The sequence below is a fragment of the Pseudomonas sp. PIC25 genome, from assembly GCF_002286785.1.
In the GTDB taxonomy this organism is placed as follows: Bacteria; Pseudomonadota; Gammaproteobacteria; order Pseudomonadales; family Pseudomonadaceae; genus Pseudomonas_M.
Genome location: NZ_MUJY01000060.1, coordinates 1 through 46991, shown reverse-complemented (window position 1 = coordinate 46991; position 46991 = coordinate 1). Strand labels below are relative to the sequence as shown.

The 46991-nt window shown below is 63.7% G+C and carries 45 protein-coding genes; 18 read left to right on the top strand and 27 right to left on the bottom strand.

The window, feature by feature from the left end:
• Positions 1-155: 155 nt before the first annotated feature.
• From BZL41_RS06830 to BZL41_RS06820, 3 genes are all read right to left on the bottom strand, one after another.
• Positions 156-1265 (bottom strand): NADH:flavin oxidoreductase/NADH oxidase, encoded by a 1110-nt coding sequence (locus BZL41_RS06830; protein WP_095598588.1) that lies wholly within the window; start codon positions 1263-1265, stop codon positions 156-158.
• Between the two features lie 89 nt (positions 1266-1354).
• Positions 1355-3070, bottom strand: a complete 1716-nt coding sequence (recJ, locus tag BZL41_RS06825) for a single-stranded-DNA-specific exonuclease RecJ (protein WP_095598587.1) — start codon at positions 3068-3070, stop codon at positions 1355-1357.
• A 56-nt stretch (positions 3071-3126) separates the two neighbouring features.
• Positions 3127-3654 (bottom strand): winged helix DNA-binding protein, encoded by a 528-nt coding sequence (locus BZL41_RS06820; protein ID WP_084337047.1) that lies wholly within the window; start codon positions 3652-3654, stop codon positions 3127-3129.
• 213 nt (positions 3655-3867) lie between these two features.
• Between BZL41_RS06820 and BZL41_RS06815 the strand changes: the two genes are divergently transcribed.
• The 4 genes from BZL41_RS06815 (at position 3868) to BZL41_RS06800 (ending at position 7565) form a co-directional block, all read left to right on the top strand.
• The gene (locus BZL41_RS06815) at positions 3868-4617 is read left to right on the top strand and encodes a 5-oxoprolinase subunit PxpA (protein WP_095598586.1); all 750 of its coding nucleotides are present in this window, start codon (positions 3868-3870) and stop codon (positions 4615-4617) included.
• Positions 4614-5312, top strand: coding sequence for a 5-oxoprolinase subunit PxpB (gene pxpB / locus BZL41_RS06810; RefSeq protein ID WP_095598585.1), 699 nt, complete (start codon positions 4614-4616; stop codon positions 5310-5312). Before BZL41_RS06815 ends, pxpB begins: the two co-directional genes overlap by 4 nt.
• Positions 5309-6220, top strand: coding sequence for a biotin-dependent carboxyltransferase family protein (locus tag BZL41_RS06805; RefSeq protein WP_095598584.1), 912 nt, complete (start codon positions 5309-5311; stop codon positions 6218-6220). The genes pxpB and BZL41_RS06805 overlap by 4 nt, the downstream gene beginning before the upstream one ends.
• A gap of 118 nt (positions 6221-6338) precedes the next feature.
• Positions 6339-7565, top strand: coding sequence for an NRAMP family divalent metal transporter (locus tag BZL41_RS06800; RefSeq protein ID WP_095598583.1), 1227 nt, complete (start codon positions 6339-6341; stop codon positions 7563-7565).
• Between the two features lie 21 nt (positions 7566-7586).
• Here BZL41_RS06800 and BZL41_RS06795 read toward each other — a convergent pair whose 3' ends face one another.
• Entirely contained in the window at positions 7587-8129 is a 543-nt protein-coding gene (locus BZL41_RS06795; RefSeq protein ID WP_095598582.1) for a YaeQ family protein, read from the bottom strand.
• A 133-nt stretch (positions 8130-8262) separates the two neighbouring features.
• On the opposite strand from BZL41_RS06795, the gene BZL41_RS06790 reads away from it, so the two are divergent.
• Both BZL41_RS06790 and BZL41_RS06785 read left to right on the top strand, forming a co-directional pair.
• Positions 8263-9462: a CaiB/BaiF CoA-transferase family protein gene (locus BZL41_RS06790; RefSeq protein ID WP_095598581.1), complete on the top strand. Its 1200-nt coding sequence runs from the start codon at positions 8263-8265 to the stop codon at positions 9460-9462.
• A 21-nt stretch (positions 9463-9483) separates the two neighbouring features.
• On the top strand, positions 9484-9747 hold the full coding sequence (locus BZL41_RS06785; RefSeq protein WP_095598580.1) for a hypothetical protein: 264 nt from the start codon (positions 9484-9486) through the stop codon (positions 9745-9747).
• Positions 9748-9800: 53 nt separating this feature from the next.
• Here BZL41_RS06785 and thrC read toward each other — a convergent pair whose 3' ends face one another.
• The 5 genes from thrC to xerD form a co-directional block, all read right to left on the bottom strand.
• Positions 9801-11210 (bottom strand): threonine synthase, encoded by a 1410-nt coding sequence (thrC, locus tag BZL41_RS06780; protein WP_095598579.1) that lies wholly within the window; start codon positions 11208-11210, stop codon positions 9801-9803.
• Positions 11211-11306: 96 nt separating this feature from the next.
• Positions 11307-12611 (bottom strand): homoserine dehydrogenase, encoded by a 1305-nt coding sequence (locus tag BZL41_RS06775; protein WP_095598578.1) that lies wholly within the window; start codon positions 12609-12611, stop codon positions 11307-11309.
• Positions 12612-12725: 114 nt separating this feature from the next.
• Complete coding sequence (locus tag BZL41_RS06770) at positions 12726-13214, bottom strand: GFA family protein (RefSeq protein ID WP_095598577.1); 489 nt, start codon at positions 13212-13214, stop codon at positions 12726-12728.
• 106 nt (positions 13215-13320) lie between these two features.
• The gene (locus BZL41_RS06765) at positions 13321-14046 is read right to left on the bottom strand and encodes a DsbC family protein (RefSeq protein WP_095598576.1); all 726 of its coding nucleotides are present in this window, start codon (positions 14044-14046) and stop codon (positions 13321-13323) included.
• 109 nt (positions 14047-14155) lie between these two features.
• Complete coding sequence (gene xerD / locus BZL41_RS06760) at positions 14156-15052, bottom strand: site-specific tyrosine recombinase XerD (RefSeq protein ID WP_095598575.1); 897 nt, start codon at positions 15050-15052, stop codon at positions 14156-14158.
• 213 nt (positions 15053-15265) lie between these two features.
• Between xerD and BZL41_RS06755 the strand changes: the two genes are divergently transcribed.
• On the top strand, positions 15266-15946 hold the full coding sequence (locus tag BZL41_RS06755; protein WP_095598574.1) for a hypothetical protein: 681 nt from the start codon (positions 15266-15268) through the stop codon (positions 15944-15946).
• Positions 15947-16071: 125 nt separating this feature from the next.
• Here the strand turns inward: BZL41_RS06755 and rplS are convergent, their stop codons facing one another.
• From rplS to ffh, 5 genes are all read right to left on the bottom strand, one after another.
• Positions 16072-16422, bottom strand: coding sequence for a 50S ribosomal protein L19 (gene rplS / locus BZL41_RS06750; protein ID WP_084335762.1), 351 nt, complete (start codon positions 16420-16422; stop codon positions 16072-16074).
• Between the two features lie 43 nt (positions 16423-16465).
• Positions 16466-17209: a tRNA (guanosine(37)-N1)-methyltransferase TrmD gene (gene trmD, locus BZL41_RS06745; RefSeq protein ID WP_095598573.1), complete on the bottom strand. Its 744-nt coding sequence runs from the start codon at positions 17207-17209 to the stop codon at positions 16466-16468.
• 2 nt (positions 17210-17211) lie between these two features.
• Positions 17212-17745, bottom strand: a complete 534-nt coding sequence (rimM, locus tag BZL41_RS06740; protein ID WP_095598572.1) for a ribosome maturation factor RimM — start codon at positions 17743-17745, stop codon at positions 17212-17214.
• Positions 17746-17750: 5 nt separating this feature from the next.
• Entirely contained in the window at positions 17751-18002 is a 252-nt protein-coding gene (gene rpsP / locus BZL41_RS06735) for a 30S ribosomal protein S16 (RefSeq protein ID WP_084335759.1), read from the bottom strand.
• 164 nt (positions 18003-18166) lie between these two features.
• Positions 18167-19543, bottom strand: coding sequence for a signal recognition particle protein (gene ffh, locus BZL41_RS06730; protein ID WP_095598571.1), 1377 nt, complete (start codon positions 19541-19543; stop codon positions 18167-18169).
• Positions 19544-19699: 156 nt separating this feature from the next.
• On the opposite strand from ffh, the gene BZL41_RS06725 reads away from it, so the two are divergent.
• Together BZL41_RS06725 and BZL41_RS06720 are read left to right on the top strand one after the other, a co-directional pair.
• Positions 19700-20500, top strand: coding sequence for an inner membrane protein YpjD (locus tag BZL41_RS06725; protein WP_095598570.1), 801 nt, complete (start codon positions 19700-19702; stop codon positions 20498-20500).
• 18 nt (positions 20501-20518) lie between these two features.
• Positions 20519-21796, top strand: coding sequence for an HlyC/CorC family transporter (locus tag BZL41_RS06720; protein ID WP_095598569.1), 1278 nt, complete (start codon positions 20519-20521; stop codon positions 21794-21796).
• Here the strand turns inward: BZL41_RS06720 and BZL41_RS06715 are convergent.
• From BZL41_RS06715 to BZL41_RS06695, 5 genes are read right to left on the bottom strand one after another with little or no spacing between them, the layout of a single operon-like run.
• The gene (locus tag BZL41_RS06715; RefSeq protein ID WP_095598568.1) at positions 21774-22508 is read right to left on the bottom strand and encodes an SGNH/GDSL hydrolase family protein; all 735 of its coding nucleotides are present in this window, start codon (positions 22506-22508) and stop codon (positions 21774-21776) included. The two genes, BZL41_RS06720 and BZL41_RS06715, sit on opposite strands and share 23 nt — an antisense overlap.
• On the bottom strand, positions 22505-23686 hold the full coding sequence (purT, locus tag BZL41_RS06710; protein ID WP_095598567.1) for a formate-dependent phosphoribosylglycinamide formyltransferase: 1182 nt from the start codon (positions 23684-23686) through the stop codon (positions 22505-22507). Before purT ends, BZL41_RS06715 begins: the two co-directional genes overlap by 4 nt.
• A gap of 60 nt (positions 23687-23746) precedes the next feature.
• Positions 23747-23938 (bottom strand): DUF1289 domain-containing protein, encoded by a 192-nt coding sequence (locus BZL41_RS06705; protein ID WP_095598566.1) that lies wholly within the window; start codon positions 23936-23938, stop codon positions 23747-23749.
• Complete coding sequence (locus BZL41_RS06700) at positions 23938-24462, bottom strand: gamma carbonic anhydrase family protein (RefSeq protein ID WP_095598565.1); 525 nt, start codon at positions 24460-24462, stop codon at positions 23938-23940. Before BZL41_RS06700 ends, BZL41_RS06705 begins: the two co-directional genes overlap by 1 nt.
• 22 nt (positions 24463-24484) lie before the next feature.
• On the bottom strand, positions 24485-25087 hold the full coding sequence (locus BZL41_RS06695; protein ID WP_095598590.1) for a CoA pyrophosphatase: 603 nt from the start codon (positions 25085-25087) through the stop codon (positions 24485-24487).
• A gap of 150 nt (positions 25088-25237) precedes the next feature.
• On the opposite strand from BZL41_RS06695, the gene BZL41_RS06690 reads away from it, so the two are divergent.
• Together BZL41_RS06690 and BZL41_RS06685 are read left to right on the top strand one after the other, a co-directional pair.
• Positions 25238-25795 (top strand): NUDIX hydrolase, encoded by a 558-nt coding sequence (locus BZL41_RS06690; protein WP_095598564.1) that lies wholly within the window; start codon positions 25238-25240, stop codon positions 25793-25795.
• A gap of 26 nt (positions 25796-25821) precedes the next feature.
• The gene (locus BZL41_RS06685) at positions 25822-26325 is read left to right on the top strand and encodes a murein L,D-transpeptidase family protein (protein WP_095598563.1); all 504 of its coding nucleotides are present in this window, start codon (positions 25822-25824) and stop codon (positions 26323-26325) included.
• A gap of 59 nt (positions 26326-26384) precedes the next feature.
• On the opposite strand, the gene cutA is transcribed toward BZL41_RS06685, so the two are convergent.
• The 3 genes from cutA to purL all read right to left on the bottom strand — a co-directional run bounded on the left by cutA (position 26385) and on the right by purL (position 31107).
• On the bottom strand, positions 26385-26702 hold the full coding sequence (cutA, locus tag BZL41_RS06680; protein WP_095598562.1) for a YqfO family protein: 318 nt from the start codon (positions 26700-26702) through the stop codon (positions 26385-26387).
• A gap of 169 nt (positions 26703-26871) precedes the next feature.
• A complete protein-coding gene (locus BZL41_RS06675) occupies positions 26872-27147 on the bottom strand; it encodes a CDGSH iron-sulfur domain-containing protein (RefSeq protein WP_095598561.1) in 276 nt (91 codons plus the stop codon).
• Positions 27148-27210: 63 nt separating this feature from the next.
• Entirely contained in the window at positions 27211-31107 is a 3897-nt protein-coding gene (gene purL / locus BZL41_RS06670; protein ID WP_095598560.1) for a phosphoribosylformylglycinamidine synthase, read from the bottom strand.
• A 167-nt stretch (positions 31108-31274) separates the two neighbouring features.
• Here purL and mltF point away from each other — a divergent pair, with 167 nt between their 5' ends.
• A complete protein-coding gene (mltF, locus tag BZL41_RS06665) occupies positions 31275-32735 on the top strand; it encodes a membrane-bound lytic murein transglycosylase MltF (protein WP_095598559.1) in 1461 nt (486 codons plus the stop codon).
• Between the two features lie 5 nt (positions 32736-32740).
• Here mltF and tadA read toward each other — a convergent pair whose 3' ends face one another.
• The 4 genes from tadA to guaB all read right to left on the bottom strand — a co-directional run bounded on the left by tadA (position 32741) and on the right by guaB (position 38026).
• On the bottom strand, positions 32741-33223 hold the full coding sequence (gene tadA, locus BZL41_RS06660) for a tRNA adenosine(34) deaminase TadA (protein WP_095598589.1): 483 nt from the start codon (positions 33221-33223) through the stop codon (positions 32741-32743).
• A gap of 6 nt (positions 33224-33229) precedes the next feature.
• Positions 33230-34600: a multicopper oxidase family protein gene (locus BZL41_RS06655; protein WP_095598558.1), complete on the bottom strand. Its 1371-nt coding sequence runs from the start codon at positions 34598-34600 to the stop codon at positions 33230-33232.
• A 256-nt stretch (positions 34601-34856) separates the two neighbouring features.
• Positions 34857-36437 carry a glutamine-hydrolyzing GMP synthase gene (guaA, locus tag BZL41_RS06650; RefSeq protein ID WP_095598557.1) on the bottom strand — a complete coding sequence of 527 codons (1581 nt, stop codon included), beginning with the start codon at positions 36435-36437 and terminating at the stop codon, positions 34857-34859.
• Between the two features lie 119 nt (positions 36438-36556).
• Positions 36557-38026 carry an IMP dehydrogenase gene (gene guaB, locus BZL41_RS06645; RefSeq protein WP_084335743.1) on the bottom strand — a complete coding sequence of 490 codons (1470 nt, stop codon included), beginning with the start codon at positions 38024-38026 and terminating at the stop codon, positions 36557-36559.
• A 160-nt stretch (positions 38027-38186) separates the two neighbouring features.
• Between guaB and BZL41_RS06640 the strand changes: the two genes are divergently transcribed.
• Positions 38187-40289, top strand: coding sequence for a TonB-dependent siderophore receptor (locus BZL41_RS06640; protein ID WP_095598556.1), 2103 nt, complete (start codon positions 38187-38189; stop codon positions 40287-40289).
• Positions 40290-40316: 27 nt separating this feature from the next.
• On the opposite strand, the gene BZL41_RS06635 is transcribed toward BZL41_RS06640, so the two are convergent.
• Positions 40317-41126 carry an alpha/beta fold hydrolase gene (locus BZL41_RS06635; RefSeq protein ID WP_095598555.1) on the bottom strand — a complete coding sequence of 270 codons (810 nt, stop codon included), beginning with the start codon at positions 41124-41126 and terminating at the stop codon, positions 40317-40319.
• 95 nt (positions 41127-41221) lie between these two features.
• Between BZL41_RS06635 and BZL41_RS06630 the strand changes: the two genes are divergently transcribed.
• The 5 genes from BZL41_RS06630 (at position 41222) to leuA (ending at position 46861) form a co-directional block, all read left to right on the top strand.
• Complete coding sequence (locus BZL41_RS06630) at positions 41222-41791, top strand: CGNR zinc finger domain-containing protein (protein ID WP_095598554.1); 570 nt, start codon at positions 41222-41224, stop codon at positions 41789-41791.
• 46 nt (positions 41792-41837) lie between these two features.
• Complete coding sequence (xseA, locus tag BZL41_RS06625) at positions 41838-43217, top strand: exodeoxyribonuclease VII large subunit (protein ID WP_095598553.1); 1380 nt, start codon at positions 41838-41840, stop codon at positions 43215-43217.
• Positions 43218-43237: 20 nt separating this feature from the next.
• A complete protein-coding gene (locus tag BZL41_RS06620) occupies positions 43238-44002 on the top strand; it encodes a M15 family metallopeptidase (RefSeq protein ID WP_095598552.1) in 765 nt (254 codons plus the stop codon).
• A gap of 63 nt (positions 44003-44065) precedes the next feature.
• Positions 44066-44890 (top strand): peptidoglycan DD-metalloendopeptidase family protein, encoded by an 825-nt coding sequence (locus BZL41_RS06615; protein WP_095598551.1) that lies wholly within the window; start codon positions 44066-44068, stop codon positions 44888-44890.
• Positions 44891-45190: 300 nt separating this feature from the next.
• A complete protein-coding gene (leuA, locus tag BZL41_RS06605; protein ID WP_095598549.1) occupies positions 45191-46861 on the top strand; it encodes a 2-isopropylmalate synthase in 1671 nt (556 codons plus the stop codon).
• Positions 46862-46991: the final 130 nt, after the last annotated feature.

Below are 46991 nucleotides of genomic sequence, written 5' to 3'. Positions count from 1 at the left end.
TGCTCATTTACAGCTCGTAAAGTCGAATGCGACCCCAGTCACGTCCTCGCCTGTTTTTGCCTTGCATGGCTCTAGCTCGCGAGATCGTAAACAGGTTCTAAGGTCGTAGACCATGCTGTGGGCCTCGGGGAGTGCTTCCAGATGTTGCGTCACGATCAGTCGTAACTGATCGGTACCTTGCGGATCGGCGTGTCACGGTGCGCCGCCCGCACGTACTGCGCCGGCCAGGCTACCGAGCGGTCGCCCAGCTCGGCGGCGGCGTGCAGCGGCCAGTAAGGATCGCGCAGGAGTTCGCGGGCCAGCAGAATCAGGTCGGCCTGACCGGTACGCAGGATGTGCTCGGCCTGCACCGACTCGGTGATCATGCCCACCGTCCCGCTGGCGATGCCTGCCTCGCGGCGTACCCGTTCGGCGAACTGGGTCTGGTAGCCGGGCCCGGTGGGAATCTCCGCGTTGACCGCGGTCCCGCCCGACGATACGTCGATCAGGTCGACGCCAAGGGCTTTCAGACGGCGCGCCAGTTCGACGGTCTCGTCCGGGTTCCAGCCATCCTCCACCCAGTCGGTGGCGGAGAGGCGCACGAACAACGGCAGGTCGTCCGGCCAGACGCCGCGCACCGCCCCGGTCACCTGCAGCAACAGGCGAATACGATTATCGAAGGAACCACCGTAGGCATCGCGCCGCTGGTTCAACAAGGGCGAGAGGAACTGGTGCAGCAGATAACCGTGGGCGGCATGCACCTCGGCCACCTTGAAACCGGCGGCCAGGGATCGCTCGGCGGCCTCGACGAAGGACTGGATAACCCGGGCGATGCCCGCCTCGTCCAAGGCCGTTGGCACGGCGTGCTCCGGATCGAAGGCGATGGTCGATGGGCCCACCGGAGTCCAGCCGCCAGCGCCGATTGGGACGCTGCCATGCCGGCCGAGCCAGGGTTGCCAGGTACTGGCCTTGCGCCCGGCATGGGCCAGCTGGATACCGGCGACCGCGCCCTGGGCCTCGATGAAGCGAGTGATCCGCCGCAGCGGCTCGACGTGCTCGTCGGACCAGATACCCAAATCCTCGGCGGTGATCCGGCCTTCGGCAGTCACCGCCGTGGCCTCGACGATCACCAGCCCGGCACCACCTACCGCGCGGCTGCCCAGGTGCACCAGATGCCAGTCGTTGGCCATGCCGAGCCTGGCCGAGTACTGGCACATGGGCGAGACGGCGATGCGATTGGGCAGGGTCAGGCCGCGCAGGGTGCAGGGTTCGAACAGCTTGGTCATGATCACCTCGGCAGAACACGGGACGGATGTGATCTGGACCCGCCTGGCGCGGGTCGGTTCATGCCGAAGGATAGTCGCCCCGTCGGGGCTCAGCGCGGCGCGATATGCGCGATCAGCAACTGCACGCTTTCCTGGCCACGGTACTCGTTGACGTCCAGCTTGTAGGCCAGCTCGGCCCAGCGCACGGTCGGGTTCGGCCACTGTTCGCGGTCGATGTTGAAGGCAATGCCATCCAACTGGGTGGAGCCGCATTCGCTGCGCAGCACCAGCTTCAGGTGGCGCTCGCCGACCAGCCGCTGCTGCACCAGTTGGAACACACCATGGAACAACGGCTCGGGAAAATGCTGGCCCCAGGGACCGGCGTTGCGTAGCGCCCTGGCCAGCTCCAGGTGGAATTCCTCGACGCTCAGCTGCCCATCCGAGAGCAACCGTCCGGTGAGGTCGTCCTCGCAGAGCTGGCGACGTACCTCGGCATCGAAGGCCGCGGCGAAGGCGCCGAAGTTTTCCTGCGGCAAGGACAGGCCGGCGGCCATCGCGTGTCCGCCGAACTTGCTGATCAGGCCGGGATGCTTCGCCGCCACCGCGTCCAGCGCATCGCGGATATGCAGCCCCGGCACCGAGCGGGCGGAGCCCTTGAGCAGGCCGTCGCCGGCATCGGCGAAGGCGATGGTCGGCCGGTGGTAGCGCTCCTTCAGGCGCGAGGCGAGGATGCCGATCACGCCCTGGTGCCAATCCGGGTCGAACAGGCACAGGCCGAACGGCAGGTCTTCCAGCGGCAAATCCTTGAGTTGGGCCAGGGCCTCGCGCTGCATGCCTTGCTCGATGGCCTTGCGGTCCTGGTTAAGCTGGTCGAGCTGCACCGCCATGTCACGGGCCAGCGCTTCGTCCTCGCAGAGCAGGCACTCGATGCCGAGGGACATATCGTCCAGGCGCCCCGCAGCGTTGAGGCGCGGGCCGAGAATGAAGCCGAGGTCGGTGGAGGTGATCCGCCGATGATCGCGCCCCGCCACTTCGAGGATCGCCCGCAGCCCCGGCCGCGCCCGCCCGGCGCGGATGCGCGCCAGGCCTTGGTGGACCAGGATGCGGTTGTTGGCGTCCAGCGGCACTACATCGGCCACGCTGCCGAGGGCGACCAGATCGAGCAGATCGCCCAGGTTCGGCTCCTTGATCCCCAGTCGCTCGAACCAGCCCTGCTCGCGCAGGTGAGCACGCAGCGCCAGCAGCACGTAGAAGATCACCCCGACCCCGGCGATGCACTTGCTGGGGAACCGGCACTCCGGCTGGTTCGGGTTGACGATGGCATCCGCGGCCGGCAGCTCCGGCCCCGGCAAATGGTGGTCGGTGACCAGCACGGCGAGCCCGGCAGCCTTGGCGGCGGCTACCCCCTCGACACTGGAGATGCCGTTGTCCACGGTCACCAGCAGGTTCGGCTGGCGCTCCAAAGCGACGGCGACGATTTCCGGGGTCAGGCCATAGCCGTACTCGAAACGGTTTGGCACCAGATAATCGACGTGGGCAGCCCCGAGCTGGCGCAAGCCGAGCACACCGACGCAACTGGCGGTGGCGCCGTCGGCATCGAAGTCGCCGACGAAGAGAATGCGCTGACGGTCCTCCAGGGCACGCGCCAGCAGGGCGACCGCCGCGTCGATGCCCTTGAGCTGCTGGTACGGGATCAGGCGCGCCAGGCTCTTGTCCAGTTCGGCGGCGGATTGCACGCCACGCGCTGCGTACAGGCGGGTCAGCAGCGGCGGCAGATCGCCCAGGTCGGGCAAGGTGTCGGGCAGCGGGCGGGGTTCGATACGCATCGCGAAAAACTCGGTCGGATTCGGAAAAGCGGAAAAGGCGGCGACGGACGACCGCCTCAGAGCGACGTTGCGGCACGCGCCGCCTGGTCGTACAGCCCGGACATGGCCCGCAGCATGCCGGCCAGACGGTGAATTTCCTCCGGGTCGACATTCAGGTTCTCGAACGATGCGATCAGGCATTCGCGGCGGATGTCGGCGTATTCCTGGCAGAGCTGCCGGCCTTTGTCGGTGGTGCGGTAGAACATTTCCTTGCCCTGCTTCTCGCCTTCCACCAGGCCGAGCTTGGCCAGCTTCTTCAGCGCGTAGGTCACCGTGTGGGTGTCTTCGATATTGAGCAGCAGGCAAATGTCCGCCTGGCGCTTGGCGCGGTCCCGGCTGGTCAGGCTGTGCAGCACCATCACATCCAGCGCGTTCATTTCCACCTCGCCGGCGGCCTTCATGCAGCGCTCCATCCAGCGCAGGAAGGCATGGCTGGCGATGATGATGCCGAATTCGAGTTCGGAGAGTTCCTGGGACTGCGCGGCGAGGTGCGCCGACGCCACGATGGGCGAGCGCAACGGACGGGAGGATTTGGCGTCAACCATCTTGCGATCCATGACTGTATGCGGAGCCGGCTCGTCGGAACCGGGCGGCATGGGTTTGGTCGGCAAGCATACAGGAAAGCGGAAAACGACGGACGACGAGCGGACAGAAGAATCAACAAAAATATATTGATAATTTATCGATATTTTATCATCGTAATACCACAAGATTCCGCCCCTTCTCCTGGGGTACCGATAACAACGAGAGGATCCGAGATGAGCCGCCTGCTCCTGAACTGCGACATCGGCGAAAGCTTCGGCGCTTGGCGCATGGGCCTTGATGCCGAGGTCATGCCCTTCATCGACTGCGCCAACATCGCCTGCGGCTTCCACGCCTCGGACCCGGTCACCATGCGCCGTACCGTCGCCCTGGCGGTGGCCCATGGCGTTCGCATCGGCGCCCACCCCGCCTACCCCGACCTAGTCGGTTTCGGCCGCCGCTCCATGGCCTGCTCCCCCGAAGAAGTGGAGAACATGCTGCTCTACCAGATCGGCGCGCTGGACGGCATCTGCCGCGCCGAGAGCAGCAGGGTGAGCTACGTGAAACCTCATGGCGCGTTGTACAACGACATGATGCGCAACCCGGACCTGCTGCGGGCCGTGATGCGCGCCATCGCCGCCTACGACCGGCAGCTCCCGCTGATGCTGATGTCCACCCGCGACAACACCGTTGCCGAGTCGCTGGCCAGGGAGATCGGGATCACCCCCTGGTTCGAGGTGTTCGCCGATCGTGCCTACGACAGCGCGGGCCGACTGGTATCGCGTACGCAACCCGGCGCGGTCCATCACGACGCCGAGACCATTGCCGCCCAGGCCCTCGCCCTGGCCCGTGGAGAACCGCTGGTCGCCAGCGACGACAGCCCGCTGCCGTTGCGGGCCGACACCCTGTGCGTACACGGCGACAACGCCGGCTCGGTCGCCGCGGTCCAGCGCATTCGCGACGCACTGCAGGGCCTGCCGGCATGACGCCGCGCATCGAAGTGGTGGGCATCGATAGCCTGATGCTGCGGCTGTTCGACAGCATCGACGAGGCGCACATGCCCTGGCTGCTGGCAGCGGCGAAGCGTCTGCGTCAAGCCTTCGGCACAGCACTGACGGATCTGGTGCCGTCCTACACCACGCTGCTGGTGCAGTACGACCTCCTGCAACTGGACGACCGCCGTGCCCGTATGTTGATCGACGAAGCCCTGGAAGGGTTGACGCCGGAAGCAAACGACTCAGGCCGCTGCCATGACGTGCCAGTGTGGTACGACCGCCGCGTCGGCCCGGAACTGGAAACGCTCGCCGAACGCACCGGCCTGGGGCTCGCGGGCGTGATCGAGGCCCACAGCCGGCACAGCTACCAGGTGTTCGCCCTCGGATTCGCCCCCGGATTCGCCTTCATGGGGCTGGTCGAACCCATCCTGGCCACGCCGCGCCTGAGCACACCGCGCAAAAGCGTGCCGGCCGGCAGCCTGGGCATCGCCGATCGCCAGACAGCGATTTACCCACAAGCCTCTCCCGGCGGTTGGAACCTGATCGGCCGTTCTCCGCAGCGCCTGTTCGCCCCTGCCGAGGGCAGCCTACTCCAACCCGGCGATCGTGTGCGCTTCGTGCCGGTGGATCGGACGGAATTTATCCGCCTCGGCGGTGACGACACGCCTTTCGAGGTGACGCGATGAGCCTGCTGATCGAACACGGTGGCACGCTCGCCACGCTCCAGGACGGTGGCCGTCATGGCGTGCGTCATCTGGGCGTAACCCAGGGCGGCGCGGCGGATTGGGTCTCCCACGGACTGGCCAACGCGTTGCTCGGCAATCCCCGCCAGGCGGCGGTCATCGAGATTACCTTCGGCGGACTCACGTTGGTGGCGGAAAGCGATGTCTGCCTCGCCCTGTGCGGTGCGGACCTGGGCGCCACTCTCGACGGCGAGCCGCTGCGCCCATGGCGCAGCTTTCGCCTGCACAAGGGGCAGCGCCTGCGCTTCGCCCAACCGCGTCAGGGTGTGCGCGCTTACCTGGCCGCACCCGGCGGCTTCGAGGCGCCGACTATGCTGGGCAGTTATTCCAGCGTCCTGCGCGAGGGGCTGGGGGGCCTGCACGGGGACGGCCGGCCATTGGCCCAAGGCGATCGCCTGAACTGGCCCGGCATTTCATCCTCGCCCCGCGAGTTGTCCGCCGCACAGATTCCCGACCTCGGCTCGCAAACGCCGCTGTCCGTGGTGTTGGGCGCGCAGATTGGCGACTTCACCGGGCAGAGCCTGTTCGACGCCTTCAACAGCGACTGGGAAGTGGACGCCCGGGCGGATCGGATGGGCGTCCGCCTGCTCGGGCCAGAGCTACGCTGCACGCGGCGGTCGATGGTCTCGGAAGGCGTCCCGCTGGGCGCCCTCCAGGTGCCGGCCGATGGCCAGCCCATCGTGCTGCTCAACGACCGGCAGACCATCGGCGGCTACCCGCGCCTCGGCGCACTGACGCCCCTCTCGGTGGCACGCTTGGCGCAGTGCCTGCCCGGCACCCGGCTACGGCTGACACCGGTCGGGCTGGACATCGCTCAACGCCAGCACCGCCACTGGCTGGGGGCGACCTGATCAACGAATCGAACAACAAGAAAGAAAACGCTCACGCGTTCAGCCGTTGCATTGCCGCCGGGCCCGCCCGGCAAAACACATACCTGCCCCTAACGCCAAGAAAAATAGAAGGTGCAACATGCAACCCATCTCCGCTCCCTACAGCGCTCCCCCGTCATCCCAACGCAGCGTTCTGCGCGGCGCCATTTTCATCATGGCGACCTCGTCGATCGGCCCGGCCTTCCTGACCCAGACCTCGCTGTTCACCGAGAAATACCTGGCCAGCTTCGCCTTCGCGATCCTCATCTCGCTGCTGATCGACATCGGTGCGCAACTGAACATCTGGCGCATCATCAGCGTCTCCAACCTACGCGGCCAGGATGTCGCCAACCGGGTACTGCCCGGAGTCGGCCACCTGATCTCGGCTTTCATCGTGCTCGGTGGGATCGCCTTCAACATCGGCAATATCGGTGGGGCCGGATTGGCGATGAACGTGATCTTCGGCGTACCGCCGGTGCTCGGCTCGCTGATCGCCGCCGTGGGCGTGATCGCCATCTTCGTGATGCGCAACGCCAAGCGGATCATGGACATGGTGATGCAACTGCTCGGCGTGATCATGTTGTGCATGATCGGCTACGCCATGCTGCAGTCCAACCCGCCGCTCCTGGAGGCGCTGTCGCACAGCATCAACCCGGACGACCCGCTGATTCTCCTGCTTCCCATCGTCACCCTGGTCGGCGGCACGGTGGGTGGCTATATCTCGTTCTCCGGAGGGCATCGCCTGGTCGAAGCCGGGATCGTCGGCATCCACAATGTCGGCCACGTCACCCGCGCCGCGGTCACCGGCATCCTGACCACCGGCGTGGTACGCGTCTGCCTGTTCCTCGCCACCCTCGGCGTGGTCAGCAAAGGGCTTGCCCTGGACCCGGGCAATCCAGCGGCCTCGGTGTTCTCCCATGCCATGGGCACCGTCGGTTACAAGATGTTCGGCATCGTCCTGCTGGCCGCATCGGTGTCCTCGGTAATCGGCGCCGCCTACACCAGCGTCAGCTTCATGTACTCGCTGCATGACAGCATCCGTCGCTACAACGAACGGATGGTGATCGCCTTCATCGTCTGCTCGACGCTGATCTACAGCCTGGTCGGGCAGCCGGTGAAGGTGCTGGTGGTGGCCGGTGCGCTCAATGCGCTGGTCCTGCCGCTGGCGCTGGGGTGCATCCTCTGGGCCTCGCGCAAGACCGAGATCGTCGGCACCGAGTACCGCCATCCGCGCTGGATGCTGGTGTTCGGCATCCTGGCGGTCATTGCCACGGCGGTCGGCGTGGTGCTGTCGCTCAAATCGCTGCTGCAGTTCTGGCTGTCGTGACGGGAGCGGCCGGCGACGGCATCAGCCGCGTTCGCCGGCCAGCCACTCCAGCGGGATTTCGTGCTGGCCGCGTTCGTCGGTGATGAACAACGAACCCTCGCTGATCATCACGCTCCAGCCCAGCGAACGCGGCAGGTCGGCTGCCAGCGCTTCCAAGGCCTCCTGCCCCACCGCCACCACGTTGAGGTTCTTCAGCCCGCGAACCGAATCCAGCACCTTGCCCTGCCACACCCGCAGGCTGCCGTAAGCCACCAGACTGAAGCGCTCGGCGCGTCGCGAGCACCAAGTGATGCGCTCGGCGTCCGGCTGGCCGACTTCGATCCAGTGCAGGATGCGGTCATCCAGGCTCTTCTCCCACAACGCCGGCTCGTCGACATCCGACAGCCCGCGCCCGAACGCCAGCGACTCGCTGTACCACAGCGCATAAGCGATCAACCGAACCGCCAATCGCTCCTCGGTCTCCGAAGGATGGCGAGCGACGGTGAAACGCAGGTTCTCGTACACCCCGCGATCCAGATCGGTGAGGTTCAGTTCGACTTTATAGGGCGTGGCTTGCAGGGCCATGGGCGGGCTTCTTTGTCGTTCAGGGGGCGGTAAGTCTATCAGTTGCCCATGGCCGATCCCTAACCCTATCGCCACCCTCCCCTCATGCCGCGCAATCGCATAGGCTTAGGCATCCTTTCGTCCTGGAGCCTGCATGAGCCTCTCCGCCAAACCCCTCGCCGGCCTGAAAGTCATCGAACTCGGTACCCTGATCGCCGGCCCGTTCGCCTCGCGTATCTGTGCCGAGTTCGGCGCGGATGTGATCAAGATCGAATCGCCCGATGGCGGCGACCCGCTACGCAAGTGGCGCAAGCTTTACGAAGGCACGTCGCTCTGGTGGTTCGTGCAGGCGCGTAACAAGAAGTCGCTGACGCTGAACCTCAAGCACCCGGAGGGGCAGGCCGTTCTGAAGCGGCTGCTCGGCGAGGCGGATATCCTGATCGAGAATTTCCGCCCCGGCGTGCTGGAGAAACTCGGGCTGGGCTGGGACGCCCTCCATGCCTTGAACCCGAAGCTGGTCATGGTGCGCCTCTCCGGCTTCGGCCAGACCGGCCCCTACAAGGACCAGCCGGGTTTCGGCGCTGTGGGCGAATCCATGGGCGGACTGCGCTACATCACCGGATTCGAGGATCGCCCACCGGTGCGCACCGGCATTTCCATCGGCGACTCGATCGCGGCACTCTGGGGTGTGATCGGCGCGCTCATGGCCTTGCGGCATCGAGAGGTGAATGGCGGCCAGGGCCAGATGGTGGACGTGGCCCTGTACGAGGCGGTGTTCGCCATGATGGAAAGCCTGGTGCCGGAGTTCGACGTATTCGGCTTCATCCGCGAGCGCAGCGGCAACATCATGCCGGGCATCACGCCCTCCTCCATTCACACCTGCGCGGACGGTCGGCACATTCAGATTGGCGCCAACGGCGATGCCATCTTCAAGCGCTTCATGCTCGCCATCGGCCGCGACGACTTGGCGAACGACCCGACCCTGGCCGACAACGCCGGTCGCGATCTGCGCCGGGATGAACTCTACGGGGTGATCGACCGCTGGGCCGCCTCACTGCCATTGGCCGAGGTGGAGGCTATCCTGAACAGGGCGGAGGTTCCGGCAAGCCGAATCTACTCTGCCGCCGACATGTTCGCCGACCCGCAATTCCTGGCGCGGGAAATGTTCCTTTCCGCCCGCCTGCCGGACGGCAAGGCGTTCAAGATGCCGGGAATCGTGCCCAAGCTCTCCGATACCCCGGGCTCGGCGGAATGGGTGGGGCCGCAACTGGGCGAGCACACCGCCGAAGTGCTGGAACGGCTCGGCTACACGACGCAGCAGATCGCCATCTTGCGTGAGCAGGGCGCGGTCTGAGCCAACGAACTGGGAGTCGCCATGAATCGACCGGACAGACTGCTGCCGCCCGAGGTCATTGCGATTCTGCGGCAAGGCGACCGGCAGGGGGCTATCGAATTGCTCCGCGAGCAAGGTGGCATGGATGAGGACAGTGCCCGCGAAGCGGTCGACGACTATCTGGAGAACAACCCGCCGGTACGTCTGCGCGGCGCATCGATCGTTGCGCAGAACAGGCGCAACGGGCTGATCTGGTTCATCTTCATCGTGCTGATGGCCGGCGTTTATCTCTTGATCGCCGGCTAGCACTGAAGCTCAGGAACAAGGGCCGCTCGCATCGAACGAGCGGCCCGCTCCCCTCAGAGCGGCTTGCCGCGATTGCCGTGCTGGCTGACGAAGGCCTGGACAGCCTTGAGGTCATTGGCCAGGACCGTGCAACGCTCTTCGCGCTCGAACAGATCGGTAAGATGCGCCGGCAACGCCGGGGCCTGACCGACGCCCGCCTTGAGCACCGCATCGGGGAACTTCACCGGGTGGGCCGTGCCCAGGGTGATCATCGGGATCGCCAGACTACGGCGGCACTCGCGCGCGGCACGCACGCCAATCGCCGTATGCGGATCGAGCAACTCGCCGCACTCCTTGTAGACCTCGGCGATGGTTTCGCAGGTCTGTTCGTCATTCACCGCCAGGGAATCGAACAGCTTGCGCGCCTCGGTCCAGCGATCTTCCTCGACACTGAAACCACCACCCTGCTTGAAGGTATCCATCAGCGCGGCGATGGCGGCACCGTTGCGCCCGTGCAGGTCGAACAGCAGGCGCTCGAAGTTCGAGGACACCATGATATCCATCGACGGCGACAGGGTCGGATGCAGGGCATCCTTCACGTACTGGTTGCCGCTCATGAAGCGATGCAGGATGTCATTGCGGTTGGTCGCGACGATCAACTGGCTGATCGGCAGACCCATGTTGCGCGCCAGGTAGCCGGCGAAGATGTCGCCGAAGTTGCCGGTGGGTACGGAGAACGCCACCGACCGGGCCGGCCCGCCCAACTGGATGGCGGCATGGAAGTAGTAGACGATCTGGGCCATGATCCGCGCCCAGTTGATCGAGTTGACCGCCACCAGCCGGGTGCCCTTGAGAAAACCCTGGTCGGCGAAGCTGGCCTTGACCATCTCCTGGCAGTCATCGAAGTTGCCTTCGATAGCGATGTTGTGGATGTTTTCGCCGAGGATGGTGGTCATCTGCCGGCGCTGCACTTCGGATACCCGGTTGTGCGGGTGCAGGATGAAGATGTCCACGTTCTCGCAGCGGCGGCAGCCTTCGATGGCGGCAGAACCGGTGTCGCCGGAGGTGGCGCCCATGATCACAACGCGCTCGCCACGCTTCTCCAGTACATAGTCGAGCAGACGACCGAGCAGTTGCAGGGCGAAATCTTTGAACGCCAGGGTCGGCCCATGGAACAGTTCGAGCACCCATTCATTCGCATTCAACTGGCGCAACGGCGCTACCGCGGCGTGCGCGAAGACACCATAGGTCTCTTCCAGAATTTTCTTGAAGTCGGCATCCGGGATGCTGCCGGTCACGAACGGACGCATCACGCGGAAGGCCAGCTCGTGGTACGGCAGACCGGCCCAGGAGGCGATTTCTTCCTGGGTGAAGCGAGGCAAGTTTTCCGGAACATAGAGACCGCCGTCGCAGGCCAGGCCAGCGAGGAGCACGTCTTCGAAATTCAGCGCAGGCGCCTGGCCGCGGGTACTGATGTAACGCATATCTGCAAACCTTCGGTTTGAGCCTCGAGTTCCGAGCCCCGGACTGCAAGCGATCCAGTCGACTTGCAGCGTGCAGCTCGCCGCTCGCGGCCGCTGTTAATTGAGCTGTTCCACGCGGATGCGGACGACCTTGCCCACTACGTCGCTGAGCGCTTCCAGCGCCGCGATGGCCTCGTTGATCCGCCGCTCCTCGACGCGATGGGTGACCAGGATCATCGGCACCAGGCCGTCATGTTCCTCGGCTTCCTTCTGCATGATCGACTCGATGTTGATGCCGCGCTCGGAAAGGATGGACGCCACCTGGGCCAACACGCCCGGATGATCCTTGGCCTGGATGCGCAGGTAATAGGCACTGACACAGGACTCGATCGGCAGGATCGGATGGTCGGACAGCGAATCGGGCTGGAAGGCCAGGTGCGGCACACGGTTGCCCGGGTCGGTGGTCAGGGCGCGAACCACATCGACCACGTCGGCCACCACCGCCGAAGCGGTCGGCTCCATGCCGGCGCCAGCGCCATAGTAAAGAGTCGAGCCAACAGCATCGCCATTGACCATCACCGCGTTCATCACACCGTTGACGTTAGCGATCAGACGGTCGGCCGGAATCAGTGTCGGGTGCACACGCAGTTCGATACCGCCCTCGGTGCGGCGCGCCACGCCGAGGTGCTTGATCCGGTAACCCAGGGCTTCGGCGTAGTTGACGTCGGCCGTGGTGAGCTTGGTGATGCCTTCCGTGTAGGCCTTGTCGAACTGCAACGGGATGCCGAAGGCGATGGATGCAAGGATGGTCAGCTTGTGCGCGGCGTCGATACCCTCGACGTCGAAGGTCGGGTCGGCCTCGGCATAGCCCAGCGCCTGGGCTTCCTTGAGTACGTCCTCGAAGGCGCGCCCCTTCTCGCGCATCTCGGTCAGGATGAAGTTACCGGTGCCGTTGATGATGCCAGCCAGCCAGTTGATCTGGTTGCCGGCCAAGCCTTCGCGGATCGCCTTGATCACCGGGATACCGCCTGCAACTGCCGCCTCGAAGGCAACGATCACGCCCTTCTCGCGGGCCTTGGCGAAAATCTCGTTGCCATGCACGGCGATCAGTGCCTTGTTCGCGGTGACCACATGCTTACCGTTCTCGATGGCCTTCATGACCAGATCGCGAGCCAGGGTGTAGCCGCCGATCAGCTCGATGACGATGTCGATTTCCGGATTGTTGGCGACTTCGAAGATATCGGCGGTGATGGGGGTGGCACCGGTATCGCACTTCGGGTTGGGTCGACGGGCGGCAATCTGGGCGACTTCGATGCCACGACCGGCGCGGCGCGCGATTTCATCGGCGTTGCGTTTCAGAACATTGAAGGTGCCGCCACCGACGGTCCCCAGCCCACAGATGCCTACTTTCACCGGTTTCACGCTGAACTCCCCATCATTACCGCCAGGAACGGCCGGATGCGCCGGCCGAGGAAAAGAGCCGCACATTACGAAGGGTCAGGTGTTTAGTCAATCGGCGGCAGGCCGCGAGGGGCCTCAGTCGGCGGTCAGGCCCAAGCGTTCGTGCCACTGGGCGAGCGATTCGTCCGGGTACTCGTCGAACAGCTTGTCGTGCGCGCCTCGCTGAACCTCTACCCAGGCGGCCTTGGAACCGAGCATCAGGTGCACATGCTCCGGAGGAACCGGCAGTTGGGTATCGATCGCCGAAGCATGAGGGTGGACCAGATCCGGCCAAGTCGGGTCCCACAGCCAGAGCGCACTGCCGCAGTGCTTGCAGAAATGCCGACGGGCGGAGCTAAGCCCCGCTTCACCCGGCTCGTCGCTCATCCGGGCGCGGTAGACCGAGATATTTTCGCGACCGTCCACCTGCAGTGTGCGGTAGTCGCCGCCGAGGTTGATCGCGAAGCCGCCCGCCCCCGCCGTCTTACGGCAGATTGAGCAATAGCAACGCATGAAGGGATAGGGTTGCGCCGAATCCAGGGAGAAGCGAACGGCGCCACAGTGGCAGGAACCTTCCAGTTTCATCGCGACCTCCATCATGTGAAGCCGCGAATGCGGCCGTCGCCCTTTGGATCGACGACGGCCGCGCGGATTCAGGCCGCTCGGAACAAAGCGATAAGCGGCTTGCCCGTTACTTCGCTTCCAGGGCCAGCTTGGCCAACTGAGGGGCCGGCTGATAACCGGGGATCATCTGGCCGTTGGCCAAGACGATGGCAGGCGTCCCCTGCACACCGATCATCTGCCCGAGCTGGAATTGCTTGGCCACCGGATTCTCGCAGTCGCCCGGGGGCAATTCCTGGCGGGACTTGGCCTTGTTCATCGCCTCCTGGCGATCCTTGGCACACCAGACGCTGACCAGACCGTTGTAACCATGGGAACCGACACCCTGGCGCGGGAAGGCGACATAACGTACCTCGACGCCACGGCGATTCAGCTCTGGAACTTCGCTGTGCAGTTTCTGGCAATAGCCGCAATCGGTGTCGGTGAAGACGGTGATGTGAGTCTTCGGCTCCTTGGGAGCGAACACCACCATTTCGCTGACGGGAATGGCATTGATTTCCTTGGCAACGCCTACCTTTTCCGCCTCTTCGGTGAGATTGATGGTCTTGTCGTCCTTGAGCTGGAATAGATAGCCCTGCATGACGAACTGGCCGTCGGCGCTGGCGTACAGCATACGACCGCCTTTCAACTGGACCTGATACATACCGGGCATGGGGCTTTCGGCGATGGCCTCGATCGGCAGGTCAGGCTGGAGCTTCGTCAGGTTCTGGCGAATGGCCTGATCCGGATCGGCGGAAAGGACCGTGCCGCTGGCCAGGCTGAACGCCATGGCGGCGAATAAGGGGGTCAGGCGCATGGATACTCCTGTCGCGAGACGTCTGGTTGCGGAATGGTCCAGAGCCTACCACAGAAGCCCCGCCGGACCGACGTCAAAGGCCCGAATGGACATTGCAGCGGATCACACTCTAACCGCGCGGGTGATGCCGAGCATGCAGCTCCTGCAAACGGGCGCGGGCTATATGAGTATAGATCTGGGTGGTCGACAGGTCGCTGTGGCCAAGCAGCATCTGCACCACCCGCAGGTCCGCGCCATGATTCAGCAAATGGGTGGCGAACGCATGCCGTAACGTGTGCGGCGACAAGGGCTTCACGATCCCGGCAACGCGCGCCTGGTGCTTGATCCGGTGCCAGAAGGTCTGGCGGGTCATCTGCTCGCCCCGCAGGCTGGGGAACAGCACATCGCTCGGCTTACCATCCAGCAGAAAAGGCCGCGCTTCGCGCAGATAACGCTCGACCCAGACGATCGCCTCCTCGCCCATCGGCACCAGGCGCTCCTTGCTGCCCTTGCCGAACACTCGAAGTACCCCTTGGCGCAGATTGACCTGCTCCAGCGTCAGACTGACCAGCTCGGTGACCCGCAGACCGCAGGCATAGAGAACTTCGAGCATGGCACGGTCGCGCAGGCCGATGGGATCGTCCAGCTCCGGCGCCGCCAGCAGCGCCTCCACATCCGTCTCGGACAACGACTTCGGTAAAGGACGGCCGAGCTGAGGAAGCTCCACCTGTAAGGTAGGGTCGACTTCGATCACGCTCTCGCGCAGCAGGAAACGATAGAACCCGCGCAAACCGGAAAGGAAACGCGCCGTGGAGCGTGCCTTGTAGCCATTGTCGAGACGCCAGCCCAGGTGATCCAGAATCGCATCGCGCCCCGCCTTTGCCAGCTCGATATCGCGCTCCTGCAACCAGCCATGGAACAGGGAAAGATCGCTGCGGTAGGCGGACAGGGTATGGGCGGACAAGCCCTTTTCCATCCAGAGGGACTCAAGGAAACGGTCGATCAACGGGTGGTCGATGGCAGGCATGTCTTGTCGGGGTGATTCAGGAAGCGGCTAGTCTTTCACAGCACGACCGCTCGCAGCCAGAGGGCGGTCGAGGTGATCCCGCAGGAAACACCCGATCGACCATGATGCGGGAAGAAGAGACGAACGGCTTGTCAGCCTATCTTTTGGGTGGGTGACAGGAGACCCGCCCAAAGACATGATCTCATATAGCCATCAAAGCAACCGGACCCTCCGATGCCTCATCAACAGAACTCCCGCCTCGGTCAGATTCTGCTCACTAAAGGGCTCATTACCCGCTCACAATTGGATGAGGCCATCACGCTTCAACTGACTAAGAAGCAGCGCCTGGGCGAAATCCTTATTGCGCAAGGCCTGATCAGCGAACGTCAACTGAAGAAAGCTCTGAAGAAGCAGAACAACCTGCGTGTCGCCGCCACGCTGGTGGCCGCCCTGCTCAGCCCCTTCCAGATGGCCAGCGCGGATATCCAGCGATTGCAGACACCGCAGAGCATCAGCCGGCAGGAAGCCCCTCGCGGCTTGAAACCGCTGACCGACAAGGAGCTGAGCAGCGTCAGCGCCCGTGGCTTGGACGACGTTCTGCAATCACTGTTCCTCCAGGCGGAGAACGGCGATGGCCTAAGCACCATCAGGCAGTTGTCCAGGCTGGTAATGCCAGTGCTGGATAGCCTCGAAGCGGAAACGTCCATCCAGGATGTGAAATACGACACCCAGCGCATGAGTTCGACGATCAACCCGGACGGTACCGTCGAGGTTCGCCTGCCCAGTTCGATCGGTGAGCTGCGTTTCGACAACATTCGCGTCGCCGGCGCACCCCGCAACCAGAGTTTCGGCAGCCTGCACCTGCAGGATATCGACCTGTCCCAAGCCTCGCTCAAGATCAGCCTGCGCCGTTGAAACCCAACAGAACGGCGACTACCGCAGGGCTGTTGAACAGGGTCGACAGGAGCGCCTCATCAGTAATAAGTGCCCCAGAAACAAAAAAGCAGCCCGGAGGCTGCTTTTTCTGAAGGAGCGCCGGATCAGGCCAGCTTTTCCTTGATGCGAGCTGCCTTGCCGGACAGGTCGCGGAGGTAGTACAGCTTGGCCTTGCGCACGTCGCCGCGGCGCTTGACGCTCACGCTGTCGACCAGCGGGGAGTAGGTCTGGAAGGTACGCTCGACACCGACGCCGCTGGAAATCTTGCGCACGGTGAACGCGCTGTTCAGGCCACGGTTACGCTTGGCGATGACCACACCTTCGAAAGCCTGCAGACGCTGACGGTCGCCTTCCTTCACTTTCACTTGAACGATAACGGTGTCGCCCGGGGCGAAAGCCGGAATTTCTTTGTTCATCTGCTCGGCTTCGAGCTGCTGAATGATCTTGTTGGTCATCTGAGTGCTCCTAAGACAAACCCACAGGTTTGCCATCGATACGTTAACTATCGTCCCGCTGGCGAAGATATTCCGCCAACAGCTTTTGCTCTTCTCCAGAAAGCGAGCGGCTATCCAGAAGATCAGCGCGACGTTCGTAGGTCCTTCCAAGGGACTGCTGCAAACGCCAGCGCCGGATGTGTTCGTGATTGCCGCTGAGCAGCACCTCAGGAACACGTTTGCCTTCGTACACCTCGGGTCGGGTGTAGTGCGGGCAGTCGAGCAGGCCGTCGGTAAACGAATCCTCCTCGGCGGAATCCACATGGCCCAATGCACCGGGCAACAAACGGGTTACCGCATCGATCAGCACCATCGCCGGCAGCTCGCCACCGGACAGAACGTAATCGCCAATCGACCATTCTTCGTCGACGTGCGCCTCGATGAAGCGCTCGTCGATGCCTTCGTAGCGACCGGCGATCAGGATCATTGCCTGTTCCTGCGCCAGTTCGCGCACGGCCGCCTGCTTCAACTGGCGACCCTGCGGCGACAGGTAGATCACCTTCGCTGTCTCCCCGGCCGCCTGCTTGGCTGCTGCCAGAGCACGCTCCAGAGGCTGGATCTTCATCACCATGCCTGGTCCACCGCCGAACGGGCGGTCATCCACCGTCTGGTGGCGATCCTCGGTAAAGCTCCGCGGGTTCCAGCAGGTCAGCTGCAGCAGCCCCTGCTTCACCGCACGGCTGGTAATGCCGTACTCGCTGATGGCGGCAAACATCTCCGGGAAGATGCTGATGACCTCGACCCTCATGGTCAGAAGTCCGCGTCCCAGTCCACCCGCATTTCACCGGCCTCCAGATCAACCGACAGCACGCACTGCCCCGTATAGGGCAACAGGCGCTCGCGATCATCCAGGCTGCCCGGGAAGGGCTTGACCACCATCACATCGTTGGAGCCGGTTTCCAGCAGATGATCGATACGCCCGAGCAGCTGCCCAGCCTGGTCGATCACCTTGAGCCCTTCGAGCTGGTACCAGTAGTACTCGCCCTCGGAAAGGCCCGGAAGCTCGCTACGGGGCACACAAATGTCGAAGCCCGCGAGAGTACGTGCCTCTTCACGGTCATCGAGTCCTTTCAGCTTCGCCACCAAGACCTTGCCTTGGAGGCGGCCCCTGCTCACTTCAACCTGCCGCGTCTCGCTGTCACGCCGAAGCGTCCAGCGGCAATAGTCCAGCAGGTTGTCGATCGGATCGGTGAAGGAATACACCTTCACTTCGCCGCGAACGCCATGCACCGAAGTGATCTTGCCGAGGACAATCAGCTCCTCGGAAACCGGCGTCGCGTTCATGCTGCTCAGGCAGTGGCCTTGGCAGCTTCCTTCAGCAGCTGAGCAACGCGCTCAGACGGCTGTGCGCCCTGGCTCAGCCAGTAGTTGGCACGCTCCTGATTGACGGAGAGCTTCACTTCGGCACCCGAGGCGACCGGATTGAAGAAGCCGATACGCTCTACGAAGCGACCGTCGCGCGCATTGCGGCTGTTGGTCACGGTCAGGTGATAGAAGGGGCGCTTCTTGGAGCCGCCACGGGCGAGACGAATGGTTACCATGAGAACATCGTTCCTGTAGTCGGTGCTTGCAAAACTAAATTGCACACTGGGCCCTAGGCCCGAAAGGCCGCATATTCTAAGGATTATCCGGCCGTTTGCAAATCTCTTTTTCCGCCGCCCATCGGTGCGGCCGGAAACGGCCGGCGCACCGGGGCGTCGCCCCATCAGAACTTGGGCATGCCGCCACCGGGGAACATGCCGCCCATCCCCCGCATCATCTTGGCCATGCCGCCCTTGGCGGTGAATTTCTTCATCATCTTCTGCATCTGCTTGTGCTGTTTGATCAGCCGGCCGACGTCCTGCACCTGGGTACCGGAGCCGAGGGCGATGCGGCGTTTGCGCGAGCCGCTGATCATCTCGGGATCACGGCGCTCGGCGGGCGTCATGGAGTTGATGATGGCCTCCATCTGTTTGAACTGCTTCTCCGCCACGCCCTGGGCACTTCCCATCTGCGCCAGGTTCATGCCACCGATCTGCGGCAGCTTGTCCATCAGGCCGCCCAGCCCGCCCATGTTCTTCATCTGTTGCAACTGGTCGCGGAAGTCTTCGAGGTCGAAGCCCTTGCCCTTCTTCAGCTTCTTGGTGAGCTTCTCGGCCTTTTCCCGGTCGAGCGTCTGCTCGGCCTGCTCGATCAAGCTGAGCACGTCGCCCATGCCGAGGATGCGCGAGGCAATCCGGTCCGGATGAAAAGGCTCGAGCGCATCGCTCTTTTCGCCCATGCCGATGAACTTGATCGGCTTGCCCGTGATCGCGCGCACCGACAGGGCCGCACCGCCACGCGCATCGCCGTCCACCTTGGTCAGTACCACGCCGGTCAGCGGCAGCGCCTCGCCGAAGGCCTTGGCGGTGTTGGCGGCGTCCTGGCCGGTCATGGCGTCGACCACGAACAGCGTCTCGGCCGGCTTGACCGCCGCATGCAGCGCCTGAATCTCAGCCATCATGTCGGCATCGATGTGCAGACGACCCGCGGTGTCGACGATCACCACGTCGATGAATTTGAGTTTCGCCTCGCGAATCGCCGCTTCGGCGATGGCCACCGGCTTCTGGCTGGTGTCGGAGGGGAAGAAGGCCACATCGAGGTCGTTGGCCAGGGTTTCCAACTGCTTGATGGCCGCCGGCCGGTAGACGTCGGCGGACACCACCAGAACCGACTTTTTCTTGCGCTCCTTGAGGAAGCGCGCCAGCTTGCCGACTGTGGTGGTCTTGCCCGCACCCTGCAGGCCAGCCATCAGCACTACCGCCGGGGGCGCCACATTCAGTGCCAAATCCTCGTTGGCGGCGCCCATCAGCGCCTCCAGCTCGGCCCGGACGATCTTCACGAACGCTTGGCCCGGCGTCAGGCTCTTCGAGACCTCGGTGCCAACCGCACGGTCTTTCACCCGGTTGACGAAGTCCTTGACCACCGGCAACGCCACGTCGGCTTCGAGCAGGGCCATGCGCACTTCGCGCAGGGTATCCTTGATATTGTCCTCGGTCAGCTTGGCCTTGCCAGTGACGGTACGCAGGGTGTGCGAGAGGCGATCGGTAAGATTTTCGAACATGCGCGTTCCTTTCGGACTCTATTGAACCGAGGTGATCTTGCGGCAGGGCGCGGATTATAGCGAAGACCTGGGATCACCGACACCGCCTGAAGTCTTTCGTGAGACGAGGGTTCTATGCCACACTCACGCCCTTTCGGGCTCGTCTTATACGGATTTATGCACCCTCTGCTGCCCAGCCTCGCGGCCGCCTGCCTATACGCAGGCGCCACCGCCTACCAAGGACTCCGCCTGGCCCGTCGCGAGCTGCCGGACCGGCGCCTGCTGGCTCTCCTGGCCATCCTCGCACTGCTTGCCCATGCCGTCGGCCTGTACAACCAATTGCTGACCCCCTACGGACTCAACCTGGACTTCTTCAACGCCGCCAGCCTGATCGCCGCCGCGGTGATTGCCCTGACACTGCTGGCCTGCGCGCGAATCCCGGTGGAGAACCTGTTGCTTCTGCTACTGCCGCTCGGCGCGCTGACGGCGCTGCTGGCGCAGTTCATGCCCTCTGGCACGATCCAGCCGATCAACGAAGAACCGGGCATCCTGGCGCACATCCTGCTGTCGATCCTGGCCTACGGCATGCTCACCATCGCCATGTTCCAATCGCTGCTGCTTCTCTTGCAGGATCACCAGCTCAAGCACAAGCACCCCTCCGGACTGATTCGCAACTTCCCCCCACTGCAGACCATGGAAAGCCTGCTGTTCGGCTTCCTCTGGGCTGGCTGGGGCCTGCTCTCGCTGTCGCTGCTGTCCGGCTGGCTGTTCCTCGAGGACCTGTTCGCCCAGCATCTGGCGCACAAGACGCTGCTCGCCTGCGTAGCCTGGCTGGTCTTCGGGGTGCTCCTGTGGGGCCGCCATCAGCTCGGCTGGCGCGGGCACAAGGCGATCCGTTGGACGCTGGCGGGCTTCTGCCTGCTGATGCTGGCTTATTTCGGCAGCAAGCTGGTGCGCGAATTCATCCTGCATATTTAGATACCTAGGCCACCGCCCGTGGAAAACGTACATCCTGGCTTCCTGCTCGGCCTGTTAGTCTTCCTGCTGGTCTGTTCGGCGTTCTTCTCCAGCTCCGAGACCGGCATGCTCAGCCTCAACCGCTACCGGTTGAAGCACCTGGCCAAAGAGGGACACCGTGGCGCCAAGCGCGCCAGCGCCCTGCTCAGCCGTCCAGACCGTCTGCTCGGCACCATCCTGATCGGCAACAACTTCGTCAATATCCTCGCCTCGTCGATCGCCACCGTGCTGGCCCTGCAGCTCTGGGGCGAAGCCGGCATCGCCATCGCCACCGTAGGGCTGACAATCGCCCTACTGATCTTCGGCGAAATCACGCCCAAGACCCTCGCCGCGCTCAAGCCGGAAAGCGTCGCCTATCCCGCCAGCCTGCCGCTGTTGTTGCTGCTCAAGCTCTTCTATCCGCTGGTACTGGCGCTCGGCTGGGTCAGCAACGGTCTGCTCCGCCTGTTCGGCATCGACCCGGCGAGCAAGGGCAACGACGCACTGACCACCGAGGAACTGCGCAGCGTGGTCCGCGAGTCCAGCCACGAGCTGCCACTCAACCGACAGAACATGCTGCTCGGCATCCTCGACCTGGAAAAGGTCACGGTGGACGACATCATGATTCCGCGCAGCGAAGTCACCGGGATCAATCTGGAAGACGATCTGGACGATATCGTCACGCAGTTGCGTACCACTACCCATACCCGGCTTCCGGTGTTCCGCAACGACATCAACCAGATCGAAGGCGTGGTGCACATGCGCCAGATCGCCCGCCTGCTCACCCACAACCAGTTGACCAAGGAGTCGCTGAGGGCCGCCTGCCACGAGCCTTATTTCGTGCCGGAAAACACGCCCCTTTCGACGCAACTGATCAACTTCCAGAAGCAGAAACGCCGCATCGGTATCGTCGTCGACGAATATGGCGACGTGCTCGGTATCGTAACGCTGGAAGACATCCTCGAAGAGATCGTCGGCGAGTTCAGCAATCAGGACGCCCTGCGCAGCCCCGATATCCATCCTCAGGAGGACGGCACCCAGGTCATCGATGGCGCCGCCTATATCCGCGAAGTGAACAAGGCGCTCGGCTGGCAATTGCCCTGCGACGGCCCGAAAACACTCAACGGCTTGGTTACCGAGGCCCTGGAAAGCATTCCCGATAGCGGCGTATGCCTGAAGATCGGCCCCTACCGGCTGGAAATTCTCCAGGCGGCAGAAAACCGGGTGAAGACGGTGCGAGTCTGGGAAGTGAAGGTCAAACCACCTGAGCAGGACTGAGCAACTGCGCCAGCCCCTGCGCCCACATGCGATAGCCCAGACTGGACGGATGATAGCCATCCACTGCCAGGTAACCTCGGACGAACTCCAGCGTCATCGGGCAGTAGGCCATGCCGGACGCCTGGGCCACTTCACGCAGTTGCGCATCGAGTAGCCTGGCCCGTGCACCCAGCAGCCGCCGCAGCAACCAGGGCAAGACGAAGAAATGCTGAAGCGGCGGAACGCTGCTGAACGCGACGCGGGCTCCCCGCTTCGCCAGGCTCGTCGCCATCGTTTCCAATGCCGATCTCCACTGCGACGCCGGACTGAGGCGGGTGGTGTCATTGACACCGAAAACCAGCAACGCCAAATCGACCGGCTCTCCCAGAGCCTGGGGCAACAGACGCTCGCAGGCCTCATGCGCCGTGATACCGTTTTCCCCGCAGGCCAGCCAATGCACCGGCCGGCGATAGCGCTCGGCCAATTCCGCCGCCAGACGGCCAGCCAGCGCATATTCGAGGCAGGACGCCCCGACACCTGCCACCGTCGACTCCCCCAGCACCAGCAAGCGCAAGGGTTCGCCCTCCAAGCCCATGCCGGCCCGCCCTCTGGCCGGACCGGCTGCAGGCGACAACCGCAAGGCCTGACGGCGGGTTCGAACGGCCAGCAACAAGGCGATCGGCAGCACCGGCAGTGCCGCCGACCACCAGGCCAGGCCGTGCCACCGACTCACAGATCGACGCTTACCGCTTGAGCCGCGCGGGTCGCCTTGGCCCGCGCCACCTCCACTGACGTGTCGCGTGCCAGTGCGACACCCATGCGCCGCTGCCCCGCCACTTCCGGCTTGCCGAACAGACGCAGCGCGGTATCCGGCTCGCTCAGCGCCGCCGCCAAGTTGCCGAAACTCACCTGCTTCGACGCCCCTTCCACCAGCACCACGGCCGAAGCCGACGGCCCTAATTGACGAATCGCAGGAATCGGCAATCCCAGAATGGCTCGCGCATGCAGAGCGAACTCGGAAAGGTCCTGGGAAATCAGCGTGACCAGCCCGGTATCGTGAGGGCGTGGCGAAACCTCACTGAACCAGACCTGATCACCCTTGACGAACAACTCGACACCGAACAGGCCGCGCCCGCCCAGCGCCTCGGTGACCGCACGGGCAATACGCTCGGATTCGGCCAGCGCCTTCGGGCTCATTGCCTGGGGCTGCCAGGACTCATGGTAGTCGCCCTTGACCTGGCGATGGCCGACCGGCGCGCAGAAATCGGTACCGCCGATGTGCCGGACGGTCAGCAAGGTGATCTCGTAGTCGAAATCGATGAACCCTTCGACGATCACCCGCCCCTTGCCGGCGCGCCCGCCCTCCTGGGCATAGTCCCAGGCCGCCTGGAGATCGTCAGGCCCCTTGAGCAGGCTCTGCCCCTTGCCGGACGAACTCATGATCGGCTTCACCACGCAGGGATAGCCCAGGTCTTCCACCGCCGCACGATAGTCCTCGAAGCTGTCGGCGAAATGGTACGGCGAGGTCGGCAGTTCCAACTCCTCCGCAGCCAGGCGACGGATGCCTTCGCGGTTCATGGTCAATTGCGCAGCCCTGGCGGTGGGAATCACGGTGAAACCCTCGGCCTCCAGCTCGACCAGCGTGGCCGTGGCAATGGCTTCGATCTCAGGGACGATGTAGTGCGGCTGCTCCCGCTCGATCACCGTACGCAACGCAGCGCCATCCAGCATATTGACCACATGACTGCGATGGGCGACCTGCATGGCTGGCGCATCGGCGTAACGGTCGACGGCGATCACTTCGACACCCAGGCGCTGCAGTTCGATGACCACTTCCTTGCCCAACTCACCAGCGCCGCAGAGCAGGACACGGGTCGCACTCGGCGACAAGGGGGTACCAATACGAGGCATGACGTTTTCCTTTGGAACGGTGCGCGACTCGGCGCATTGAAAAAGAGAAGGCGAAGCGCGTCAGGAGAGCAACTGGCCCTTTATCCGGGCTCGCTCATGGCAACGGACCAACACTTGGCGACGCTCGACATTGTCCATGCGCCCCCAGCGAGTGATTTCGGCCACCGTTCGCTGGCAGCCGATACAGATGTCGTCATCATCCAGCGCGCAGACGTGCACACAGGGCGAAGCAACGGGTAACTCGCGCTCCATCAGTCGTCCTGCTCCGCCAGATCACGCGCGTAGCGCTGGGCGTTGTGCACATAGTGCGCGGCACTGGCTTCGAGCATTTTCTTCTGTTGCTCGGTCAGCTCACGCACCACCTTGCCCGGCGAACCCATGACCAGCGAGCCGTCGGGAATTTCCTTGCCTTCGGGAATCAGGGTATTGGCACCGATGAGGCAGTACTTGCCGATCTTCGCTCCGTTGAGCACCACGGCATTGATGCCGATCAGGCTGTAGTCACCCACCGAACAACCATGCAGCATGACGTTATGACCAATGGTCACACCTTTGCCGATGGTCAGCGGATAGCCCATGTCGGTATGCATCACGGTGCCATCCTGCACGTTGCTGTTCTCGCCGATATGGATCTGCTCGTTGTCGCCGCGCAGCACAGCACCGAACCAAACGCTGGCGCCGGACTCCAGCCTGACCTTGCCGACCAGAGTCGCATTGGGTGCGATCCAACTGTCCGGATGGGCATCGACGCGGGCGTCTCCCAGGCGATATTTCATCAGCGCTTCCTCTCAGGCAGGCTCAGCTCAGTTTGATAAAGGTGTTCGGGGCTCGGTGCAGTTGGATATCAGCGTCGTAGAGCAGGTTAACCAGCTCCACCACCATGATCGCCGTCAGGCCCCAGATCTTGTACTCGCCGAAACGGTAGCTGGGCACATACCAGCTATGTCCCAGGTAATCGATGCGATGGGTGACCTCGCGCGGGTCTTCACGGAAGAACGATAGCGGCACGCTGAATACCGAGGCGATCTCACCGTCGTTGGCCTGGTATTCGACGTAGTCGGGCACCAGCCCGACGTAGGGCGTCACCTTGATACCGTGTCGCGACACCAGCGTGCTCAAGGGACCGATGACCTCCACCAGGCCCGGCGGCAGGCCGATTTCTTCTTCCGCCTCGCGCAGGGCGGTGCGGATGAGATCGGGATCTTCGGGATCGCGGCGCCCGCCCGGGAAGGCGACTTCCCCGCCGTGGGTCGACAGGCCGCTGGCGCGCAGGGTCAATACCAGCTCGGGTTCGTCGCTGCGGGTGATAGGCACGAGGACCGCCGCCTCGGGGAAGCTGCGGTCCGTCTCCAAGAGGCGTGGCGAATAGGTGCGCACACGTTGGAGGAGTTCGTCCAGCATGGGCATTCTCGGTCTTTTCCTTTGCTTCGCATCATGGCACGAAGTCCCGCCGCGCCCAAGCCCCGCGCCAACCGGTCACGCCTTTCAGCCGGCCCGGCTTGCCGCCTCGCACCCCTCGCGCCAAGATGGGATCAGGATGAGGGGAACACCATGAAATTCTGCAGCCACTGCGGCAGTCCGGTGACGCAACGTATACCCGACGGCGATAACCGCCCACGTTTCGTCTGCGGCGAATGCCAGACCATCCATTACCAGAATCCGCGTGTCGTCGCCGGTTGCCTGCCCATATGGGGCGACCAGGTACTGCTCTGCCGCCGCGCCATCGAACCGCGCCGAGGCTACTGGACGCTCCCGGCCGGCTTCATGGAAAACGGTGAAACCACCGCCGAGGCCGCCATGCGCGAAACCCTGGAAGAAGCCTGCGCGCGAGTGCGCGACCTCAAGCTCTACACCCTCTTCGACCTGCCGCATATCAGCCAGGTCTATCTGTTCTTTCGGGCCGAGCTGGTCGACCTGGATTTCGCCGTTGGCGATGAGAGTCTCGAGGTTCGCCTGTTTCACGAGCGGGACATCCCCTGGTCCGAGCTCGCTTTCCCGACCGTAGGGCGTACCTTAGAATGCTTCTTCGCCGACCGGGTGGAGCATGTCTACCCGGTACGCAACGAACCTATCGAGGCGTTGCGGGCCTATTCTAAGAAAGTAGAGTAATTGCAGTTCCGGGGAGTCGTTCCAAAATGCGCTGGTTGTTCGCTGCTTTGTGCCTGTCCATCGCCACCTTGTCTCACGCCAACGCAACGCCCACCCTTGAGGGACAGCAGGTCGACAAGGTGCTGGTCGTCAAATCCGAGCGCAAGCTTCATCTCATCAGCAAAGGGCAGACGCTCAAGAGTTATCGCGTCTCCCTGGGCAAGCAGCCAAAAGGACCGAAACTTCGCGAAGGCGACAAGCGGACGCCGGAAGGCTTCTACTGGATCGACTGGCGCAAGCCCAGCGACAAATACAACCTGTCCATGCATATCTCCTACCCCAATGCCCGCGACCTCGCACGGGCCCGTCAGGAAGGCGTGCCGCCAGGCAGCATGATCATGATCCACGGCACGCCGCTGGATGAGGAATATCCCGAATGGTACTTCCAAACCCTGGACTGGACCGAGGGCTGCATCGCCCTGACCAATGCCGACATGAAGGAAATCTGGAGTCTGGTCAAAGACGGCACGCTGATCGAGATCAGACCGTGAGGGAAGGCACGCATGAGGAGCACAACACCAAGCTCCTCATCGTATCGATCGGCTAAAACTCAGAAAACCATATCCGACAGACGCCATACCTGAAACGCCGGCGTTTCGTAGGGGTGCGCCTTCTTCAGCGCCTTCACCACGTCGTGGATCTGCTCGTCAGCCACGACGAGTTCGACCTTCCATTCCGCCACCTGCTCCACACGCCCGGTCACCCCGAGAAACGGTTGGCTTCCCTCCAACGGCCGGAACTGCCCCTGACCCAAGGTCTGCCAGCAGCAACTGTCATATGCGCCAATACGGCCGGCACCGGCCGCGAAAATGGCTTTCTTGACTGCTTCCAGATGGGGTTCCGGAACATAGAAGCACAGCTTGTACATCAGGGTCTCCAAGCGGTTCGTAGGTGGTGCAGGCAGATGAACATCATGCCACAAACATGATGGCACTTTGACCTCAACGCATCGAACGAGAGGGGTTCAGTACGGAAAGTTGGCAGTTTTGACCGGTAAAAAACCCGGATGTTCGAAGAGGGAGGAAAAATGCCAGCATTCAGCGGGGCGAGAGAAAGCGCTTCCATTTCGCCTTGAGCCCCAGGGCGGCGGGGGAGTGGCTGCCATCGCAGTAAGGCAGGCTGCGCGAACGACCGCAGCGGCATAGCAGCAAGAGACGGGATCGAGTGACGACCAGACGGCGACCGTCGACGCAATGGGGCGGGCAGTCCGGCAATATCGGAGAATGACCGCAGCGGCACAGACAGAGGCTGTCGCCGGGTTCTACCTGGCGCACCTCGGGTAGGATGACAGCGACAGACTCGATGTCCGCCATGGCGATCTCCCGGAAGGAGGCGTCGCGACGCCCGGAAAAAAGCGCGTCGCGACGAAGCGCCGGTCAGTCGACCCAGACGCGCGCGTTGCGGAACATACGCATCCAGCCGCCGTCTTCCTGCCAGTCGTCCGGACGCCAGGAGTTCTGCACGGCACGGAAGACCCGCTCGGGGTGCGGCATCATGATGGTCACACGGCCGTCGCGGCTGCAAAGGCCGGTGATACCGCGCGGCGAGCCGTTCGGGTTGGCCGGATAACGCTCGCTGACCTTGCCGTGGTTATCCACAAAGCGCAGCGCCACGGTGCCGGACAGATCGGCTTCCAGCAGGGCTTCTTCGCTTTCATACTCGGCATGGCCTTCGCCGTGGGCAATGGCGATGGGCATGCGCGACCCCGCCATGCCGCGCAGGAAGATCGATGCCGACTCCTGCACTTGGACCATCGCCACCCGCGCTTCGAACTGCTCGGAACGGTTGCGCACGAAGTGCGGCCAGAATTCGCTGCCCGGGATCAGCTCGTGCAGGTTCGACATCATCTGGCAGCCATTGCAGACGCCGAGAGCGAAGCTGTCCTTGCGCTCGAAGAACGCTTGGAAGGCCTCGCGGGCACGGGCGTTGAACAGGATCGACTTGGCCCAACCCTCGCCGGCACCGAGCACGTCTCCGTAGGAGAAGCCGCCGCAGGCAACCAGCCCCTTGAAGTCGTTCAGATCGACGCGGCCCGCGAGAATGTCGCTCATGTGCACGTCGAGGGCGGCGAAGCCGGCGCGGTCGAAGGCCGCGGCCATTTCCACCTGACCATTGACGCCCTGCTCACGCAGCACCGCGACCTGCGGACGCACGCCCTTCTTGATATAAGGCGCGGCGATATCCTGGTTGACGTCGAAGGCGAGCTTGATCGACAGGCCCGGATTGTCTTCCTCGAGAATCGCGTCGAACTCCTGCTCGGCGCACTCGGCGTTGTCGCGCAGACGCTGGATGCGGTAGCTGGTTTCGCTCCACTGGCGCTGCAGCACACGACGCTCGCCGCCGAACACCGGTTCACCGTTGAAGCGGATGGCGACATCGGCACCGTTGACCGGCTGGCCGATCACCGCGACGCAATCGCCCAGGCCGGCAGCACTGAACTGTGCAAGCACTTCCGGGGTGGCATCCTGGCGAACCTGGATCAAGGCACCCAGCTCCTCGTTGAACAGCACAGCCGCAATCTCTTCGCGACTGTCCGCCAGCGCATCCAGTGTCAGGTCGAGCCCACAGTGACCGGCGAAAGCCATCTCCAGGGCGGACGTCAGCAGGCCGCCGTCGGAACGGTCGTGATAGGCCAGCAGATGACCGTCGGCATTCAGGCCCTGGATCACGGCGAAGAAGGCTTTCAGGTCCTCGGCATCGTCGACGTCCGGGGCTTGCCGGCCAAGGCGACCGTAAGTCTGGGCGAGGATGGAACCACCCAGGCGGTTCTGCCCACGGCCCAGGTCGATCAGGATCAGGTCGGTCTCTCCCTTGTCCAGCCGCAACTGCGGGGTCAGGGTCTGGCGGATATCCAGCACCGGCGCGAAGCCGGAAACGATCAACGACAGCGGGGCAGTCACGCTCTTCTCGGCGCCCTCCTCCTGCCAGCGGGTCTTCATGGACATGGAGTCCTTGCCCACCGGTACGGTGATACCCAGCGCCGGGCACAGCTCCATGCCCACCGCCTTGACGGTGTCGTAGAGGCGCGCATCTTCGCCCGGGTGCCCGGCAGCCGCCATCCAGTTGGCCGATAGCTTGATATCGGACAGCTTGCCGATACGCGAAGCGGCCAGGTTGGTGATGGTCTCGCCGATAGCCATGCGGCCGGAGGCCGGTGCGTCGAGCAGGGCCAGCGGCGTGCGCTCGCCCATCGCCATGGCCTCACCGGTGTAGACGTCGAAGCTGGTGGCGGTGACGGCGCAGTCGGCCACCGGCACCTGCCAGGGGCCAACCATCTGGTCGCGGGCGACCAGGCCGGTGATGGTGCGGTCGCCGATGGTGATCAGGAAGCTCTTGCTGGCCACCGACGGGTGACGCAGCACGCGACCGACAGCTTCTTCGAGGTCCACGCCGGCAGCGTCGAAATCGTCGCCCAGGCTGCCTTCGCGGTTGGCGCTGCGGTGCATGCGCGGGGCCTTGCCAAGCAAGACGTTGAGCGGCATGTCCACCGGCCTGTTGCCGAAGTGACTATCGGAAACGGTCAGGTGCTTCTCTTCGGTGGCCTCGCCGACGACGGCGAAGGGGCAGCGCTCGCGTTCGCAGATGGCCTTGAAACGCTCGAAATCGGCAGCATCCACGGACAGGACGTAGCGCTCCTGCGACTCGTTGCACCAGATTTCCAGCGGCGCCATGCCCGGCTCGTCGTTGGGGATTGCACGCAGTTCGAAGCGACCGCCGCGTCCACCGTCGTTGACCAGCTCGGGGAAGGCATTGGAAAGGCCGCCCGCGCCGACGTCATGGATGAACTTGATAGGGTTCTGCTCGCCGAGCTGCCAGCAACGGTCGATGACCTCCTGGCAGCGGCGTTCCATTTCCGGGTTGTCGCGTTGCACCGAAGCGAAATCCAAGTCCGCCGAGCTGGTGCCGGTGGCCATGGACGAAGCGGCACCGCCGCCCAGGCCGATCAGCATGGCCGGGCCGCCGAGCACGATCAGTTTGGCGCCGACCGAAATTTCGCCCTTCTGCACGTGCTCTTCACGGATGTTGCCCATGCCGCCGGCCAGCATGATCGGCTTGTGATAGCCGCGCACCTCTTCGCCGCGCGGGGTTTCCACCGCCTGCTCGAATGTACGGAAATAACCGGTCAGCGCCGGACGGCCGAACTCGTTGTTGAACGCCGCGCCGCCCAGCGGGCCTTCGATCATGATGTCCAGCGCGCTGACGATGCGCTCGGGCTTGCCGTAAGGCTTCTCCCAGGGCTGGAGGAAACCGGGGATGTTCAGGTTCGAGACGGTGAAACCGGTCAGGCCGGCCTTCGGCTTGGCCCCGCGGCCGGTGGCGCCTTCGTCGCGGATTTCACCGCCGGAGCCGGTGGATGCGCCGGGGAAGGGAGCGATCGCGGTCGGGTGGTTATGGGTTTCCACCTTCATCAGGATGTGCACCGGCTCCTGGCTGGCGCCGTACTGCCGGGTTTCCGGGTTCGGATAGAAGCGGCCGGCGACGTGGCCGACGATCACCGCAGCGTTGTCCTTGTAGGCGGACAGCACGCCTTCGCGATGCATCTCGTAGGTGTTCTTGATCATGCCGAACAGCGACTTGTCCTGGGACTCGCCGTCGATGTCCCAGCTGGCATTGAATATCTTGTGCCGGCAATGTTCGGAGTTGGCCTGGGCGAACATCATCAGTTCGATGTCGTGCGGGTTGCGGCCCAGTTCGGTGAAACTCTTCACCAGGTAATCGATTTCATCGTCGGCCAGGGCCAGGCCCAGCTCGACGTTGGCCTTCTCCAATGCCGTACGGCCACCGCCGAGCACGTCCACTGCGGTCAGCGGCTTGGGCTGGGCATGGCTGAACAGGCCGGCTGCCTCGTCGAGGGAGCCGAGCACCAGTTGGGTCATACGATCGTGCAGCGCGGCGGCGATCAACGGCAGATCGGCCTCGCCGATATCGCCGGAAACATAGTAAGCAATGCCCCGTTCCAGACGCTGGATCTTGGCCAACCCGCAGTTGTGCGCGATATCGCTGGCCTTGCTCGACCAGGGGGAAATGGTGCCGAAACGCGGAACCACCAGGAACAGGCGACCGCTCGGCTCTTGCACCGGTACACTGGGGCCGTACTTCAGCAAACGTGCGAGAACCTGCTCTTCTTCACCGCTGAGCACGCCGGTCACGTCAGCGAAGTGGGCAAACTCGGCGTACAGCCCGGTCACGGCGGGGACCCTGGTGGTCAGTTGCTCGAGCAATTTGCCGTGGCGGAAGGCGGAAAGGGCGGGTGCGCCGCGCAGGATCAACATCTTCGGGACAGCCTCTGGGAAGGGGGTGTGCTTGGAGGCCGTGCATTCTAGCCTAAAGCGCCCGTCTCGGCATCCGTGGCGGGCGCGCAGACCGTCGCCTGCCGCTAGCAGAGAAGTGAGACACTGTCGAGATATGGCTGTCATGGCCCTTTGCGTATACTGCGCGGATGTCTTCACATTTTGCGTTCCGTAAGCGCTGCGCCACCTGGCTGCTGGCGACCGGAATCCTCCTGATGTTCGGTGGCTGCGAAAAGACGCCCAGCACCCTCGAACAGGTAAAGGAGGAGGGTGTTCTGCGCGTGATCACCCGCAACAGCCCTGCCACCTACTTCCAGGACCGCAACGGCGAAACCGGCTTCGAGTACGAGTTGGTCAAGCGTTTCGCCGAGGACTTGGGCGTCGAGTTGAAGATCGAGACCGCGGATAATCTCGACGAGCTTTTCGCCAGTGTCGGCCGCCCTGGCGGGCCAGTGCTGATCGCCGCTGGCCTGGTCGACAGCGAAGGGCGCAAGACCCAGGCACGGTTTTCCCACCCTTACCTCGACGTCACTCCCCAGGTGGTCTATCGCCAGGGGCAGCGGCGCCCTACCCGACCGGCCGATCTGGTCGGCAAGCGCATCCTGGTTCTCAAGGGCAGCAGCCACGCCGAGCAGCTGGCGGCGCTGAAAGCGGAATTGCCTGAGCTGACCTATGAAGAGTCGGACGCGGTGGAAGTAGTCGATCTCTTGCGCATGGTCGACGAGGGACAGATCGACCTGACCCTGGTGGACTCCAACGAACTGGCTATGAACCAGGTATATTTCCCCAATGTCCGTGTCGCCTTCGACCTGGACGACGAGCGCAGCCTGCGTTGGGCGGTAGCCGCCGGGGAAGACGACAGCCTGTTGAAAGAGGTCGATGCCTTCCTCGACCGAGCCAAGGAGAACGGCACCCTGCAGCGCCTGACAGAACGCTACTACGGGCATGTGGACGTACTCGGCTACGTCGGCGCCTACACCTTCGCCCAGCACCTGCAACAGCGCCTGCCCCGCTACGAGCAGCATTTCCGCCAGGCCGCCCAGACCTACGACGCCGACTGGCGTCTACTGGCCGCGATCGGCTACCAGGAATCCCTCTGGCAACCCAACGCCACTTCCAAGACCGGCGTGCGCGGGCTGATGATGCTGACCCAGGGCACCGCCCAGGCGATGGGCGTGAGCAACCGCCTCGACCCGCGACAGAGCATCGACGGCGGCAGCAAGTATTTCACGATGATCAAGAAGGGCCTGACCGAGGAACTGACCGAGCCGGACCGTACCTGGTTCGCCCTCGCCGCCTATAACATCGGCATCGCCCATCTGAGCGACGCCCGCAAGCTGGCCGAAGCCGAGGGTCTCGACCCGAATAAGTGGCTGGACGTAAAGAAGATGCTGCCGCGCCTGAGCCAGAAGCAGTGGTACAGCAAGACACGCTACGGCTACGCCCGTGGCGGCGAGACCGTGCACTTCGTGACCAACGTGCGCCGCTACTACGACATCCTCACCTGGGTGACCCAGCCGCAACTGGAATCCAGCCAGATCGCCGAAAGCGACCTGCACGTCCCCGGTGTCTCGAAGAACAAGCCCAGCTCGGATATGCCGCCGCTGTAGCGTTTCTAACCCTTGCCCCGGCGAGCCTTGAAGAACTCGCTGAGCACCGCCCCACACTCCTCCGCCAGCACCCCGCCCTCGATCAGGACGCGATGGTTGAGAAATTCCTGGGCGAAGAACTGGCCACGACTGACCACCACCCCGGCCTTGGGCTCGGTGGCGCCATAGACCACGCGCTGGATACGCGAATGGACGATCAGCCCGGCGCACATGCTGCAAGGCTCCAGGGTCACGTACAGCGTGCTGCCGGGCAAGCGGTAGTTGGCCAGCGCTTCCGCAGCCGTACGGATCGCCACCATTTCCGCATGGGCGCTGGGGTCGTGGCGAGAGATCGGGCAGTTGAAGCCGCGCCCAACGATTTCCCCATTCAGCACCAGCACGGCGCCGACCGGAACCTCGCCCAATGCCGCGCCCTGCCGCGCCAGTTCCAGCGCTTCGCGCATGAAGCGCTCATCCTGGCTACGGTCGATGATCAAGGGTTTCTTCATGGTCACTCAGCTGACTTCGATGGCCGCCATCAGTCCCGTTTCCATGTGATCGACCACATGGCAATGGAACATCCAGACGCCGGGATTATCCGCTACCAAGGCAACGCGAGCGCGCTCGTTCTTGCCCAGCAGGAAGGTATCGGTGAAATACGGCTGGATGCGACGGCGGTTCGACGACAGCACCTTGAAAGTCATCCCGTGGAGGTGGATCGGGTGCTGGTACTGGGTCATGTTACGCAGCTCGAACACATAGCTCTTGCCATGCTCCAGCCGGGCAATCGGCCGATCGGCACAGGTTTTGTCCTTGATGTCCCAGGCCTGCCCGTTGACCTGCCAGAAACTGGGCGCCGCACTGTTCTCCACGTTCACCGAGACCGCACCGACCCACTCGAAGTTGAACCGCAGGGTTTCCGCCGACGCGAGATCGGGCTCCGCCACCGGATTGGCCGGTAGCGCCGGCGGCCAGTCGCCCGGCACTTCCGTGCTTGCCCGGGCGCGCAGGGTCGCCAGCCGCAGCGGCCCGTTGCGCAGCGGCAGTTCCACCCCCTCGGCCGGCACCCGCAGCGCCAGGTCGATGCGCATGCCCGGCCCCAGCCAGTAATCCTTGCCCAGGGGGCGCGGCGCGATCGGATTACCGTCCAGCGCGTAGATCCGCACCTCGGCACCCGGCAGGTTGAGGCGATAGGTGAGCGTGTTATCCAGATTCAACAGACGTAGTCGAACAATCTGGCCCGCCGGCAAATCCAGCACCGGCGCATGCACACCGTTGATCGTGCTCAACCGCCCTGGCGTACCGCCTCGGGCAGCCTCACGAGACACACTGAAATCGGTGAAAGCACCCTGCTCGTCGACATGCCAGCTCTTCAGGCTCAACGTCCGTTCATGACGGAAACCCGTCGGCTCGCGCTCCTCAATGATCAGCGGACCGACCAGCCCGCGCCCGAGCTGTTCGCCGCTGGATACATGTGGGTGATACCAGTAGCTGCCAGCATCCGGCACTCGGAAGCGGTAATCGAAGTACTCGCCCGGCAGCACCGGCAATTGCGACACGTAGGGCACGCCGTCCATTTCCAGCGGCAGGCGGATGCCATGCCAATGGATGGTGGTCGGAACCTCCAGCCGATTGATGAAGCGCACCCGCAGCCAATCACCCTGGCGGGCTCGCAGTTCAAGGCCGGGCGCCCGGCCGCCGTAGGCCCAGGCCGGGGTCTTGTGACCCGGCACCAGTTCGACGTCGAGGGGGGCGGCAATCAGTTCGTAGTCATGGGTTTCGGCGTCCAACGGACGCCCCAGCCAGTAACGCGCGCCACCGGCACCAAGGCCAACCACACCAAGGCCGGCCAGGCCAGCGAGAATTTGTCTGCGGGTGAAGGACATCGTTCTCTCATCAACCGGGATCACTGCCGGATCGCCCTGTGCGTACCCGGTCGAGTCATAGCATAAGGGCAGCCGAAGCTGCCCTCATTGCGCTGAATCATTCCCATTCCAACATTATCCGCACCACGAAGCCAGCCTCGACCATGAACAAGGCGGTTTCCTGAAGCAGGAGCGGTCAAAAGAAAAACGCCGCCATGCCCTGAGGCATGGCGGCGTTCGCGGAGCCTACCGGCGTTTCGACCACGCCGGCATGCCCTCATTCCCACTCGATGGTCGCCGGCGGCTTGCTCGATACGTCGTAAGTGACGCGGGAGATGCCTTCGATCTCATTGATGATGCGGTTGGAAACGGTCTCCAGCAGCTCGTAGGGCAGGTGCGCCCAGCGCGCGGTCATGAAGTCGATGGTTTCCACAGCACGCAGCGCCACGACCCAGGCGTAGCGGCGACCGTCGCCGACCACCCCGACCGACTTCACCGGCTGGAACACTACGAAGGCCTGACTGACCTTGTGGTACCAGTCGGCCTTGCGCAGCTCTTCGATGAAGATATGGTCGGCGCGACGCAGCAGGTCGGCGTATTCCTTCTTCACCTCGCCAAGGATGCGCACCCCGAGGCCCGGGCCCGGGAATGGGTGACGGTAGACCATGTCGTAGGGCAGTCCCAGCTCCAGGCCGATCTTGCGCACCTCGTCCTTGAACAGCTCGCGGAGCGGCTCGACCAGCTTGAGGTTCATCTCCTCGGGCAGGCCGCCGACGTTATGGTGCGACTTGATCACGTGGGCCTTGCCGGTCTTGGCGCCGGCAGACTCGATCACGTCCGGGTAGATAGTGCCTTGGGCGAGGAACTTGATGTTGTGCAGCTTCGCCGCCTCGGCATCGAACACATCGATGAAGGTGCGGCCGATGATCTTGCGCTTCTTCTCCGGGTCAGCCTCGCCTTCGAGGTTGGCGAGGAACTGGGCCTCGGCGTCCGCGCGAATCACCTTCACGCCCATGTTCTCGGCGAACATGGCCATGACCTGGTCGCCTTCGTGTAGACGCAGCAGGCCGTTGTCGACGAACACGCAGGTCAACTGGTCGCCGATCGCCTTGTGCAACAGGGCGGCAACCACGGAGGAATCGACACCGCCGGACAGACCGAGCAGCACGTTGGCGCTGCCGACCTGGGCACGCACCTGGGCAACGGCGTCTTCGACGATGTTGGACGGGGTCCATAGGGCTTCGCAGCCGCAGATTTCCAGGATGAACCGCGACAGGATGCGGCCGCCCTGCTTGGTGTGAGTCACTTCCGGGTGGAATTGCACGCCGTAGTAGCCGCGCTTGTCGTCGGCCATGGCGGCGATAGCGCAGCTGGGTGTGCTGGCCAGGATATGGAAGCCGGCGGGAATCTCGGTGACCTTGTCGCCATGGCTCATCCATACGTCCAGGCCGAAGACCCCATCACCGTCCACATGATCTTCGATGCCATCGAGCAATCTCGACTTGCCGACCACGTCGACGCGGGCATAGCCGAACTCACGGAGCTCGGAGCCCTCGACCTTGCCGCCGAGCTGCTCGGCCATGGTTTGCATGCCGTAGCAGATACCGAGCAGTGGCACGCCGAGTTCGAAGACCGCCTGAGGTGCGCGCGGGCTGTCGGCCTGATGCACCGACTCGGGCCCGCCGGCGAGGATGATCCCCTTCGGCGCGAAGGCCCGGATGTCCTCGTTGCTCATGTCGAACGGATGCAGCTCGCAGTACACGCCGATCTCGCGCACACGGCGGGCAATCAGCTGGGTGTACTGGGAGCCGAAATCGAGAATCAGGATGCGGTGGGCGTGAATGTCAGGATGGGCCATGGAGTGCCTCTACGAGGCAGCCGCAGACTTCGAGCCGCGAGCTGCAAGTTGTTGGGAGCTGGGCGGCAGCCAGACAGCGTTGACTTATGGCCTGCCGCTTGCAGCTTAAAGCCGTGGGCTTAGCCCACCCGGTAGTTCGGTGCTTCTTTGGTGATCTGCACGTCGTGGACGTGGGACTCGGCCATGCCGGCACCGGTAATGCGCACGAACTGCGGCTTGGTGCGCATCTCTTCGACAGTCGCACTGCCGGTGTAGCCCATGGAGGCGCGCAAGCCACCCATCAGTTGATGAACGATCGCCGCCAGCGGCCCCTTGTAGGGAACGCGGCCTTCGATACCTTCCGGCACCAGCTTCTCGGCACCAGCGGAAGAGTCCTGGAAATAACGGTCGGAAGAACCCTGACTCTGCGCCATGGCTCCTAGCGAGCCCATGCCGCGATAGGCCTTGTAGGAACGCCCTTGGAACAGCTCGACCTCGCCCGGCGCCTCTTCGGTACCGGCGAACATGGAACCCATCATCACGCAGGAAGCGCCAGCCACGATGGCCTTGGACAGATCGCCGGAGAAGCGGATGCCGCCATCGGCGATCAGCGGCACACCAGTGCCCTGGAGTGCCGCGGCCACGTTGGCGATGGCGGAAATCTGCGGCACACCGACACCGGCGACGATACGGGTGGTGCAGATGGAGCCGGGACCGATACCCACCTTGACCGCATCCGCGCCGGCCTCGGCCAGCGCCTTCGCCGCCTCGCCGGTGGCGATGTTGCCGCCGATCACCTGTACTTCGGGGAAGGTCTGCTTGACCCAGCGCACGCGGTCGATCACGCCCTTGGAGTGGCCATGGGCGGTGTCGACGATGATCACGTCGACACCGGCGTTGACCAGCGCGGCGACGCGATCGCCGGTATCGGCACCGGTGCCGACGGCGGCGCCTACACGCAGGCGGCCCTGGTCGTCCTTGCTCGCCAGCGGATAGGCCTTGGCCTTCTCGATGTCCTTCACGGTCATCATGCCTTTCAGGTTGAAGGCCTCGTCGACGATCAGGACTTTCTCGATGCGATGCTTGTGCAGCAGGGCGCGTACTTCTTCTTTATCGGCGCCTTCGCGAACGGTGACCAGACGCTCTTTCGGCGTCATCACTTCGCTCACTTTGGCGTCCAGGCGATTCTCGAAACGCACGTCGCGGGAAGTCACGATACCGACCAGGTCACCGTTGGACAGCACCGGTACGCCGGAGATGTTGTGCTGGCGGGTCAGATCGAACAGGTCGCGTACCGTGGCGTCGGCGTCGATGGTGATTGGGTCCTTGACCACGCCGGCCTCGAACTTCTTCACCTTGCGCACCTCGGCAGCTTGCTGCTCGATGGTCATGTTCTTGTGGATGATGCCGATGCCGCCTTCCTGGGCCATCGCGATGGCGAGGCGGGCTTCGGTCACGGTGTCCATCGCAGCGGACACCAGGGGAATGTTCAGCTCGATGCCACGGGTCAGGCGAGTCTTGAGGCTGACATCCTTGGGCAGGACCTCGGAATATCCAGGAATCAGAAGAACGTCATCGAAGGTCAGGGCTTCTTGACTGATACGCAGCATGGCGGGGGCTCCCAGGCGGGAAAATGGAAGCGCGCCATTATACCTAGCTGGACGTTTCCGCTCAATCAGGACTATGGGCCGGATGCCATCGCAGCGGCAATACCCAATCCAACCCGATTCTCATACAATAATAGTTCTCAACAAGCAGTCGGATTGACCAATGCCCTTCTCCCCGCCCCGTCGCCGCGAACTCCGCTGGCGCAAGACCTTGCTCGCCCTCGCGCTGCTCAACCAGACCGCACTGGCCGCCACGACAGAGGAACTCGAGCTGCCCAGCCAAGACGTCACCGCCAGGCTCGAGAGCGATGGATACCGCGCCAGCACGGCCAGCACTGCGAGCAAGAGCGAGATTCCGCTGCTGGAAGAGGCCCAGGCCGTGCAGGTGGTCACCGAGCAGACGCTCGAAGACTACCAGGCCCGCTCGCTGGACGATGCCATGAAGTTCGTCAGCGGCATCACCCAAAGCAACACCCTGGCGAACACCCAGGACGGCTTTATCAAGCGCGGTTTCGGCACCAATGCCGATGGCTCGATCCTGCGCGACGGCATCCGTTCCAGTCTGTCGCGCAATTTCAGCGCCACCACCGAGCGGGTGGAAGTACTCAAGGGGCCGGCCTCGCTGCTCTACGGAGCGCTCGAGCCCGGCGGGCTGATCAATGTCATCAGCAAGCGCCCCGAATACCAGTGGCGCAGCGAGATTTCCGGCGAGACCAGCAGCTTCGGCGGCGGCAGCGCCAGTATCGACGTCACCGGCCCGCTGCTGGACAGCGGCCTGGCCTTCCGTATGATCGCCGAGCGACAGCATGAGGATTACTGGCGTAATTTCGGTACCGACGAACACACCCTGATCGCCCCCTCGCTGAGCTGGACCGGCGAGGACGTCCGCGTACTGTTGGCCTACGAGCGCAAGGAATATTCGACACCAGTGGACCGTGGCACGGTGATCGTCGACGGCAAGCCGGCCAAGGTCTCGTACAACGACCGCTTCGGCGAGGCCTGGGCCAAGGCGGAAGGTACCGACGAACTCTTCACCGCCCGCGTCGAATACCAACTGAACCCCGACTGGCTGAGCCGCCTGACCTACGGCTGGAACCGCGAGCGATACGACTACGCCGAGGCCCGACCGGACAGCCTGTTGGCCGACGGCACGCTGCGCCGCCGCGCCGATGGCAGCGAACACGACAACCAGACCCAGTCCCTGGCCTGGGACTGGATCGGCCAGGCCGAGCTGCTGGGCCAACGTCACGATCTGTTGATCGGCGTCGATCAGGAGCGGGTCGACAACTTCCGCGGCGATACCTGGCGCGGCGCCCGCACCGGCGGTTTCAATATCTACGACCCGGTCTACGGCAACTTGCCGGAACCCTCGGTGCTCAACCTGGCGCAGAGCGACCGACGCGACGAACTGCATTCTCAATCGCTGTATGCCAAGGACAACTGGCACCTGGACGACCGCTGGATTCTGGTGCTCGGCGGTCGCTACCAGCACTACGACCAGTACGTCAGCCAGGGCCGGGTGACGGAAATCCCGTCCACCGACAGCAACGGCGAAACCTTCCTGCCCTTCGCCGGACTGGTCTATCAGGTGACGCCGAACCTGTCCCTGTACGGCAACTACAGCCGCTCGTTCGTCCCCAACAATGCGGACAGCTACACCGGGCAGGCCTTCGATCCCGAAGAAGGTCGCAGCTACGAAGCCGGCCTCAAGCTCGACCTGCCACAAGGGCTGGGCGCGACCCTGGCGGTGTTCGACATCCTGAAGGAGAACGTGGTATCGGATTTCGGAGACCATGCCGAACTCTCCGGCGAAGTGGGCTCGCGTGGCGTGGAGCTGGACGTGACCGGCCGCCTCGGCGAACGCTGGGAACTGATCGGCACCTACGCCTACACAGATACGGAAATCCGCAAACATCCGGAAAACGAAGGCAATCAGCTCGTCAACGCGGCCCGCAATATCGGCAGCCTCTACCTCACCCACCGCCTGGCGCTACCGTCGGACTTGGGCCAATGGCGTATCGGCGGCGGCGCTCGCTACGTCGGCGAGCGCCCCGGCGACAACGCCAACAGCTTCTGGCTGGACAGCTACACCGTAGCCGACGCCTTCGTCGCCTGGGACAGCCGGTTGGTCGGACACAAGACGCGTCTGCAACTGAATCTGAACAACCTGTTCAACGAAGAGTACTACCCCTCCAGCGGCGGCAACCTCCGGGTAAACGTCGGCGAACCGCGCGAAGCCCGGCTCTCCGCCAGCATCGAGTTCTAAGTTGCATCGGGCCAGGGACGGCCATTTTTAAACATCCGTCAGCACCTGTGCCAGGGCGGCGACGATGGCTTCGGGCGCATCCTCTTGAACCAGATGACCGGCCTCGGCAACCGGGATGAAGACCGATCCGGGGATCAGGCCATGCAGCGCATGCCCATGCTCGATGGGAATCCAGTGGTCCCGTTCCCCCCAGAGAATCGTCACCGGGCAGCGGACAGTTCCCAATAAGGGCCGAATCTCGTCCGTATAGCGTTGATCCATCTGGGCGATCTGTCGGTAGAAGGCGGCTTGCCCATCTCCCAGCCACGGTCCGAGGTAGCAGCACCGCGCGTCCTCAGTCAGTTCACGCCACGCCGCGCCTTGCAGGTACGCCTCGATAATCGCCTCGTGGATATACGACGGAAGCTCCGCGAAAGCAGCTTCATGTCGTCTGACATGCTGGACGAAAGGCGACCCCCAGGGCGACAACGCCACCGGGTCCACCAGCGTCAAGCTGCGATAGCCCAGTCCGTCCAACAGATGCCCACGCAGCGCGGTCGCACCGCCGAAGTCATGTGCCAGTACGTCCGGCTCGTGCAGTTCCCAGTGCTCGAACAATGCGGCCAGCAGGCGGTTCTGCACCCCCAAGGACACGTCGGCATCGGGCTGCATGGCGGAGCGCCCATAGCCCAGCAGATCGAAGAGATAAATCCGCCTCCGCTTCTGAAAGTACGGAACCACACGCCGCCAAACCCGAGACGAAAACGGTGTGCCGTGGATTGCCACCAGCGGCGGCCCTTCGCCATACATCTCGGTGTAGACCTCTCGCCCCTCGAACTCGAAGATGGACTCCCTCATGTTATTAACCCTCCAGAGCGCAAACACCCATTAGACAAAGAAGAACACGAAATCTAATTTGTAAAGGGCATTTATATAATTAGAAGGTACAGACCATGGCATTACACCTGTGGAGCGAACAGGACTTCATTGCGGGCAGTCCCTGCCTCGATTTCATCAACACAGTGGGCGATACCGACAAGAACCGCATCCGGGAACGTCTGGTGGATGAACAGTCGTTACTGACCTGGGCGCAATGCAGTGGGATGGCCAGGCCGGATGACCGGGTGCAACTCGGCGCGGATGCCCTCCCCAGGGCCATTTTGCTACGTGAGCAGCTTTACTCGTTCTTCAGTGGGCTGGCTCGGCATACCCCCGATGCCGGCGCCTGGTTCCAGCTCCGCAAAGAGCTGGCCGACGCCGTCGCGCATAGCGAGCTGAGTGCCAGCGACCCGGCGTCGATGCGTCTGGAAGGCATGGACCTGTGCTCACGCATCGCGCTCGACGCATTGGCCTTGCTGCATAGCGGCCAACTGCATCGATTGAAGGAATGCGCACGCTGCACTTGGTTATTCCTCGATCAATCCAAGGCCCAGCGCCGCCGCTGGTGCCGTACGGAGGCGTGCGGCAACCGCGCCCGGGTCGAGCGCCACTACCGCAAGCGGAGCGCAAGGGAACAGGACTGAGCGGAGTCGCTTGGTCCCCTTCTCTCCAGCGCTTATCATCGCGCCCATGCTCAAGGACCCTTTCGAACGCCTCGGCCTCGACCGCGAGGTACTCACTGTCAGCCAGCTCAACGGCCGCGCCCGTGTGCTGCTGGAGGACGTATTCGCCCAGGTCTGGGTCGAAGGCGAGATATCCAACCTCGCCCGCCCGGCCTCCGGCCATATGTATTTCACCCTCAAGGACAGCCAGGCCCAGGTGCGCTGCGCCCTGTTCCGGCAGAACGCCTTGCGTGTGCGCCAGGCGCTGCGCGACGGGCTGGCGGTACGGGTTCGCGGCAAAGTCTCGCTGTTCGAGGGGCGCGGCGACTACCAACTGATCCTCGATAACGTCGAACCGGCCGGTGATGGCGCCTTGCGCCTGGCTTTCGAGGCGCTGAAGGAGAAGCTCGGCCAGGAAGGGCTGTTCGCAGCGGAACGCAAGGTCCCGCTGCCGACACATCCGCGTCGCATCGGCATCGTCAGCTCGCCCACAGGTGCGGTGATCCGCGACATCATCAGCGTATTCCGGCGCCGCGCGCCGCAGGTGGAACTGACTCTGATCCCCACCGCCGTACAAGGCCGCGAGGCCACCGCGCAGATCGTCCGCGCCCTGCGCCTGGCCGACGCCCAAGACTTCGATGCGCTGATCCTGGCCCGAGGTGGCGGCTCGCTGGAGGACCTCTGGTGCTTCAACGAAGAGGCCGTGGCCCGCGCCATCGATGCCTGCGTCACGCCCATCGTTAGTGCCGTGGGACACGAAACGGACGTGTCCATCGCCGATTTCGTCGCCGATGTGCGCGCCCCCACCCCCTCGGCCGCCGCCGAGCTGCTGGCCCCGCATGCCGGCGACCTGCAACAGCGCCTGGAAGCCCTGCGCCGCCGCCTGCTGCACTGTACCCGCCAACGCTTGCAACACGAAGCCTTGCGTCTGGAGGGCCTGACCCGGCGCCTGCGCCACCCGGGCGAACGCCTGCTGCAGCAGTCGCAGCGAGTGGACGATCTCGAACAGCGCCTGGCGCGGGCCATCGACCGCAAACTGTGCGCTGCCCACGAACACTTGGCGCGCCTGGATACCCGCCTCGCTGCCCAGCACCCTGGGCGTCAGTTGAAGCTGCTGCGCCAGCGCCTCGATCATCTGTCCAGTTGCCTGCCCAAGGCGATGCGCGAGATTCTCCGCGAACGCCGCCAGCGCCTGCAGGGCGTAGCGCAGACCCTGAACATCGTCAGCCCGCTGGCGACTCTCGGCCGTGGCTACGCGATCCTCCTCGACGAGCACGGTCGCGCCGTTCGCCGCGCCGGCCAGACCCATGTCGGCCAACGCCTCAGCGCCCGTCTGGCCGAGGGCGAGCTGGAGGTACGGATAGAGGACAACCACTTGGCGCCCGTCACCCTGTCGCTGCTGGACTGACGCACTTCCTCAGGAAAAACATGCCCAACCTCGAACGCCCCATCCCACCCCAGGCCGATCCCGACTGGGATGCCATCGCCGCCATTCCCATCGCCGAGTGCGGCGAACCCATGATGGCCTTCGGCCTGGCGCAGGATTTCCTGGTCTATCCGGCCTATTACAAGCAGGGCATCCGCAACGCCCTGCCGGAATGCCATGGCCGCCTCGGCGTGTTCGAGCGCCTGCTCGCTGCAGCACGCCTGCTGCCGGAAGATGTGCGTCTGGTCGTGCTGGATGGCTGGCGGCCCTTCGCGGTGCAGCAATACCTCTACGAGAGCCTGCTGGATGCCGTTACCGCACGCTATCCGCAGCTTGACGACAGGCGTCGACAACAGTTGACCCGCCAGTTCGTCTCGCCGCCCGACAACAGCCGCAACGCCCCCAGCCCTCATCTCACTGGCGGCGCGGTGGACGTCACCCTCTGCGACCGCCACGGCCGCTGGCTGGACATGGGGACCGGATTCGACGAAGCCAGCCCGCGCTCATCCACCACTGCCTTCGAGCAACTGGAACAGCCCACTGCCGAGCAGGAGCAGGTGCGCCGACATCGACGCTGGCTCTACAACGTCATGATCGAGGCCGGCTTCAGCAACCTGCCCAGCGAGTGGTGGCACTACGATTTCGGCGATCAGCTGTGGGCGCGGCACAGCGGAGCGCAGGCGGCTCTTTACGGCCCCACCCAGGTCCACAGCCTGGAAAGCCTCTGGCATCGTCAACTGGCCGAGCAGACCATCGATCCCACGTGAGCGCTTTCCCCTCCGGCGCGTTTCCGCCAGCATAGGCGCCCCGATTTCGATTCGAGCCCGACCATGCCGCGCCTGCTGTTCAGCTTCCTCGCCCTGCTCCTTGCCCTTCCTGTCCATGCCGAGGGCTTCATCACCCGGCTATTGAACAAGCCGGTGCCGGGGGGCGTGGCGGTGGTCGATCTCGGCCAGGGCGAACAGGCACCCCAAGCCCGCTACCAGGGCAAGCCGGTACTGGTGGTGAAAGAAGACGGTGCTCGGTGGATCGCTATCGTCGGTATTCCGCTCACGGTCAAACCCGGCAAGCAATACATCGAGAGCGGCGGCCAGCGCTGGCCCTTCGTCGTCGCCGGCAAGCATTACCGCGAACAGCGCATCACCCTGAAGAATCAGGAACAAGTCAGCCCCAGCCCGACCAATCTGAAACGCATCGAGCGCGAGCTGGCGGAGCAGACCCGCGCCTACCAGCAATTCAGCCCGCGCCAGCCAAGCAACCTGCTGTTCGACAAACCCGTCGGCGGGCCGCTATCCAGCCCCTTCGGCCTGCGCCGCTTCTTCAACGATCAGGAACGCAACCCGCATTCCGGGCTGGATTTCGCCGTCCCGGCCGGTACGCCGGTCAAGGCGCCGGCGGCGGGTCGGGTGATTCTGGTGGGCGACTATTTCTTTAATGGCAAGACCGTGTTCGTCGACCACGGCCAGGGTCTGATCAGCATGTTCTGCCACCTGTCCCGGATCGACGTCACCGTTGGCCAGGAGTTGCCCCGCGGCGGCGTGCTGGGCCGGGTCGGCGCCACTGGCCGTGCCACAGGGCCCCATCTGCACTGGAATGTCAGCCTCAACGACGCCCGCGTGGACCCGGCGATCTTCATCGGTGCGTTCAAGCCCTGACCGACATGTAAACGAGTCGAACGACCGCCGCAATCAAGCCTCTGCGGCGGCAGCTCTTTCAAAAATAAATAGCGGAAAATCGCTAAAGAAGATGATTCCTACCAATTTTCAAAAGAAGCTTGCCATCCACCGCCAAGCTTCTTAAGGTCGGAAGCATGAACATCTCCCACACGCTCATCCTGCTTCGCCAACACGCCTGCCTGCGCCTGGTCAGCCCGCGACTGCGTGGCTGAAATCCGCCCTCCCCGAACGCACACCGTTGGCCCCGGCCTCCCATGGCCACGACACAAGGATTTCGCCATGCCCATGCTCAAAGACCCGTCGAAGAAATACCGCGCTTTCGCTCCCATCAACCTGCCGGACCGTACTTGGCCGTCGAAGACCATCACCGAGGTGCCGATCTGGTGTAGCTCCGACCTGCGTGACGGTAACCAGTCGCTGATCGAGCCGATGGACGCGGAGAAGAAGATGCGCTTCTTCAAGACTCTGGTGCAGGTCGGCATCAAGCAGATCGAGGTGGGTTTCCCCTCGGCCTCGCAGACCGATTTCGACTTCGTCCGCGAGTTGATCGAGGGTGGCCATATCCCGGACGACACCACCATCCAGGTCCTGACCCAGGCCCGCGAAGACCTGATCACCAGGACCTTCGAGTCGCTCGTCGGGGCGAAGAAGGCCATCGTCCATGTCTACAATGCAACGGCGCCGTCATTCCGCCGCATCGTCTTCAACCAGGACAAGGCTGGTGTGGTGAATATCGCGGTGAACGCCGCGCGCCTCATCAAGGAACTGGCCGCCCGCCAGCCGGAAACCCAGTGGACCTTCCAGTACTCGCCGGAAATCTTCACCTCCACCGAGCTGGAATTCGCCGTGGAGGTCTGCGATGCGGTGCTGGACGTTTGGCAACCGATGCCGGACAACAAGGCCATCCTCAACCTGCCGGCCACGGTAGAAGTGGCCACGCCGAACGTCTATGCCGACCAGATCGAGTGGTTCTGCCGCCATATCAGCCGTCGCGATTCGGTGATCGTCAGCCTGCATACTCATAACGATCGTGGCACCGGCGTAGCCGCCAGCGAACTGGGCCTGCTGGCCGGCGCCGACCGCGTCGAAGGCTGCCTGTTCGGCAACGGCGAGCGTACCGGCAACGTCGACCTGGTGAACCTGGCGCTGAACCTCTACACCCAGGGCATCCATCCGGGGCTCGATTTCTCCGACATCGATGCGGTGCGCAAGGTGGTCGAGGAATGCAACCAGATTCCGGTGCATCCGCGTCATCCCTATGTGGGCGATCTGGTACATACCGCGTTTTCCGGCTCGCACCAGGACGCTATCCGCAAAGGCTTCGCCCAGCAGCAGGAAGATGCGCTCTGGGAAGTCCCCTACCTGCCCATCGACCCGGCCGACATCGGTCGTAGCTACGAGGCCGTGATCCGGGTGAATAGCCAATCCGGCAAGGGCGGCATCACCTACCTGCTGGAGCAGGAGTACGGCATCAGCCTGCCGCGCCGCCTGCAGATCGAGTTCAGCCAAGTGGTGCAGAAGGAAACCGACCGCCTGGGCCTGGAAATGACTGCCCAACAGATCCACACACTGCTGGACACCGAATACCTGCAAGCCAACGTACCCTTTGCGCTGAAAGGGCATCGTCTGCAGGAGGAAAACGGCACCAGCGCCGTGGACGTGGAAGTCCAGGTCAACGGCGAAACCCAACACTGGCGCGGCATCGGCAAGGGGCCGCTGGAAGCCCTGGTAGCCGGCCTGCCGGTTTCCGTGGAAATCATGGACTACTCCGAACACGCCATCGGTGCCGGCACCAATGCCAAGGCAGCGGCCTACATCGAACTACGCGTCAATGGCGGCCGGGCGCTGCATGGCATCGGCATCGACGAAAACCTGACCACCGCCAGCTTCCGCGCACTGTTCAGCGCCCTGAACCGGGCGCTGCGCCAGGAACAGATGCAAGCAGCCTGATCCTTGAGAAAACGAAAAGCCGGGTCTTCACCCTAATGCTGTTCACTTAAGCATTTGAGCCCCGGCGGGGCTTCCCCGAAAATCCGATGCCAGGTCTCTGGCATCGGATTTTTTATGTCTCTCCAACAGC

What these genes read in the sequence shown, in the direction of transcription:
- BZL41_RS06830 (WP_095598588.1), bottom strand. Translation starts at nt 1,265, where the DNA reads ATGACCAAGCTGTTCGAACCCTGCACCCTGCGCGGCCTGACCCTGCCC.
- recJ (WP_095598587.1), bottom strand. Translation starts at nt 3,070, where the DNA reads ATGCGTATCGAACCCCGCCCGCTGCCCGACACCTTGCCCGACCTGGGC.
- BZL41_RS06820 (WP_084337047.1), bottom strand. Translation starts at nt 3,654, where the DNA reads ATGGTTGACGCCAAATCCTCCCGTCCGTTGCGCTCGCCCATCGTGGCG.
- BZL41_RS06815 (WP_095598586.1), top strand. Translation starts at nt 3,868, where the DNA reads ATGAGCCGCCTGCTCCTGAACTGCGACATCGGCGAAAGCTTCGGCGCT.
- pxpB (WP_095598585.1), top strand. Translation starts at nt 4,614, where the DNA reads ATGACGCCGCGCATCGAAGTGGTGGGCATCGATAGCCTGATGCTGCGG.
- BZL41_RS06805 (WP_095598584.1), top strand. Translation starts at nt 5,309, where the DNA reads ATGAGCCTGCTGATCGAACACGGTGGCACGCTCGCCACGCTCCAGGAC.
- BZL41_RS06800 (WP_095598583.1), top strand. Translation starts at nt 6,339, where the DNA reads ATGCAACCCATCTCCGCTCCCTACAGCGCTCCCCCGTCATCCCAACGC.
- BZL41_RS06795 (WP_095598582.1), bottom strand. Translation starts at nt 8,129, where the DNA reads ATGGCCCTGCAAGCCACGCCCTATAAAGTCGAACTGAACCTCACCGAT.
- BZL41_RS06790 (WP_095598581.1), top strand. Translation starts at nt 8,263, where the DNA reads ATGAGCCTCTCCGCCAAACCCCTCGCCGGCCTGAAAGTCATCGAACTC.
- BZL41_RS06785 (WP_095598580.1), top strand. Translation starts at nt 9,484, where the DNA reads ATGAATCGACCGGACAGACTGCTGCCGCCCGAGGTCATTGCGATTCTG.
- thrC (WP_095598579.1), bottom strand. Translation starts at nt 11,210, where the DNA reads ATGCGTTACATCAGTACCCGCGGCCAGGCGCCTGCGCTGAATTTCGAA.
- BZL41_RS06770 (WP_095598577.1), bottom strand. Translation starts at nt 13,214, where the DNA reads ATGAAACTGGAAGGTTCCTGCCACTGTGGCGCCGTTCGCTTCTCCCTG.
- BZL41_RS06765 (WP_095598576.1), bottom strand. Translation starts at nt 14,046, where the DNA reads ATGCGCCTGACCCCCTTATTCGCCGCCATGGCGTTCAGCCTGGCCAGC.
- xerD (WP_095598575.1), bottom strand. Translation starts at nt 15,052, where the DNA reads ATGCCTGCCATCGACCACCCGTTGATCGACCGTTTCCTTGAGTCCCTC.
- BZL41_RS06755 (WP_095598574.1), top strand. Translation starts at nt 15,266, where the DNA reads ATGCCTCATCAACAGAACTCCCGCCTCGGTCAGATTCTGCTCACTAAA.
- rplS (WP_084335762.1), bottom strand. Translation starts at nt 16,422, where the DNA reads ATGACCAACAAGATCATTCAGCAGCTCGAAGCCGAGCAGATGAACAAA.
- trmD (WP_095598573.1), bottom strand. Translation starts at nt 17,209, where the DNA reads ATGAGGGTCGAGGTCATCAGCATCTTCCCGGAGATGTTTGCCGCCATC.
- rimM (WP_095598572.1), bottom strand. Translation starts at nt 17,745, where the DNA reads ATGAACGCGACGCCGGTTTCCGAGGAGCTGATTGTCCTCGGCAAGATC.
- rpsP (WP_084335759.1), bottom strand. Translation starts at nt 18,002, where the DNA reads ATGGTAACCATTCGTCTCGCCCGTGGCGGCTCCAAGAAGCGCCCCTTC.
- ffh (WP_095598571.1), bottom strand. Translation starts at nt 19,543, where the DNA reads ATGTTCGAAAATCTTACCGATCGCCTCTCGCACACCCTGCGTACCGTC.
- BZL41_RS06725 (WP_095598570.1), top strand. Translation starts at nt 19,700, where the DNA reads ATGCACCCTCTGCTGCCCAGCCTCGCGGCCGCCTGCCTATACGCAGGC.
- purT (WP_095598567.1), bottom strand. Translation starts at nt 23,686, where the DNA reads ATGCCTCGTATTGGTACCCCCTTGTCGCCGAGTGCGACCCGTGTCCTG.
- BZL41_RS06705 (WP_095598566.1), bottom strand. Translation starts at nt 23,938, where the DNA reads ATGGAGCGCGAGTTACCCGTTGCTTCGCCCTGTGTGCACGTCTGCGCG.
- BZL41_RS06700 (WP_095598565.1), bottom strand. Translation starts at nt 24,462, where the DNA reads ATGAAATATCGCCTGGGAGACGCCCGCGTCGATGCCCATCCGGACAGT.
- BZL41_RS06695 (WP_095598590.1), bottom strand. Translation starts at nt 25,087, where the DNA reads ATGCTGGACGAACTCCTCCAACGTGTGCGCACCTATTCGCCACGCCTC.
- BZL41_RS06690 (WP_095598564.1), top strand. Translation starts at nt 25,238, where the DNA reads ATGAAATTCTGCAGCCACTGCGGCAGTCCGGTGACGCAACGTATACCC.
- BZL41_RS06685 (WP_095598563.1), top strand. Translation starts at nt 25,822, where the DNA reads ATGCGCTGGTTGTTCGCTGCTTTGTGCCTGTCCATCGCCACCTTGTCT.
- cutA (WP_095598562.1), bottom strand. Translation starts at nt 26,702, where the DNA reads ATGTACAAGCTGTGCTTCTATGTTCCGGAACCCCATCTGGAAGCAGTC.
- BZL41_RS06675 (WP_095598561.1), bottom strand. Translation starts at nt 27,147, where the DNA reads ATGGCGGACATCGAGTCTGTCGCTGTCATCCTACCCGAGGTGCGCCAG.
- purL (WP_095598560.1), bottom strand. Translation starts at nt 31,107, where the DNA reads ATGTTGATCCTGCGCGGCGCACCCGCCCTTTCCGCCTTCCGCCACGGC.
- mltF (WP_095598559.1), top strand. Translation starts at nt 31,275, where the DNA reads ATGTCTTCACATTTTGCGTTCCGTAAGCGCTGCGCCACCTGGCTGCTG.
- tadA (WP_095598589.1), bottom strand. Translation starts at nt 33,223, where the DNA reads ATGAAGAAACCCTTGATCATCGACCGTAGCCAGGATGAGCGCTTCATG.
- BZL41_RS06655 (WP_095598558.1), bottom strand. Translation starts at nt 34,600, where the DNA reads ATGTCCTTCACCCGCAGACAAATTCTCGCTGGCCTGGCCGGCCTTGGT.
- guaA (WP_095598557.1), bottom strand. Translation starts at nt 36,437, where the DNA reads ATGGCCCATCCTGACATTCACGCCCACCGCATCCTGATTCTCGATTTC.
- guaB (WP_084335743.1), bottom strand. Translation starts at nt 38,026, where the DNA reads ATGCTGCGTATCAGTCAAGAAGCCCTGACCTTCGATGACGTTCTTCTG.
- BZL41_RS06640 (WP_095598556.1), top strand. Translation starts at nt 38,187, where the DNA reads ATGCCCTTCTCCCCGCCCCGTCGCCGCGAACTCCGCTGGCGCAAGACC.
- BZL41_RS06635 (WP_095598555.1), bottom strand. Translation starts at nt 41,126, where the DNA reads ATGAGGGAGTCCATCTTCGAGTTCGAGGGGCGAGAGGTCTACACCGAG.
- BZL41_RS06630 (WP_095598554.1), top strand. Translation starts at nt 41,222, where the DNA reads ATGGCATTACACCTGTGGAGCGAACAGGACTTCATTGCGGGCAGTCCC.
- xseA (WP_095598553.1), top strand. Translation starts at nt 41,838, where the DNA reads ATGCTCAAGGACCCTTTCGAACGCCTCGGCCTCGACCGCGAGGTACTC.
- BZL41_RS06620 (WP_095598552.1), top strand. Translation starts at nt 43,238, where the DNA reads ATGCCCAACCTCGAACGCCCCATCCCACCCCAGGCCGATCCCGACTGG.
- BZL41_RS06615 (WP_095598551.1), top strand. Translation starts at nt 44,066, where the DNA reads ATGCCGCGCCTGCTGTTCAGCTTCCTCGCCCTGCTCCTTGCCCTTCCT.
- leuA (WP_095598549.1), top strand. Translation starts at nt 45,191, where the DNA reads ATGCCCATGCTCAAAGACCCGTCGAAGAAATACCGCGCTTTCGCTCCC.